Origin of the sequence: Kitasatospora sp. CB01950 (assembly GCF_001905465.1) — a bacterium.
In the GTDB taxonomy this organism is placed as follows: domain Bacteria; phylum Actinomycetota; class Actinomycetes; order Streptomycetales; family Streptomycetaceae; genus Kitasatospora.
This window is the reverse complement of sequence record NZ_LISX01000005.1, coordinates 227,053-283,078: the sequence shown is the minus strand read 5'-3', so window position 1 is coordinate 283,078 and position 56,026 is coordinate 227,053. Positions and strand designations below refer to the sequence as shown.

Genomic DNA, 56,026 nt, shown 5'->3' with positions numbered 1-56,026 from the left:
AACGGCCCTGCTGCCGGCACCGACAACACGATCAACGTCTTCGTCGGCGGAAGTTACACGGTGGAGGGCCGGGCCGCCGAGGTCGAGGGGAAGGTCGTCACGGTCAAGGACCTCACCGTGAACAAGGACGGCGGCGGCCTGTTCAACATGGGCGTGGTCGGCGTCGGCTCCCAGGTCGCGCCGCCGCCCGGCACCGACCACGTCACGGTCGGCGGCGCCGTCGACGTCGTCACCAACAACCGGGTGCAGATCGGCGGCGGCGACCCGGCCCGCTGGGGCAACCTGGCCTACGGCACCACCGAGAGCGGCACCCTGGAGTTCTCCGGCCCCGGCGCGGCCCGCCAGGACCCGGAGGCGATCGAGCCGTACCTCGGCCTCGGCACCGTTATCAAGGGCGACTCGACCTGCATGGCCGAGCAGACCGCCACCGGCACGCTGAGCGTCGAAGGCAACCTGTACACCTTCACCGGCGACGGCCACAGCATGCGTCAGATCTTCAACGTCGACCGGAACATCGGCAGCGACACCGCCGCCGCCGACATCGTGTTCGCCGGGATCCCGGCCGGCGCCACGGTGATCGTCAATATGGTCGGACCGGACCCGGTGCTGATCCGCACCAACACCGGCAGCGGATTCCCCGGCGACCAACTCACCGACATGCAGCCGCTGTTGATGTGGAACTTCCCGGCGGCGACCTCGGCGACGATCTCCGGCGGCGCCCAGTTCCAGGGCTCGATCATGGCGGGCAACTCGGCCGGCACCCTCACGGTGTCCACCCCCGGTGCCAACGGCCGCGTCTACGTGGCCGGCAACCTGTTGCAGACCGGCACCGCCGGGACGGAGATCCACGCCTACCCGTTCAACGGCGACCTGCCGACCTGCGGGCAGAGCCCCTCGCCGTCGCCGTCCCCGTCGCCGAGCGAGAGCCCCTCGCCGTCGCCCTCGCCGAGCCAGTCGGAGAGCCCCAGCCCGTCGCCGTCCGAGACCCCCGAGCCGACGGAGGAGCCCACGCACGGCGAGCGCCCCGCGCCCGAGCCGAGCCGCCACAAGCCCACCGGCCCGCTGGCCGAGACCGGCAGCGGCCTGGTCGCCCCGGTGGCCGGCGCCGCCGCGGTGCTGCTGGGCCTCGGTGCGGTCGGCGTGGTGCTGGCGCGCCGCAGCCGCCGCCGCCACTGACGGCACGCCACTGACGGCACGCCACCACCGACGACGCGCAGCCGCTGAGTCGAACGGCCGGAACTCCCCTGGGAGGACCGGCCGTTCGGTGCGTCAGGTGACGTCGCCGCGGCGGGCGAACCGGTCCTCGCGCCACTCCCCGGAGGCCAGCACCTCGCGCAGCGCCGTCGCCGCGTCGTGCACCTCCGCCCGGGACAGGTACAGCGGGGTGAAGCCGAAGCGCATCAGGTCCGGCGCGCGGAAGTCGCCGATCACGCCGCGGGCGATCAGCGCCTGGACGATCCGGTGGCCCTCCGGGTGCCGCAGTGCCACCTGGCTGCCGCGTCGCGGGTGCTGTTCGGGCGTCACCGACGCCACGTCCAGATCGGCCGTCAACTCCAGGAAGAGATCGGAGAGTTCCAGGCTCTTGGCGCGCACCGCCGCTGGATCGGCCAGCTCCCACACGTCGAGCGAGGACTCCAGCGCGGCCAGCCCGAGCACCGGCGGCGTCCCGGTGAGGAAGCGGGTGACGCCCTCGGCGGGCCGGTAGCCCGGCTCGAAGTCGAACTGCCGGGCGTGGCCGAACCAGCCGGTCAACGGCTGCCGGGCGTCCGGGTGGTGGCGCTCGGCGGCGTACAGGAACGCGGGCGCGCCCGGTCCGCCGTTCAGGTACTTGTAGCCGCAGCCGACCGCGAAGTCCACGCCCGCCGCGTCCAGTTCGATCGGCAGCGCGCCGGCGGTGTGGCACAGGTCCCAGACGGCGAGCGCCCCGGCGCGGTGGATGCGCTCGGTGACGGCGGCCATGTCGAGCAGCTCGCCGGTGCGGTAGTCCACGTGCGACAGCAGCACCACCGCGGTGTCCGCGTCGAGTACGTCGTCCAGCCGCGCCGCCGAGTCCACCAGCACCGGGCGGGCGCCCGGGTGCAGGCCGGCCAGCCCGTCCGCGATGTACAGGTCGGTGGGGAACGCGTCCCGCTCCGCGACCAGCGCGTGCCGCCCGGGCCGCAGCCGCAGCGCAGCGCCGAGCACCTTGAACAGGTTGACGGAGGTGGAGTCGCAGACCACCACCTGTCCGGCGGCCGCGCCCAGCAGGTGCGCGCCGAGCCGGTCGCCGAGCCGGCCGGGCTGGTGGAACCAGCCGGCGTCGTTCCAGGACCGGATCAGGCCGGTGCCCCACTCCTCGGCCACCACCTTCGCCAGGTGGCCGGGCGTGCGCCGGGGCAGCGCGCCGAGCGAGTTCCCGTCCAGGTACAGCACGCCCTCGGGCAGCGCGAACTGCTCGCGCAGCGGGTGCAGCGGGTCGGCGGCGTCCCGCGCGGCGCACTCGTCGCGGGTGGGGGGCACGGTGCGAGTCGTTGTCACAGTTCGTTCCTGACTGACCACAGTTCGGGGAAGACGTCCTGGTCGGCGGAGTGCTTGAGCCAGCTCAGGCCGGAGGAGCCGCCGGTGCCGGGCTTGCCGCCCATGGTGCGCTTGACGGCCGAGTAGTGGCGCTGCCGCCAGCGGGTGACCCGCTCGGCGGTGTCGAGCAGCGCCTCGCCGAGGCGGGCCAGGTCGGCCAGCTCCGGGTCGCTGTACACGGCCCGCCAGGCGGCCTCGACGGCGTCGTCGTGCTCGCGGCGGGAGCCGGCGGGAGCCGCGGGTATCTCCAGGCCGCGCCGGGCGAGGACGGCCAGCGCCTCGTCGTACAGGCTGGGCGTGCGCAGCGCGGCGAACAGCTCGTCGTACTCGGCGGGGGAGTCCTGGTACATGGTCAGCAGGCGTTCGCTCTTGTGGCCGAGCAGGAACTCCAGCAGCAGGAACGTCGAGGACTGGAAGCCGGACGCCTCGCCGAGCACCGGCCGGAACGCGTTGAACTCGCCGGGCGTCATGGCGGCCAGCAGGTCCCAGGAGGAGACCAGCACGTCCTGGGTGTGCTGACCGCGGCGCAGCGCGTCGCCCGCGGCGGTCAGGTCGTCCTCGCGCAGCGCGGCCCGGGCGGCGGTCCACTCGCGGTGCAGCAGGTCGAACAGCAGCTCCATCACCTGGGTGGCGACGATGAACGTGTACTCCGCGGGCTCGGCGGAGACCGGCTGCTGGAGCGAGTGCAGCTCGGCCAGGTGCACGTACTGGGCGTACGGGGTGCTCGCGTCGGGCGCCTGATCGCTGCCGAACCGCAGGTGCGGCTGGTGGGTCTTCCCGGTCATGGCCGGTACCTCCTGGTTCCGCCCGCTCCGGGAGTGCGGCGGGGCGCCACCATTGTGCGGCGCGGCGGCCTGCTCTTGAATGGGCGTCGTAGCCCGATCGGCGGCAATGCCCTGCCGTTCGAAAGGCACTTCACCCCGATCGCCTGGTGAACGCAAAGGAGCCGACGATGGACGCGGTGGACCGGCTGCTGCTGGCCGAACTCCAGGCCGACGCGCGGCTGTCGTACAACGAGCTGTCCCGCCGGGTGAACCTGTCGCCGCCGGCGGTGGCCGAGCGGGTGCGCCGGCTGGAGTCGGACGGCGTGATCACCGGCTACCACGCGCACCTGGACCCGGCGAAGGCCGGGGCGGCGGTGATGGCCCTGGTGACGGTGCAGTGCTACGGCCCGCGTTGCGTGCTGCGCGACCCGGAGGTCGCGCACTGGCCGGAGGTGTTCCAGCTGCACCGGGTGACCGGCGGCGCGTGCTGCGTCCTGCTGGTCGGCGTCCCGGACATGCCGGCCTTCGAGCGGCTGACCGACCGGCTGGGCGGCTACGGGCAGCCGACCAGCTCGATGATCCTCTCCAGCCCGGTCCCGTGGCGGGCGATCCCGGCGTCCTGAGCCCGGCCGTTCAGTGGCCGTTCGCGGACGGGGCGAGGTGCACGCCGAGGCTCTCCAGGCCGTACAGGAACATCTCCACGCCGACGGCGGCCAGCAGCAGTCCGAGCAGCCGGGACAGCACCTCCAGCGAGGTGCGCCGGCTGGCCCGCAGCAGCGGGGCGAGCAGCAGCACGGACAGGCAGTCCAGGGCGATCACCGCGACGTACATGGCGGCGACCGTGGAGTGCCACTCGAAGGTGTCCCGGGTGAGCGACTCGACCAGCAGCGCGGTGATCGCCAACGGGCTGGCCACGTACGGCAGCAGCAGCTCGCGGATGCCGTCGGCGACGGGATTGGCGAGGTGGCCCTCGCTGCGGCCGCCGCCGAGGTGGACGCCGAGCACCAGCGCCACGGCGTAGATGAAGAAGATCACCCCGCCGGCGATCTGCAGCGACTGGTCGGAGATGTGGAACAGCGCCGCCATGACGTCCGCGCTGTACGCCAGCACCAGGCCGACCAGTGCCGCGACCAGCGAGGACACCAGGGTGAGCCGGCGCAGCTCGGCGGGGGTGCGGGTCTGGCTGAGCTGGGCGAAGGCCAGCAGGACCTTGGGCGGGCCGACCACGGCGAAGAAGGTGACGAAGACGGTGCTCAGGTTGATCGCCGACATGCGCCCATGATGGGTCGTCAGCGCAGCCGAACGGTGACGCCACCCTGGCGCAGCACGTCGAGGACGGCGTCGAAGTAGGAACGTTCCTCCTCGTCGGGGCCGATCACCCGGCGGGTGAGCACCTGGGCGGAGCGCAGCGCGTCGCGCCAGATCAGCACGAACGGAGGCTCGGGGGTGAAGCCGCCGCGCAGCATGTCGGCGAGGGCGTCGAGGTTCTTGCCGTAGTAGCCGTCGGGGGCGTGCACGGCACGGCCGAGTTCGGCCCAGAACCCGGGTTCGCCGGTGACCCGGGCGCCGTGCAGGACGTACTCGGGCGGCTGCGGTGCGGTGGGCATCGGGAGTCTCCCTGCGGGGTGGGTCGGGTCGCCCGGATGGGTTCGCCGGGTCGAACGAGGGCGGTGCACACGCTGGGATGGGCCCTACGGTCTTCACTTCCACACCCAGGGACAACACCATGACCAGTCTGCACCGCAAGGATCTCGGTCTGTTGGCACTGCGCACGGTCGTCGGCGGTGTCCTGTTCGCGCACGGCGCGCAGAAGCTGTTCGGCTGGTTCGGCGGGGGCGGCCTGGAGGGCACCGCGCAGGCCATGGAGCAGATGGGCTTCGAGCCCGGCGATCGCAATGCGCTGGCGGCCGGGCTGGGCGAGGCGGGCGGCGGTGCGCTGCTCGCGGCGGGCCTGGCCACCCCGGCGGCCGGGGCGGTGGTCGCCGGGACGATGGCGGGCGCGATCTCGGTGCACTTCCCGGCGGGATTCTTCGCGCACGGCGGCGGCTACGAGTACCCGGCGCTGCTGGGCGCCTGCGGCCTGGTGCTGGCGGTGTCCGGCCCGGGCCGCTACTCGCTGGACGCCGCCTCGGGCCACGCGCTGGGCCGCCCGTGGGTCGCTGTGCTGGCGTTCGCGGCGAGTGCGGCGGGCACCGTCGCGGTGGTGACGCGCCGTCAGGACGAGGTGCGCAGGCGGGAGGCCCGGGCCGCGGACGCCGCGACGGGCGAGGACGGCACCGGGCTCTCCTGAGCGCCGCGAGACGAAAGGAAGGACCACTGATGGAGCGACAGATCCGGGCGGTCGCCGGCTTGGCGGCGGCCGTACTGCTGGGTTCGGCGGCGCTGACGGGCTGCACCTCGAGCGGCAATCCGACCCCGGCCGCGTCCTCGGCGCTGGAGGGCGGGAAATCGGCGCTGGCCTCGGCCGCGGGGTCGGCGACGGCGAAGATCGGCTCGGCGGCGGCCTCGGCCGGCGAGTCCGCGCAGGCGGCCGCGTCCTCGGCGCTGGCGAGCGTCAAGGGCGGGCTGAACGCGAAGGGCGACGTGTCGCTGGGGTCGGCGACCACCGAGTCGGACGGGAAGCTCTCGGTGCCGGTGACGGTCACCAACCACGGCTCCCAGCCCGGCAAGTACACGATTCAAGTCAACTTCGACGACGCCTCCGGGAACCTGCTGGACGCCACCGTGGTGACGGTGCCGGAAGTGGCTGCCGGGGCGACTGCGCAGGCCACGGCGCACAGCAACCGTTCGTTGAACGCTCCCGTGACACCTGTGGTGGCGAATGCGCTGCGGTACTGATCGGTCACCGAACCTTAAGCGGGGCGTAAGCGTCAGATCCCGCTCTTGACGGTCGAGTTGGTCTAGTCCATTTTACTTGGCAGGTGCAGGGAGCCCCTGGGCCGGCGTCGGTGGTTCAGACCACCGGCGCCGGTTCGGCTTATCCCGTACCTGGCGTTTTTGCAGGCCAACGCTTCGATTCCCCCTGTCATGCCCCTGGCTGTGCGGCCCCACCTCGCACGGTTCGTATCCGGGTTTGTCAGGACCCCCACAACCAGGAGTCACGCAGCCATGCTTCGTACCGTTTCCCCCGAGTCGCCGACGCGGCGGCGACCCAAGGGCTGGGCCGCGCTCGCGGCCGGCACCGCGGCCTCCCTGCTGCTCGGCGGCACGCTGGCCCTGACCGGCGGCACCGCCCAGGCGGCCCCCACCAACTCGACCGGTGCGCCGGCCACCAGCGGTGGCATCAAGGTGGCCTATTTCGACCAGTGGTCGATCTACACCAACGGCTACTACCTGAAGACCATGAACGACACCGGCGCCGCCGGGAAGCTCGACTACCTGATCTACGACTTCGGGAACATCGACCCCACCAACCTCACCTGTTTCGAGGCCAACAAGGCCGCGTCGCAGAACGAGGACGACCCCAACGCGGGTGACGGCGCGGGCGACTCCTTCGCCGACTACCAGAAGAGCTTCGGCGCCGACATCTCGGTCGACGGCGTGGGCGACACCTGGAACCAGCCGATCGTCGGCAACTTCAACCAGCTGAAGAAGCTGAAGGCGAAGAACCCGAACCTCAAGGTGCTGCTGTCGATCGGCGGCTGGACCTACTCGAAGTACTTCTCCGACGTCGCCGCCACCGACGCGTCCCGGAAGAAGTTCGTGTCCTCCTGCATGGACCTGTACATCAAGGGCAACCTGCCCGCGCAGGGCGGCTACGGCGGCCCCGGCACCGGCGCCGGCATCTTCGACGGCATCGACATCGACTGGGAGTACCCGGGCGGCAACGGCCACACCGGCAACCACTCCTCGCCGAACGACAAGCAGAACTTCACCTCGCTGCTCGCCGAGTTCCGCAGCCAGCTGGACGCCCAGGGCAAGACCGACGGCAAGACCTACGGCCTCGCGGCCGCGGTCGGCGCCGGTCAGGACAAGATCAAGTACGTCGAGACCGACAAGATCGGTCAGTACCTGACCTTCCTCGACATCATGACGTACGACATGCACGGCGGTTGGGAGGCCCAGGGCCCGACCAACCACCAGGCCCCGATCTACACCAACCCGAACGACCCGATGAACCCGGTCCCGGGCGGCAACGGGAAGTACTCGCTGGACAACGCCATCAAGGCGTACACCGTGGGTGACTCGCAGTACGGCATCCCCGGCGGCTTCCCGGCGAAGAAGATCAACGTCGGCGTCCCGTTCTACTACCGCGGCTGGACCGGCGTCACCGCCGGCACCAACCACGGCCTGTTCCAGAAGGCGACCGGCCCCGCGCCGGGCGGCTCCTACTCGGGCAACGTCAACGGCATCAAGATGTACAAGGAGCTCAACGGCTTCGTCGACAACCCGGCCTACACCTACTGGGACGACGCCGCGAAGGCCGCGTACTTCTACGACGGCAACACCTTCTGGTCGGGCGAGAACGCCCAGTCGATCCAGGCCAAGCTGGACTACGCGCACTGCAACGGCCTCGGCGGCTCGTTCGCCTTCTCGATGTACGACCTGGGCACCCAGACCGCGCTGTTCGACAAGATGGTGACCGCGACCAACGGTTCCGCCGCGAACTGCCCGGCCGCCCCGACCCAGTCGGCCAGCCCGTCGCCGTCGACCTCCGCCTCGCAGTCGGCCAGCCCGTCGGCCTCTCCGTCGACCTCGGCCTCCCCGTCGACCTCGGCGTCCCCCTCCACCTCGGCCTCCCCGTCGCAGTCGCCGACCACCGGCGCCTGCTCGGCCGCCCCGAGCTGGAACGCGGCCACCGTGTACGCCACCGCGACCAAGGTCTCCTGGAAGGGCCACTACTACACCAACAAGTGGTGGACCACCGGCGAGGACCCGAGCCTGAGCGGCCAGTGGGGCACCTGGACCGACAACGGCCCGTGCTGAATGACTTCTGACTGACCTCTCGACGGACGAGGGGCGCAAGGAGATCTCTCTCCTTGCGCCCCTCGTTCCGTTGTGCGCGTTGCGGGCGGGCGGGGTTCGTTGCCGACGGGTGGGATGCGTGGCCGACGGACCGGTCAGCAGGTCAGGTCGTCGGTGCGGCCGAGGGCGTCCGGCTGGGACTCCTCGATCCGGCGCAGCATCCGGGTGAGCGTCGCGGCCAGCTCGGGGCGGGCCTCGGCGGGGACGTCCTGGAGCACGTCGGCCTCGAAGACCGCGGCCATCCGCATCAGCTCGATCCACTTGTCGCGGCCGACCGGGGTGAGCTCGATGATCACCCGGACCCGGTTGGCCTCGTCGCGGTCCCGGGTGACCAGGCCGTCGGCGACCATCCGGTCGATCCGGTGGGTCATCGCGGCCGGGGTCAGGCCGAGCCGCTTGGCGAGCTCGCCCGGGCCGAGCCGGTACGGGCTGCCGGCGAAGACCAGCGCCTTGAGCACCTCCCACTCGGCGTTGGTGATGCCGAGGGTGGCCAGCTGGCGGCTGTAGGCCACGTTCATCCGGCGGTTGAGGCGGGAGAGGGAGGAGACGATGGTCTCCACCTGGGGGTCCACGGTGGGGAATTCCCGCTGGTAGAGGGCCACCTGCTCGGCGATGCCGAGTTCGGTGGGGCTGGCGGGCTCCGCTCTGCGTGCGCTCATACGGTCATTGTTCCACGCATGGTGCACCTGTTAAGCCTTTGACTCGTTAAGGTTTCCATGCTTAGACTTTAGGTCTGAAATCTTGCGAGGTAAAGCCGTGGCTGTCGAGGCCCGGCTCCGGTGTCTTTGAGGGGTGTGCAGTGAAGGAGTGGGGCGGCCGACTGCGTCGCGTCCAGGTCGGCAACGCACTGAGCGCGTTCGGCAGCGGCTTCACGCTGCCGTACATGTTCGTGTACGTGAACGAGGTGCGCGGCCTCGGTTCCGCGGCGGCCGGCGCGGTGTTCACCGTGTTCGCGCTCGCCGCGTTCGCCGTGCTGCCGTTCACCGGCCGCGGCATCGACCGGTACGGTCCGCGCCCGGTGCTGCTGGCCGGCACCGCGATGGCCGCCGCCGGTGCGTTCGCCTTCGGCCAGGCCACGGGCACGCCCGCGCTGCTGGTCTCCTCGTTCCTGTTCGGCGCCGGCGTCACCACCTGTCAGCCCGCGCTGGCCACGATGATCGTCCGCTGCACCCGCAAGGCCCAGCGCTCCCGCGCCTTCGCGCTCCAGTTCACCCTGGTCAACCTGGGCATGGGCATCGGTGCGCTGGTCGGCGGCCAGATCGTCGACACCGCGGACCCGGCCAGCCTGACCAGGCTGTTCACCATCGAGGCGCTGACCTTCCTCGGCCTGGCCGCCGTCACCGGCACCGCGAAGATGCCGGCGGCGGAGGTCGAGCCGGGCGGCGCGGCCGCCGCCTCCGGCAAGGGCAGCGGGCTGCGGGCGCTGGTCGCCGACAAGGCGATGCTGCGGCTGTGCCTGCTCGCCGGGCTGATCTTCTTCACCTGCTACGGCCAGTTCGAGTCCGGCGTCGCCGCGTTCGCCACCCACACCGTCGGGATCGCGCCCTCCGTCCTGGGCCTGGCGATCGGCGCCAACGCGCTGACCATCGTGGTGCTGCAGATGTTCGTGGTCCGGATCACCGAGCGCCGTCGCCGCACCACCGCGATGGCCGCCGCCGGCGTGGTCTGGCTCGCCGCCTGGGGCATGGCCGCGGTGGCCGGCCTGATCCGTGAGGACGTGGTGGCCGCGACGGTCGCGATCGTCGCGATCTACGCCCTGTTCGGCGTCGGCGAGTCCCTGCTCGCGCCCACCATGGGCCCGATCGTCGCGGACCTCGCCCCGACCCGGCTGCTCGGCACCTACAACTCCGGCTACGCCCTGGTGAAGCAGACCGCCGTCGCGGTCGGCCCCGCCGTCGGCGTCCTGCTGGTCGGCTCCGGCACCTGGCCGCTGTACCTGGCCGCGATGGCCGTCTGCACCCTGCTGATCGTCGCCCTCGCCGTCCGCCTGCGCGGCTTCCTGACGCCCGCGCAGGACAACGTCCGGGTGATCGCCGTGCCGCAGCGCGAGCTGCGGGAGCTGGAGGCGGTGGCCTGACGGGCGCGCACGGCCGCCCGGCCGGGAGAGGTTCCTCTTCCGGCCGGGCGGCCTTTTCGTGTGCCGGGAGGGGTCAGCGGCGGGTGGGCATCAGGAGCGAGAAGGTGTCCTCGCGGGACGGGAAGCGGATGGCCAACGGGGCGATGGGGCCGGTCAGTTCGAGGATCAGCTGGTCGGCGCCGCCGATGGCTTCGAGGAGGAAGTCGCGGTTGACGTGGACCAGTAGCTCGGCCGGGGCGGTGCTGCCGGGGAGGGCGTCGGCGGCGGTGGCGGTGACCGCCGTGACGGGGAAGTCGACGCCGTCCTGGGAGCGGGTCACGGTGGACTCCCCGGTGGCGGCGAGCATGCTGCGCAGCTGGTCGGCGCTCAGGGTCAGCCGGTGGGTGGGCTCCAGCCGGACCAGGCGGCGGTAGTCCGGGAAGTCGTGGTCGGCGCGCTCGCCGGAGAGCTCGCGGCCGGCCGCGCGGATGGTGAACTGGGCTTCGTCGATGACGAGTTCGGCTTCGGTCCCGCCGGTGCCGGTGCCGGTGCCGGTATCGGTATCGGTATCGGTTGCGGTGCCGGTGAGGAGGGCGCGGGCGGCGTCGGCGAGGGCGGTCGGGAGGAGGGCGGAGACGGCCGGGCCGTCCAGGGTGGCCGGACAGTCGGCGACCGCCAGACGGTAGCGGTCGGTGGCGACCAGGTGCAGGACGCCGTCCTCCACGTCCAGGAAGATCCCCGCGACGGCGGGCACGGCGGCGTCGGACGGAGCGGCGAAACGGACGGCGTCCAGGGCCGCGGCGAGGCGGGCGGCGGGGACGGTCAGGCGGGTCTGGGGCACGGGGAACTCCCTGGAATCGAGCAAGGCGCGGACGGTGGAGAGTTCACGGCGGGCATCGGAGAGGCCGTCCTCCAGGCGGCGCAGGTGCGCGTCCAGCTCGGCGCGGGCCTCGGCCGGGGTGCCGGTCAGGACCCTGGTGATGCCGGCGAGCGGCATGCCGACACGGCGCAGGCGGGCCAGCAGGCGGGCGTCCGGCAGTTGCTCGTTCGCGTACCAGCGGTAGCCCGTGTGCGGGTCCACGGCGGCGGGGGCGAAGACGCCGGCGCCGTCGTAGAAACGCAGGGCGCTGACGCTCAGGCCGCTGGCGCGGGCCGTCTCGCCGATGCTGAGCATGGTGTTCTCCACGGGGTAGACCCTGGGGGCTCGACCTGGTCGAGGGTCAACCTATGTGGCGGGAGCGGGAGAACGGGGGCGCGGGGATCTTTCGCACCCACCTGCTCGCGCGAGCCCCCCACCCCTGTCGGCGTGCTCGTTGCGGCTAGGATTTGCGACATTGCGGACAAGTCGTCAACTTGTGGGCGGACGGGGAGGATATGGCGCTGGCGGTCGAGGTGCGGCGGCAGGTGGGCGGCGGGGTGGTGGTGGCGGGCCGGTACGGGTGGTGGGGGCCCGTGGGGGTGGCGGTGTTCGCGGGGGTGCTGCGGCTGTGGGACCTGCCGTACCCGAATGCGTTCGTGTTCGACGAGACGTACTACCCGAAGGACGCCTGGTCGCTGCTGCAGCAGGGCTACGAGGCGGTCTGGCCGGACAACGCGAATCAGCTGATCCTCGGTGTGCCGCAGGTGATCCCGCTCAGTGAGGCGCCCGCGTTCGTCGCGCATCCGCCGCTGGGCAAGTGGGCGATCGCGGTGGGGGAGCACTTCTGGGGGCTGCATCCGTTCGGCTGGCGGATCGTGGTGGCGGTACTGGGCTCGCTGAGCGTGCTGATGCTGGCGCGGATCGGCCGGCGGCTGTTCCGGTCGACGCTGCTGGGGTGCGTCGCGGCGCTGCTGATGAGTGTGGACGGCCTGCAGTTCGTGATGAGCCGGGTCGGTCTGCTGGACGGGATCTCCGGGTTCTTCGTGCTGGCCGCGTTCGGCTGCCTGCTGATCGACCGTGACCGCACCCGGGACCTGCTGCGGGCGGCCCGGGCGGAGGGCGGACGGGCGGGGGACGAGGTCCGGCTCGGGCTGCGGCCGTGGCGGCTGGCCGCCGGTGTGCTGCTGGGGGCGGCGTGCGCGGTGAAGTGGAACGGCCTGCAGATCCTGGCGGTGTTCACCGTGCTCACCCTGCTGTGGGACCAGGCCGGGCGGCGGGCGGCCGGGGCGTGGCGGCCGTGGCGGTCGATGCTGCGGCGGGATCTGTGGACGGGCGCGCTGTCGATGGTGGGCAGCGCGCTGGTGGTGTACGGCGCGTCCTGGAGCGGCTGGTTCGCGAGCAGCGGCGGCTACGGCCGGCAGTGGGCGGACGGCCGGGCCGGGCTGTCCCCGGCGCGGACGCCGCTGGTGGACATCCCGTTGCCGCAGGTGCCGATGGGCTGGGTGCCGGCGCCGCTGCGCAGCCTCTGGCACTACCACGCGCAGATGTACGACTTCAATACCGGCCTGTCGTCCCCGCACACGTACCAGTCGAACCCGTGGAGCTGGCTGGTGCAGGGCCGACCGGTGTCCATGTACTGGGAGCAGGTGCCGGACGGGCAGCGCGGCTGTACGTCCGGCGAGGGGTGCGCGAGTCAGATCCTGGCGCTGGGCACGCCGTTCCTGTGGTGGACGGCGTGCTTCGCGCTGGCGTACGCGCTGTACCGGTGGTTCTTCCGGCGGGACTGGCGTTCCGGCGCGATCCTGGCCGGCGTCGCGGCCGTCTACCTGCCGTGGTTCCAGTACCAGCAGCGGACGACCTTCTCCTTCTACATGGTGCTGCTGGTGCCGTTCCTGTGTCTGGCGGTGGCGCAGATGCTGGGCGCGATGCTCGGGCCGGAGGGCTGTCCGCCACGTCGGCGCAGGTGGGGCGCGGCCGGGGCCGGGCTGATCGTGCTGGCGATCGTCGGCTGCTTCGCGTACTTCCACCCGCTGTACACGGCGGAGGTGATCCCGATGTCCGAATGGCGCGACCGGATGTGGTTCACCAGCTGGATCTGACGGAACCGACAGGACGTGAAGACGCTTTCCGCAGGCGGGGGTTCGCAGCTGCTCCCGGTGACCTGGCCGCTCGCCGCGGCGTGCGTGGTGCTGCTCGCGGTGGCCGCGCTGGTCGCCGGACGGGCCGGGCTGGGGCACGGGCGGGCGGTGCTGCGGGCCGGGGTGCGGGCGGCCGTGCAGCTGGCGGCCGTCGCGCTGGTGATCGCCTGGGTGGTGCGGTCGCTGTGGGCGTCCGCGCTGTTCGTGGTGCTGATGTTCGCCGTCGCGGTGCACACCGCGGGCCGGCGGATGGGCGAGGGCCGGGCCGGGCGCGGCGGACGGTGGGAGTGGGCGTGGGCGGCGGCGCCGATCGCCGCCGGGGTGCTGCCGGTGCTGCTCCTGCTGGCCGTCACCGGGCTGTTGCCGCCGAAGGGCCTGAGCGTGATCCCGGTCGCGGGCATCCTGATCGGCGGGGCGCTCACCGCGACCTCGCTGGCCGGGCGGCGGGCGCTCGACGAACTGCGGCTGCGGCACGGCGAGGTGGAGGCCGCGCTCGCGCTGGGCTTCGAGGAGCGCGAGGCCCGGCTGGAGATCTGCCGGACGGCCGCCGCGACCTCGCTGGTGCCCGCGCTCGACCAGACCCGCACGGTCGGGCTGGTCACCCTGCCCGGTGCGTTCGTCGGCATGCTGCTGGGCGGTGCGACGCCCGTGCAGGCGGGCGCGGTGCAGCTGTTCGTGCTGGTCGCGCTGTTGGCGGTGGAGGCGGTGGCGGTCGCCGCCGTGCTGGAGCTGGTCGGCCGGGGGCTGGTCGGCGGGCAGCGCGACGATCGCGGGCCGGGCGGCGGGCCGGGCGGCGTCCGGTAAACTCGGCGCGTTGTTGAAGGGGAGTAGCCCTCCACCGGACCGTCGACATACTGGCCCGTCCCTCGCGGACGTGCCCGGCGCCCGGGGCATCCTGCGGGGTGTCGGCGAGACCTTCGGCCGCAGTGCTGTGACCATGAACCAGTGCTGCCGGGCCGAGGCGTCCCCTTCCACGGGTACCCGGGGCGCGGCGGCCCGAGAACGAGAGACGCCCGTATTCGATGAACAGTCTGACCATCGCCGCGCTGACGTTCGGCATCATCTTCCTCTCCGAACTGCCGGACAAGACCGCCCTGGCCAGCCTGGTCCTCGGCACCAAGTACCGGGCGAGCTACGTGTTCGCGGGCATCGCCGCCGCGTTCGCCCTCCAGGTCGCGCTGGCCCTCGTCGCGGGCAGCCTGCTGTCGCTGCTGCCGCACCGCTGGGTGGAGGGCGTCACCGGCATCCTGTTCCTGGTCGGCGCGGGCATGCTGCTGTGGCACAAGGAGGACGAGGACGACGAGGGCGAGGGCAAGCAGCCCGCGAACAACTCGTTCTGGAAGGTCGCCGGCACCAGCTTCGTGATCGTCGCGGTCGCCGAGTTCGGCGACCTCACCCAGATCATGACCGCCAACCTGGCCGCCAAGTACGCCGATCCGCTGGCCGTCGGCCTGGGCTCCTGGCTGGCGCTGTGCGCGGTCGGCGGCATCGCCATCGTCGGCGGGCAGAAGCTGCTGCGGCACGTGCCGATGAAGGTCATCGTGCGGATCGCCGCGCTGGCGATGATCGCGCTGGCCGGGTTCAGCCTGTTCAAGGCGATCACCGGCTGACGCGGCGGCACGTGCGCTGCTAGCAGTTCGGGTTCTGCGCCATGGATTCCAGCAGGGCCCGGGTCTGCGGGTCGTAGACGCCCTTGGTGATGTTCTTGAGCTTGTTGCGGTTCTGCTGCTGGAAAGTGGCCAGCGCGTTTTCCGTCCAGTAGCCGAAGCCGAGCTGGTTGTTGCTGGCTCTGTCCAGGGTGAGATCGCCGATCCGGTTGCAGCCGACCGTCATCAGCAGCCGCTGCAGCTGCACCACGTCCGGCCCGGTGTCGTCCCGTTGCAGCGTCCGGCTCGGGGTGGACGAGGGCGGCTGGGTGGTCGGCGGTGCGGACGGGCTGTCCGTGGCCGGGGCGGTGGCGACGGGTGCGGCCGCCGGCTGGGTGACGACGGTCTGGGACGGCCGGGCGGAGGAGCGGGTCGGCGACGGGGCGGCCGAGCTCGCCGTCGCGTCCGGGGAGGCCTCGGCGCTCGGGGTGCTCTCGGCGGTCGAGGCCACCGCCGGGCCGGTCGGAGCGGGCAGCGCGTGGTCGGTGGAGCTCGGCGAGGAGGAGAGCAGCATCGCCAGGCTCGCCGCCAGCGCCGTCACGCCCACCGCGCCGCCCGCGATCACCAGCCGCTTGCGGTCGGCGCTGCGGCGGCGCTGCGAACGGCGCTCCGTGCGGCTGACCGGCGCGGCCGACTCCTCGTCGTGGAAGCCGAACATGCCCAGGTCGGTCGCCGGGGGCCGGGCGGCCGGGACGGGCGGGAGCAGTGCGGTGGCGGGTTCGGGGCCGGCGGGTATCGGCGGGAGCAGCGCGGTCGGGGGCTCGGGCTGCGGCTGCTGCGGTATCGGGTTCGGCGGCGGCGGGGCCACTCGGCCGAGCGGGAACGGGACGCCCCGGTCGGTCTGCACGAACCGTCCGGGCGCGGGGGCGCCCTGCGGCGGGACGGGCGGCAGCAGCTGCGTCGCGGCGGCGTCCGGCCGGTCCGTCGCCGGCGGCGGTGCGAACGGGGCGGCGGGCTGCGGGGGCGTGAACTGCGGCTCGGGGACCGGTAGTTGGTGGGTGATCGGCTGCACCGAGGGCGATCCGATCCGGGTGGCGAACGGGTCGCCGGCCGGGTCGCCGGGCCCCACCACGGGCGTGCCGGCGACGTACGGGCGCACCAGGTGCGGGCCGTCCAGCGGCGGGAGAACCACGGTCTGCTCGACCGGGGACACGGCGGCGCACGCGCAGCTGCCGGCCGGCCCTGCGGTGCCGCAGCGGGGACAGCGGTCTGCCGACATCGGCCGGTCCTCCTCGGGTCGGAAACGAACGGGGTGATTATGCAGGACCATCCCACGGGGCAACAGGGACGTCCGGACCGGGGTGCGTTCAGCCCGCCGCCGCGCCCGCCTGCTCGCGGAACTGCTGCGGGCTGAGACCGCGGACCCGCTTGAACGCGGCGCTGAGCGCGAAGCCGCTGCCGTAGCCGACCCGGCGGGCGACCGCCGTGAGGGTGGCGTCCGGTTCGGCCAGCAGGTCGGCGGCCTGGGCGAGCCGCCAGTGGGTGAGGTATGCCATCGGGGGCTCGCCGACCAGGTCGGTGAAGCGGCGGGCCAGCGCCGCCCGCGAGACGCCCGCCTCGGCGGCCAGCTCGTGCACCGTCCAGGCGCGCGCCGGGTCGGAGTGCAGCAGGCCCAGCGCGCGGCCCACCACCGCGTCCGCGTGCGCCCGGTACCAGGCCGGGGCGTGGCCGCCGGCGTCGCGCGAGAACCAGCAGCGCAGCGCGGAGATCAGCAGCAGGTCGAGCAGCCGGTCGAGCACCGCCTCCTGGCCCGGCTCGTCCCGTCCGATCTCCGCCTCCAGCAGGCCCACCAGCGGCGAACTCCACTCCTCGGCGGACAGTCGCAGCACCGGCGGCAGCGCGCGCAGCAGCCGTCCGCTGACCTCGCCGTGCAGCTGGTAGGTGCCGCTGAGCAGCACCGTCGACGCGTCCCTGGCGGTGCCCCAGGTCCGGACGCCCCGGTCGAGTTTCTCGCACATCCGCTCGCCGGCGGGCGTCGTCGACACCTGCCCCGGGTGGATCACCACCTGCGGCGCGGTCTCCGGCCGATCGGCGACGGTGTACGGCTCCGGGCCGCGGACGATCGCCAGGTCGCCGACCCGCAGCGGCACCGGCGGGCCGCCGGCCGGGACGATCCAGCCGTCGCCGCGCACCGTGGTCAGCACCGTCAGCGGCGCCCGGTCCTCGATCCGGATCGCCCACGGCGGGTCGAACACCGACCGCAGCAGGAACGCCCCTTGGGCCCGGGGACCGGTCAACAGTGCGGCGAGCGCGTCCATGGCCGCCAGCGTAGACGTCCGGCGCCCCGCCGGGTGGACGCTCGCACATGTCAACGAGCTTCTGGCCCATGGATCTTGAACCCCGCCTCCGGTTGACTCTCCCCATGACCACACGAACGGGGGCCCACGGCATGGCAGTTCTTCGCACGGTGACGCTGATCGGCGCGACCCTCACCGCCGGGCTCGCCGCGGGCCTGTTCTACTCCTACGCCTGCTCGGTGATGCCGGGCCTCGCCAAGGTCGACGACCGCGCCTTCGTCGACACCATGCAGCGCATCAACGTGGCCATCCTGAACGGCTGGTTCATGCTCAGCTTCCTCGGCGCGCTCGTCCTCATCGTCGCCGCCGGCTTCCTGCAGTGGCGCGGCGGCGACCGCACCGTCCTGCTGTGGATCGTCGCCGCGGCCGTCCTCTACCTCGCCATGCTGGTCATCACCGGCGCGATCAACGTCCCCCTCAACGACAAGCTCGCCGCCGCCGGCGCCCCCGACAAGCTCACCGACCCCGCCGCCGTCCGCGCCGCCTTCGAGGACGTCTGGGTCCGCTGGAACGTGGTCCGCGCCGTCACCAGCACCGCCGCCTTCGCCTGCCTGACCTGGGCGCTCGCACTGTCCGGCCGCAACTCCTGACCCGGGGTCAGGCGAGTCGGACGGTGTGCTCGCCACCCGGCGAGACGGTGAGCTCGAACCGGTCGAACCCCGGCCGGCCCAGGCCGTCCCACCACCGCCACGCGGACTCCACCTCGTCCCACAGCCGGCGCGGGCCCGACTGCACCACCTCGAACCCGGCCCGCCCCGGCTCCCGGTCGGCCGTCGCCCACGAGGTGACGGCCGTGTCGTGCAACCAGAGCGTGTAGGAGCCGTCCGGGTAGCGCTCCGTCAACGGGAAGACCGCCGGCACGCGGACACCGATCGCGAACATCGCGGTCCAGTCGCCGAGTTCGTCCGGTGACAGGGCGGTGGTGGAGCGGACGCCATCGGCAGGCCACGGCCCGTCCAGGTGGGCGAGGCTGCTCGCCGGGCGGGTGCTGCGCTGGGCACGCAGGCGCATGAAGGCGGAGGAGTGGACGAACCTGCCGCAGGCGCTCCCGTCCGGGCGGACCGTCAGCCGCACGGTCGCCTCGCCGCCGTACTCCGGGCCCCAGGGCGCGACGATCACTGCGCCCGGGCGGCACTGCCGGATCCACGCGGGCGGCACGCTCCCGACCGGGCAGGTGGCGATCACGCGGTCGAAGGGCGCGGTCGGCGGATGCCCGGTCGCGCCGTCGCGCCCACCGCGGTGGGGGCGTAGCCGGCCCGGCCCAGCCGCCGTCGGGCGTCGGCCGCCGAGGCGTGGTCCAGTTCGACGGTGGTGACGTTCGCCGAGCCGAGACGGTGCGAGAGCAGCGCGGCGTTCCAGCCCGTGCCGGTGCCGATCTGCTCGGCGTTGTCGAGCAGGTAGCGCTGGCCGAGGGTCGGTGGATTGTCCATTATTCGTCCGGAGGGGCGGGCGTGACGTGCGTCATGGGAACTCGACCTTCGGTGCCGGACAGCTCATAGGAGTGATCACAGATATGCGAACCCGGGTGCGGGCCGGGGACCCGAATGTCTTCGGGGAGCTTTTCGACCGCTATGCCCGAAGTGTCTACAACCATGCCTTTCGGCTCACCGCGGACTGGTCGGTCGCCGAGGACGTCATGTCGGCGACGTTCATGGAGGCCTGGCGGCTGCGCGGCAAGGTGACCGCCGAGGGCGGGTCGCTGCGGCCGTGGCTGCTGGGCGTCGCGACGAACCTCGCCCGCAACCACTGCCGCAGCAACCGGCGTTACCGGGCCGCAGCCGCGGCGCTCGCCCAGGCGGGGCCGGCGGAGGTGGAGGTGCCCGACCACGCCGACGAGGTGGCCGGCCAGGTGGACGACCGGCGCCGGATCGCCGTGACGATCGCTGCGATCGGGACGTTGCGGCGGCCCGAGCGCGAGGTCCTGATCCTGTGCCTGTGGGAGGGGTTGGAGTACGCCGAGGCCGCCGAGGCCCTGGGCATTCCGGTCGGGACCGTCCGCTCCCGGCTGTCCCGCGCCCGTACCAAGCTGCGCAAAATCGCTCAGGCGGAACTGGTGGCGGAAAGTCGGGAACCCGCCCGCCGGACTCGACAGACAAAGAGTGACCGCGTGACCGCGGTCCGGCCCGTACCGGAAGGAAGCCGATGAACGCCAGCCCCTCCCAGCCGCGTCCGGCTGGACGGCCGGAGACCGATGGCCTCCGGCCGACCGCGGAGCGGGATCTGCCGGCGGGCCGCCACGAGTTCCACAAGGAGCAACTGATGGCCCGGATCCACGAAGACCTCGACAGCGCCACCCCCCGCCCCGCGCGGCGCAACCCGTTCCTGCGCCGGGCGATCCTGCTGCCCGCGGCGGCGTTCGCCCTGACGGGCGCGATCGTGGCCGTCGCCGCCCTGAGCCCGGGCAGTGATTCGGGCCAGGTCGCCGCCTCGGACGGCGGCCCCGTCCTGACCACCACCGTCGGCGTCGCCGACCCGAAGGGAGTCGTCCAGCTGCTCGACCGGATCTCGCTGGCCGCCCAGGAGACCACCGTCCCGAAGCCGGGCGCGAGCCAGTTCGTCTACATCGAGTCGAAGGTCGCCGGCACCAACATCCGGGTCGACAAGGGCAAGAGCTCGGTGGTCAGCGAGGCGCTGAACACCCGTCGGAGCTGGAAGTCGCCCGACGGCCACCGGGGTTGGCTGATCGACAAGCAGCACAAGGACGGCATCACCCTCGACACCGACGAAGCGGCCTACCTCAACGCGCCGTCCTACGACTACCTGAACACCCTTCCCACCGACCCCGACGCACTGCTGAAGAAGATCTACGCGGAGACGGCGGGCCACGGCCCCGGCCCGGACGCGGAGGCGTTCGTCACCATCGGCGACCTGCTCGTCGAGAGCTACCCGTCTCCGCAGCTCGCGGCCGCGCTCTACAAGGCCGCCGCCAAGATTCCCGGCGTCGCCCAGGTGGACGACGCGGTCGACGCCGTCGGCCGCCACGGGGTCGCAGTGGCCCGCTTCGAGCCGAAGACCGGCGTCCGCAGCGAGTGGATCTTCGACAAGTCGTCCCTCGCCTTCCTCGGAGCACGCGCCGTCCAGGTCGAGGCCGATCCCGCCGACGGCGGCCTGATCAAGCCCGGCACGGTCATCAGCACCAGCGCCGTCACGGCACGGACGGTCGTCGACGGCATCAAGCAGACCGCCGCCCACCAGGCCTGACCCACCGGCGCGCGAAGCCCCCGGCGGTCTCGTGTCGAGGCTTCCGGGGGCTGTCGTGTGAGGTGGGGGAGGATGGCGGCATGAGCGTCGTGAAGATCAATGTGCTGACTGTTCCTGCGGAGCAGCGGGAGGTGTTGGAACAGCGGTTCGCCGCGCGGGCCGGGGCGGTGGAGAACTCGGACGGGTTCGAGTGGTTCGAGTTGCTGCGGCCGGTGGAGGGGACGGACCAGTACCTGGTGTACACGCGGTGGCGCGACGAGGAGTCGTACCTCGCGTGGATGGAGGGCGGCCCGATGAAGGCTGCGCACCAGGGCGGGGGCGAGCGGCCGAAGCCGGCGGCGACCGGGTCGGAGCTGTGGTCGTTCGAGGTGGTGCAGTCGGCCGGGGCCGGTCGCGAGTAGGCGCTGTCGTTCCTTCGGGCCGCTCCCCGCGCGGGAGCGGCCCTCGTGCTGTTCGGGAGGGGTTCGCCCGGAGGATGACGGGGGGTGGGACTCCGGCGGGACGTCAGGGGGGCGGCGTACGCCGGAAGTTGGAGGGGCGGGCCGTCCTGCGGCGGTACGTGGGGAGGGGGTGGTGGAACGGAGACTGGAGGCAATTCGAGGTACTGGTTCGGCACAGAGGACTGGCATGGCGCTGCGGCGAGACGGACGGACGGCTTCCCTGCTGACGGTGGGGGCGGTGACGGCCGTGGTGGCGGGGCTCGCTCCGGGGGCGGCGTTCGCGGCGGGGGATCCGTTGCAGCGGTACGCGCAGCAGGAACTCCGCTGGGAGCGCTGCGAGACGGACGGGCTGCCGGCGTTCGAGTGCGCGAAGGTGAAGGTGCCGCTGGACTACGCGAAGCCGACGGGGCGGTCGATCGAGGTCGCGATCTCGCGGGTGAAGGCGGGGAGTGCGAAGCAGCGGCACGGGGTGCTGCTGATGAACCCCGGGGGTCCGGGCAGCCAGGGGCTGACGATGCCGGTGGAGTTCGAGCCGATGCTGCCGGCGGAGGTGCGGGCGCGGTTCGACCTGATCGGGTTCGACCCGCGCGGGGTGGGGCGGAGTTCGCCGATCGCCTGCGACCTGACGGAGGACCAGCGGACCATCCAACACCCGTACAAGGAGGCCACGTTCGGGAAGGACGTGGAGCGGGCCCGGTCGGTGGCGGACAAGTGCTGGGAGAAGGCGGGGGACGTGCTGCCGTACATCACCTCCCGCAACACGGCGCGGGACATGGACGTCGTCCGGGCGGTGCTGGGCGAGCGGCGGATCTCCTACTTCGGGTACTCGTACGGGACGTACCTGGGCGCCGTCTACACGCAGATGTTCCCGCAGCGGTCGGACCGGATCGTGCTCGACAGCGCGCTCGATCCGAAGCTCGCCTGGCGGGACTCGTTCCGGGGCTGGTCGTCGGCGGCCGAACTCGCCTTCACCCGCTGGACGGAGTGGGCCGCCGCGCGCAACGCCGCGTACGGGCTGGGGGCCACGGCGGCCGAGGTGCGCAAGACGTACTGGGACCTGGTGGCGCAGGCCGATCGGACGCCCGTCCCGACCGAGGACGGGCGGGGGATGGACGGGGACGCCATCCGCGCGGGGTACCGCGCGTTCGTGCAGGTGGAGGCCGTCACGCCGTGGATCGTGGCGCTGAAGGCCGCGGCGGCGGGCGGGCCGGCCGTGCCGGGTGTCCCGCCGATGGCCGCGGACGACAATATGACGGCCGTGACCTGGGCGGTGTTCTGCGGCGACACCCGCAGTTGGCCGCGCGACCCGGAGCAGTACCGGCGGGACGCGATCGCCGACCGGGCCAGGTATCCGCTGGCCGGCGACCTGGGGGCGACCGTCCAGCCGTGCGCGTTCTGGAAGTCGGCGGCCGTCGAGCCGGCGACGGTGGTGAACAACGAGGTCGACGCGCTGATCGTGCAGAACCAGTGGGACCCGCAGGCGACGCTCGCCATGGCGCAGGGCATGCGCCGAGCCCTGCACGGCGCGCGGATGATCACGGTGGCGGGCGGCGAGGGCCACGGCGTGCTGGTGGCCGGCCCGTCCTGCGCGGACAGCGCCTTCACGCGCTACCTGACCACGGGCCGGCTGCCCGCGAAGGACGTCACCTGCAGCAGCAGCTAGCGGAAGGCCGCGCGGCGGGTGGCGCGGCGGAGGGTGCGCAGCAGGGGCCCGCCGACGGTGAGGCAGAGGACGGCGGTGAGGGCGGCGCGGGGGAGGTCCCAGCCGAGGGAGGTGGTGAGGCAGTAGAGGGCGAAGCGGGCGAGGTTCGCGGGCAGGGGGTCGCCGGGGACGAAGGAGATCGAGGTGCTCAGGCCGCCGATGTACGGCCAGCCCTGGAGGTTCATCACGGTGCCGTAGCCGACGGCGGAGACGACGCCGTAGACGGCGAGCATCAGGAGCTCGGGGCGGCCGCGCAGCCGGGCGGCGCCCGGGAGGAGGCCGGCGCCGAGGCAGACCCAGCCCATGGCGAGCATCTGGAACGGCAGCCACGGGCCGACGCCGCCGGTGAGCAGGCCGGACGCGAACATGGAGAGCGCGCCCAGGACGAAGCCGAAGCCGGGGCCGAGGGCGCGTCCGGAGAGCACCATCAGGAAGAACATCGGTTCCAGCCCGGCCGTGCCCGCGCCGAGCGGCCGCAGGGCGGCGCCGGCGGCGGCGAGGACGCCGAGCATGGCGACGGCCTTGGCGTCCAGACCGGGCGCGCCGCCGGCGGTGCGGCCCTCGGAGAACTGCGCGACCAGCACGGCCAGCAGCAGCGGCAGCAGCAGGGCGAACAGCCAGGGCGCGTCGGTGGAGTGGCCGACCAGGTCGGAGTCGCGGGCGGCGAGCAGCGGCCAGCCGAACGCGGCGACGCCGACCGCGGAGACCAGGGCGAGCGCCAGGATCGAGCGCCGCCCGAGCGGGACCGGCCGGGCGAGGTCTCGGGAGGTCATGGCAACTCCCGCAGGGCAGCGGCGACTTCGGGGACGGTGAGGTACGGGGGCAGGATCTTCGCGGTCTGCGGGGCGAAGGTCGGGGAGGCGAGCACGACCTCCGGCGTGGGGCCGTCGGCGACGATCTCGCCCTCGGCCAGGACGGCCGTGCGGTGGGCGAGTTCGGCGGCGAGTTCGACGTCGTGGGTGGCCAGCAGCACGGCGTGGCCGTCGGCGGCGAGGGTGCGCAGGATCTCGACCAGCCGGGCCTTGGCGGCGTAGTCGAGGCCGCGGGTGGGCTCGTCGAGGAGGATCACCGGCGGGCGGGCGGCGAGGACGACGGCCAGGGCGAGGGTGAGGCGCTGGCCCTCGGAGAGGTCGCGGGGGTGGCACCGGTCGTCGATGCCGGGGAGCAGCGCGGCCAACAGGGCGCGGCAGGTGCCGGGTTCGGCGGCGGCGTCCTGGTCGGCGGCGGTGCACTCGTCGGCGACGGTCTCGGCGTACAGCAGGTCGCGCGGGTCCTGCGGGACGAGTCCGACGGAGCGGATCAGGTCCTTGGGGCGGGACTTGTGCGGGACGAGGCCGTTCACCCGGACGGTGCCGGAGTCGGGGGCGTGCAGGCCGACCAGGCTGCCCAGCAGGGTGGACTTGCCGGCGCCGTTGCGTCCCATCAGTGCGGTGATCTGCCCCGGGAACAGGGCGAGTTCGACGCCGCGCAGGGCCGGGACGGGACCGCGGGATACCACCAGCCGGGAGGCGGCGGCGATCGCGGGCCCGGTCGGCGGGCCGGCGGCGGGAACGGCCGGCGCGGGCAGGCGCTCGCGCAGCGTCGCCGCGCGGCGACGGGCGTCGCGGACGGTGAGCGGCAGCGGGCTCCAGCCGGCCAGCCGCCCGAGGTCGACCACCGGCGGCCGGACGGGCGAGCGGGCCATCAGCTCGGCCGGGTCGCCGAGCACGGGCGGCTCACCGGGCCCAGGCAGCAGCAGCACCTGGTCGGCGTACTGGACGACCCGCTCCAGCCGGTGCTCGGAGAGCAGGACGGTGGTGCCGAGGTCGTGCACCAGCCGCTGCACGACGGCCAGCACCTCCTCGGCTGCGCCCGGGTCGAGCGCCGAGGTCGGCTCGTCGAGCACCAGCACCTTGGGGTGGACGGTCAGCACCGAGCCGATCGCGACCCGCTGGCGCTGGCCGCCGGAGAGCGCGGACAGCGCCCGGCCGCGCAGGTCGGCGAGGCCGAGCAGGTCGAGGGTCTCCTCGACCCGGCGGCGCATCACGGCGGGCGGCAGGCCCAACGACTCCATGCCGTAGGCGAGTTCCTCCTCGACCGTGTCGGTGACGAAGTGCCCGGCCGGGTCCTGGCCCACGGTGCCGACCACGTCGGCGAGTTCGCGCGGCCGGTGGTGGCGGGTGTCGCGGCCCGCGACGGTGACCCGGCCCGTCAGGACGCCGCCGGTGAAGTGCGGCACCAGGCCGGAGACGGTCCCCAGCAGGGTGGACTTGCCGGCGCCGGACGGGCCGACCAGCAGGCAGAGCTCGCCCTCCGGAATCGTCAGGTCGACGCCGCGCAGGGCGGGTCCGTCGGCGTCGGCGTACTCCACGCCGACCTGTTCGAAAGTGATCACCGGGTGCTCCGGGGCGGCTCGGGGGTGACGAAGGCGGGCAGCAGGCCGATCAGCACGGCCGCGGCGGGCAGCAGCGGCAGCCGGGGCGCGGTCGGCGGCACCACCGACGGCGTCAGGGCCTCCGGCCAGTGGCCCGCGTACCAGATCAGGGCGGCCGCGACCAGCGCGCCCGAGACGGCCGTCAGCCACTCGGGGAGCGCCCACGGGTCGGGCCGGTACCGGGTGCGGACGGAGCGCCGGCCGCCGAGCGCCAGGCCCGCGCCGGACGCGGCGACGCCCGCCAGCAGCACCGGCACCGCCCAGGCGTGGCTGCCCGCGGTGAGCAGCCCGTACGTCGCGCTGCACACGCCGAGCAGCCCGACCGGCGTCAACGCGCCCGCGGTGCGCGCCAGTCGGCGGGAGACGTCGGCGGTGCGACCGAAACCGCGGGTGTCCATCGCCGCCGCCAGTGCCACCGAACGCTCCAACGCGCCCTCCAGCACCGGCAGTCCGACCGACAGCACCGCCCGCACGCCCCGGTCGGTGCGGCCGCGCAGGCGGCGTGCCGCGCGCAGCCGCCGGACGTCCCCGACCAGGTTCGGCGCGAACGTCATCGCGACCACGGCCGCCACGCCCACCTCGTACAGCGCACCCGGCAGCGACCGCAGCAGCCGCGACGGCGAGGCCAGCGCGTTCGCCGCGCCCACACAGGCCAGCAGCACCGCCAGCCGCAGGCCCTCGTACAGCGCGAACAGCATGCCCTCCAGGCTCACCGAACCGCCCAGCCGGACGCCCTGCGCCCAGGCGGGGAGCGGGAGTTGGGGAAGCGTGAAGAGGACGTGGGTGCCGCCGACGGGGGAGCCCAGCACGATCGCGAAGACCACCCGGGCGGCCAGCACCAGCAGGCCCAGGCGCAGGAACGCCGCGTACGAGCGGGCCCACGGCGCGTCGCCGCGCCGGGCGGCGACCACGAAGCCCGCGACGGCCAGGATCAGCAGCAGGAGCACCGGGTTGGTGGTCCGGCTGGCCGCCGCCGCGAGGCCCAGCGACCACAGCCACCAGGCGCCCGGGTGCAGTTGCCGGGGCAGGGCACGGCTGTGCACCGCCCCCGAGCCGGCGGACCCGGGGGCGTCGCGGCGCAGTCGGTCGACGGACATGGTCAGCGGGTGCGGCGGCGACGGGCCTGCCAGACCGCGCCAGCGCCCAGCAGCACCACCGCGCCGGCCCCGACGAACACGCCGACGGCCGGCCCGCCGTCGCCCTTCGCGGCCGAACCGCCGGACGCCGACGAGGAGTTGGAGCCGGAGCCGGCCGCGACCTGCTCGCCGCAGCCCGCGCGCGGGTAGCCCGCGATCGCGCACAGCAGCCCGCCGGAGTCGTAGCGCAGCGGCGGGGCCACCGCGGCCAGCACCTCCGCCGAGTTCGCGCCGGTCGGCACCGAGGCGCACAACGACTTCGCCTCGGCGGGCTGTTCACCGTTCGGGGCGTCCTTCGCGGTGCCGAAATCGAGCACCACGGCGACCCGCTTGTGACCGCTGCTGGGCGCGGTGTTCGCGCAGGTGGCGCCGAAGTCGGCGGGCAGCGACGGCCGCGGCGCGTCCTGGCCGCCGTCCGGGCTGAGCACGAAGCGCCAGCCGTCCACCGCGCCGTCCGCGGGCACGTTCGCGGTCGGCCCGACCTGCTGGAACGACCAGCCGTCCGCGCCGCCCTTCCAGAACGACCAGTACCGGTAGTCCGCCGCGTACGCGGACCCGGCGGCCGGGCCGAGCGCCGCCGCCAGTACCCCGAGCACCACGAGCAGGCCGACAACGGCCGCCACGGGCGCGGGAGTTCGGAGCTTCCGGCCGGTCACCGGTGCTGCTCCGGCTGCTCGCCCGCGGTGCCCTCGCCCGACGCGTTCCCGGTGGGCGTGTGCTCGGCGGACGCGGCGGCGGCCAGCTGGTTGTGGCGGCGCCGGTTGAGGCTGAGCAGGACGGTCGCGCCGACGCCGACGGCCAGGCCGACGCCGATCAGCCAGCCCGCCGAGAAACCGCTGTTCTCGTCGGGCTCGGTGATCGCCGAGCCGGGCGCGCGGGTGGCCTCCGGGTCGCCGGCGGTGGGGCCGGCCTTCGGCTTCGGGCCGGAGTCGACCAGCAGCTGCACCATGTTGGCGCCGCCGAAGTTGTAGGGGTCGAGCTTGGCGGCGCGGGCGGTCAGCACCAGGGTGGCGGCGGCCGCCGGGTCGGTGCCGCTCCTGCCCTGCGCGGCCCAGGCGTAGCCGTTGCCGGCCAGCCAGTCGGCGGCGCTGGTGGCGTCGGCGGCGTGGCCGGAGGCGACCAGGCCGAGCACCGACCAGGCGGTCGCGTTGTAGTCGGCGGTGGCCGCTGCGCCGGGGGTGTCCAGCAGCAGGCGCTGCCCGTTCGCGGCGAGCCGGCCGGTCAGCCAGGAGGCGTCCGCCTCGGCGGAGTCGGTGTGCGCGACCGGGCCGTCGCCCGGGGTGTCCGGGCAGGCCAGGGCCTTCGGTGCGGCGTCCTTGCGGTCGGCGGTGGTCACCGGCAGGTGCCCGCCCGCGGCGGCCAGCAGCGCCTGCGCGGAGGCGAGCGTGTTGGGGGCGGCCGGGGCGCCGGCGACCGGCTGGTAGACGTACGCGCCGCGCTGCTCGGCGGAGGTCCAGCAGCCCAGCTGGAAGGAGGCCAGCCCGCGGTAGGCGGACTGCCCGCCGGGGACGGCCGTCGTGGCCGGGTCGAGGCCGGCGGCCAGCAGTGCGTTCACCGCCAGCGCGGTGGAGTTGGCGTCACCGGGGGTGCCCGGATTGTAGGCCCAGGTGCCGTCCACGGTCTGCGTGGCGCGCAGCCAGTCGGTGCCGCGGGTGACCTGCTCCTTGTGGTCGCCCAGCACGGTCAGCGCCTGGACGGCCATCGCGGTGGCGTTGGAGTCCTCGGTGGCGGGGACGCAGGCTGCGCCCTCGACCCGGTAGGACGGCCAGCCGCCGTCCGCGCACTGCTGGTCGAGCAGCCACTTCACGGCCGCCTCGGCCGGTTCGACCTTCTCCTGGTGCAGGGCGAGCAGCGCCAGCGACTGCCGCCACACGCCGTCGTACTGCGGGTCGCCCTTGCCGTACAGCCCGGCGGGCACCCCGGACGAGGCCGGCGAACCGGACGCGGTACCGGAGGCCGAGCCGGACGGGGAGCCCGACGCCGAGCCGGACGCGGAGCCCGACGGGGACTCCGAGACCGCACCGGACGGCGAATCGGAGACGGACGGCGAGCCGGAGACGGACGCCTCGGGCGAGGGGGAGGCCGGGTCGTCGGCGAGCGCGGGCACGGCGGCGACGCCGGCGAGCAGGGCGCCTGCCAGCGCGGCGGCGCCCAGTCGGGCAGCGGTCAGCATGGGGGTGAAAGCCTTTCGGGAGCGGTCGCACAGCGGACCCGTGCGCACGGGCCGCCCGTAGACCCACGACGGAGGAGGGCCGCTCGTCTCCGGCCGGGCAGTCCGACTGCGCCGCGCCGCCGGAACGGCGCAGCTCACGGTTGCGGGTCAGTGCCGGAATCGCACCGGCTTCCCCCGGCCTCGGAGGCGATGTGAAGTTGTCGGCGGTCCGGTGGGGGCCGTCCCGCGCCCCCAGAACTCTAGCCGCCGACCGGCGCGGCACCCCTCGGAGGTGGTGGAACGGGTTGCAGTTCGTCCTCGGTCGCGGCGGGCGACGCGAGCGTGAGCAGCCGGGCGGCGGTGTGCAGGTCGGCCCGCACCTCGGCCAGCGAGGCGCGCCCCGACAGCCACGCCAGCAGGGTCGCGTGCCAGGTGTGCGCGACCACCCGCAGCGCCGCCTGCTGGCCGGCGGTCGGCGGGTCGGGCAGCTGCGCGGCCTCCAGCACGATCGCCGAGGTGACCTGAGCGACCTCGTCCACCTCGCTGCCCACCGAGCGGTCCGCGAAGGACAGCGCGCGCACCATCGCCTCCGCCAGCCGCGGTTCGCGCTGCAGCGCGTGGAAGGCGTGGGTGAGCGCCTCGGCGACCCGGGCCGCCGGGTCCGCGCCGGTCGGCGGACGCCGTCTCACCTGCTCGTGCAGCCGCTCCAGCTGCTCGCGCATCACCGCCACCAGCAGATGCACCTTCGACGGGAAGTAGCGGTACAGGGTGCCCAGCGCGACCTGCGCGCTCTCCGCGACCTCGCGCATCTGCACCGCCTCCAGCCCGCCGCGGGCGGCCAGCGCGGTCGCCGCCCGCAGGATGCCCCGGCGGCGTTCGGCCTGGCGCGGCGTCAGCGTCCCGTCGGCGGTGGCGTTCGCGGTCACGTTCACTCCCGGGGCGAGGATCGGAGGGGAGGGCTGCTGGGACAGGGCGCAACAGGCGGCTGCGGAGCGTGGCGTGAATCACCTGCCACGGCTCCTGACGGCAAGCTACGGCCCGGTAATCTTCGAGGTCTCTCGTTGTTCACTTTCCCCGACAGCGAGCCTGCACCACTGTGAAACGTGATCTACTTTACCGGTCGGCGGCCCTGTCCGTCGCCGGTCCCGGTACGTAGGGAAGAGGGGCCTCGGATGACCGCGTTGCCGCCGCCGCCGTCGCTGCGGATCGCCCTGCTGTCGTACCGCGGCGACCCGTTCTGCGGCGGCCAGGGCGTGTACGTGCGCCACCTGTCCCGGGAGCTCGCCCGGCTCGGCCACCACGTCGACGTGATCGGCGCCCAGCCGTACCCGGTGCTCGACGAGGTCGAGGGCCCCGGCTCGGTGCGGCTGGTGGAACTGCCCAGCCTCGACCTGTACCGCGCCGACGACCCGTTCCGCACCCCCGCCGCCGCCGAGTTCCGCGGCCCGGTGGACCTGCTGGAGTTCGCGGTGATGCGCACCGGCGGCTTCCCCGAGCCGCTGACCTTCTCGCTGCGCGCCCGCCAGTACCTGGCCCGGCACAAGGGCCGCTACGACGTCGTCCACGACAACCAGACCCTCGGCTACGGCCTGCTCGGGCTGGCCCGGCACGGCTTCCCGCTGGTCACCACGGTGCACCACCCGGTCACCGTGGACCGGCAGTTGGAGATCGACGCGGCCGCCGGCCGGCTGGAGCGGCTCGGCAAGCGCCGCTGGTACGCCTTCACCCGGATGCAGCAGCGGGTGGCCCGGCGGCTGGAGCACGTCATCACCGTCTCGGAGAGCTCCCGCAGCGAGATCGCCGACCACCTCGGCGCCGCCCCCGACGCCATCTCGGTCGTCCCGATCGGCGCCGACACCCGCCTGTGGTCGCCGTCCGACACGATCGCCCGGGTGCCCGGCCGGATCGTCGCCACCTCCAGCGCCGACGTCCCGCTCAAGGGCCTGGTGCACCTGGTCGAGGCACTCGCCAAGGTCCGCACCGAACGCGACGCCCACCTGGTCGTCGTCGGCAAGCCGCAGAAGGAGGACGGCCCGGTCGCCGACGCGGTGCGCCGGTTCGGGCTGGAGCGGCACATCGAGTTCCGCACCGGCCTGACCGACGCCGAACTCGTCGACCTCTACCGCTCCGCCGAGGCCGCCTGCGTCCCGTCGCTCTACGAGGGCTTCTCGCTGCCCGCCGCCGAGGCGATGGCCACCGCCACCCCGCTGGTCGCCACCACCGGCGGCGCCATCCCCGAGGTCGCCGGACCCGACGGCGAGACCTGCCTGGCCGTCCCGCCCGGCGACGCCGGCGCGCTCGCCACCGCACTCGGCCGACTGCTCGACGACCCCGCGCTGCGCACCCGGCTCGGCGAGGCCGGACGGGCCCGCGTGCTGGAACGATTCACCTGGGCCCGCGCCGCCGAACTCACCGCCGACCGCTACCGGGCCGCCATCGCCACCGGAACCGGCGCCGCCGCCCGCTCCGGACCCGGCTGGCGCTACGTCGGCTGACTGACCGTCAACACCCGTACCACCCCTTCGTGAATGGGAGCCCCGCAGTGCTGACCGTCGACTTCTCCCGCTTCCCGCTCGCCCCAGGCGACCGGGTGCTCGACCTGGGCTGCGGCGGTGGCCGGCACGCGTTCGAGTGCTACCGGCGCGGCGCCAACGTGATCGCCCTCGACCGGAACGCCGAGGAGATCGCCGAGGTCCGCAAGTGGTTCGCCGCCATGGAGCAGGCCGGCGAGGCGCCCGCCGGGGCCAGCGCCACCGCCATGGAGGGCGACGCGCTGAACCTGCCGTTCGACGACAACACCTTCGACAAGATCATCATCTCCGAGGTGATGGAGCACATCCCCGACGACAAGGGCGTGCTCGCCGAGATGGTCCGCGTCCTCAAGCCCGGCGGACTGCTCGCCGTCACCGTGCCCCGCTACCTGCCGGAGAAGATCTGCTGGGCGCTGTCCGACGAGTACCACGAGGTCGAGGGCGGGCACATCCGCATCTACAAGGGCGACGAACTGATCGAGAAGGTCCGCGAGGCCGGCCTCCAGCCCTACGGCAACCACCACGCGCACGCCCTGCACTCCCCGTACTGGTGGATCAAGTGCGCCGTCGGCGTCAACAACGACAAGGCCCTGCCGGTGCGCGCCTTCCACCAGCTGCTGGTCTGGGACATCGTCGGCACCCCCGTCATCTCCAGCCTCACCAAGGCCGCCGAGAAGGCCCTCAACCCGGTCATCGGCAAGTCCTTCGTGGTGTACGCCAGCAAGCCGCAGCAGCCGCAGCAGCCGCAGGCCGGCGAGTGACGGCCGCCGTCCCCGCGGCCCTGCTGCTGGACGGCGTCCTCGACGCCGCCCAGGCCGCCGACACCGTCCGCTCGATCCTCGCCCACCAGCAGAGGGACGGCGCGATCCCCTGGTTCCACGGCGGCCACCTCGACCCCTGGGACCACACCGAGGCCGCGATGGCCCTCGACACCGCCGGCGAACACGCCGCCGCCGAAGCCGCCTACCAGTGGCTCGCCGACCGGCAGAACCCCGACGGATCCTGGTACGCCGCCTACGCCTACGGCCAGGACGGCACCGCCGACGGCACCGCCACCGACCGCGCCCGCGAGACCAACTTCTGCGCGTACCTCGCCGTCGGCGCCTGGCACCACCACCTGTCCACCGGCGACGACCGCTTCCTCGAACGGATCTGGCCCACCGTCAGCCGCGCCCTCGACCACACCGTCCGGCTGAGCCTCCCCGGCGGGGCGATCGCCTGGCGGCAGGACGAGGACGGCACCGCCGCGACCGACGCGCTGCTCACCGGCTCCTGCTCGATCCTGCACGCCCTGCGCTGCGGACTCGCCATCGCCGACCACCTCGACCGGCCGCAGCCCGACTGGGAGTTGGCCGCCGGACGGCTCCGGCACGCCATCGCGCACCACCCCGAGCGGTTCCTCGACAAGGACCGCTACTCGATGGACTGGTACTACCCCGTGCTCGGCACCGCGCTCCGCGGCGAGGACGCGACGCGCCGGCTGGCCGCCGACTGGGACCGGTTCGTGGTGCCCGGCCTCGGCGTCCGCTGCGTCAGCGACCGGCCCTGGGTCACCGGCGGCGAGAGCGCGGAACTCGCGCTCGCACTGTGGGCGGCCGGGCAGTCCGACCGGGCCGTCGACATCCTCCGCTGGATCCAGCACCTGCGGCACGAGGACGGGTCGTACTGGACCGGGTTCGTGTTCGAGGACGACGCGATCTGGCCGGAGGAGCGCACCACCTGGACCGCGGGCGCGCTGCTGCTGGCCGTCGCGGCGCTCGGCGGGGACCACGCGACGGTGAGCGTGTTCGGCGGGGAGCACCTGCCGGCGGGGCTGGTCGTCGGCGACTGCTGCTGAACCGGCCTGCGCAAAGGTCCGCCCGGGGAGGGAGTTCCCTCCTCGGGCGGACCTCTTGGTGTACGCGGGGTTGTGCGTCGGCCGACGCGCGCCCCTGAGCGGGCGTCAGCCGCGCTGGATGCCCGCGGTGTCGTTGAGGACGCCGTGGGTGCCGTCGGGCAGCTGGGCGACGAGCGCGGCGCCGCGCTGGTCGACCGCCAGGTACCAGGTGCCGGGCACCAGGTCGCCGACCGGCGGGGCCGCCGGGTTGTCCTTGTTGGCCAGCTGACGGACCGCCGGAACGGCGAACCAGAACGGCGCGAACGGAGCGGCCGCGGCCTGCGGCGGAACCTGGTCCTGGATGGCCGGCTGGACGGCGGTGGGCTGCTGTGCGGCCGGCTGCGGGGCCGGGGCGGAGGCCTGCGCGGGCGCCGGGTAGCCGTAGCCGCCGGCGGGCTGGCCGCCGAACTGCTGGGCGGCGGGCACCGTCTGGTCGGCCTGCGGCTGCTGCTGGCCGGGGAACGGCTGCTGCTGCCCGCCCGGGTAGCCGTACGCGCCGGGCTGACCGGGCTGACCCGGCTGGCCGCCGTACGGCGGGAACGGCTGCGGGGTGGTCGCCGCGGGGGACGGGGCGTCCGACAGCAGCGGCCCCTGCAGGGCCGGGACGAGCGGACCGGCGATCACCGCGCCCGCCAGCGCCAGCGTGGAGAGCAGCGACAGGTAGGCGCCGGCGCCGTTGGTGAGGGCGGTCGGGCAGCCGAGCAGCGTCCACAGGCAGCCCCAGAACGAGAGCACGGACAGCGCCGTGCCCCACTGGTCCAGCCGCAGACCGGCGACCTGCTTGTTGCCCCAGTTCTCCTTCTGCAAGCGGAACAGCAGGATCAGCGCCGCGCCGATCAGGCCGGTGAGCACCACCGACGGCAGCAACGGGAACAGACCCGAGGCCCAGGCGTTCGACGACGCGTCGGCCGGGCAGTACTTGCCGGAGCAGTCGAGCTTCCGGAAGGGCAGGAAGGACGAAATCAGGAGCAGTACCGCCGCACCGGCGACGGCGGCGTCTCCCCTGGTGAGAGCGCGCAGGTTCACTGACGTTCCCCTCATTGGTGTAGTCGTGGTCGGCGGGCGGTGACCGAGCCCCCGTGGTACCGGAGCGGTACGACGGGGCAAAAGCCTAGGGCCAACGCGACGCCGTGTGCACAGCGCCCTCCGGATCCGGTACGAACCGGACAACCGGGAGGAGCATCCGGCACGAGGACAGGACGGGTACGGGACGGTCGGTTCGGGCTGGTCGGCTCACCCCGTGAGATAGCTGGTCAGAGCATCGGCGACGGCCTGCGCGGCGCGCTGACGCCACTCCGGGTCGGACATCCGTCCGGCGTCGCCGGTGTTGCGCATGTTGCCACACTCGATGAACACCTTCGGGATCTTCGACAGGTTGAGTCCTCCCAGGTCGCTGCGCGTGTCGAGGCCCTGCTGGCCGATGTAGCTCGACGTCGGCTCACCGGTGCCGGACGTGAACGTGTCGCGCAGCAGCACGCCGAGCCGGTGCGAGGGATCGACGATCGCCGAGGTGTCGGCCGGGCCGGACACCACCTTCGCGGGCATGATCACGTGGAAGCCGCTGCCGGACGCCGGCGCGCCGTCCGCGTGGACGGAGACCGCCGCGTCCGCCTTCGCCTCGTTGCCGATCCGGGCCCGCTCGTCGATGCACGGACCCCACGGCCGGTCACCGTCCTGGGTGAGCGCCACGGTCGCGCCCCGGTCCTGGAGGATCTGCCGCGCCCGGTGCACCACGTCCAGGGTGAAATCGGCCTCCGAGTAGCCCGCGTTGGTGGACGTGCCGGTGGTGTCGCACTCCTTGCGGCTGTTGCCGATGTTCACCTGCCGGTTGATGTCGGAGGTGTGCTTGACGTTGCCCGCGTTGTGGCCCGGGTCGAGCAGCACCGTCTTCCCGGACAGCGGACGGTTCGACGCGCTCGCGGACGGCGACGGGGACGGCGACGGCGCGGCCTCGTCGGCGGACGGGCCGCTCTCCGGCGCGGGCGGGTCGGAGGCGTCGACCCGGTCGCCCTCCGCGTAGTGCGGCGACACCGAGGGGTGCGCGGTGACGTCCCGCGCGCTGTTCGCGACAGCCTGCCAGCCCAGCCAGCCGATCAGGCAGACCGGCAGCACCACGCTCGCCAGCTTCACGGCCGGCCGCCAGCGCGCGGTGCGCCGCTCCGGGTCGGGGTACGGGTCGGGCTCGACGGGGGGCGGGGTGGTGCGGCCGGTCACGAGTCCCTCAGATCCTGTCCCAGGTACGAACCGTCAGACCGTAGGTGTCGGCGATCGGCTTCCATTTCGCCACGAAGTCCTTCTTGGACTGGGTGGCCTGCGGGTTGAGGTCGTTGGCACGGCTCAGGTCGGCCGTGCTGGGCACCGTGTTGTTCGCGCAGCCCTGCGAGGAGACGGCGCGTGCCCACGCCGCGTACGCCCGGTCGATGTCCCCGGACTGCTGCCAGGCGTCCTTCAGCTTCGCCACCGCCTCCGGCCCGCCCGGCAGGTTGTCGGTGTGCAACTGGGCCAGATCGGCGAGCAGTTGGTCGCGCTGCTGGGCGCCCGTGTCGAACACCTTCGCGGCCGCGTCGATCTCCGCCTTCGGCGGGCAGCTGCGCACCTTCGCCACCGCGTTGCCGATCGGCGCCTTCGCGTTCTCGCCCTTCGTCAGCAACGCGTCCAGCGCCTTCGCCTGGGCCGAGGCCCCCGGACCGGCCGAGGACGAGCTCGACGGCGACGCGGACGGGTCGGCGGACGGTGGGGTCGACGGTGCGGCGCCGCCGCCCTGGCCGCCCTGCGGCGGGGCCGGCGCCGGGGCGGAAGCGCCGCCCTTCGCCTCGGGCGTCCCGCTGTCGCTGTTCTTCACCGCCCACACCACGCCGACGCCGATCAGCACCAGCAGCGCCACCGCCGCGCCCACCAGCACCGGGGTGCGCCGCCGCCGCGGGTCGTCCTCGTAGTCGAACTCGGGCTCCTGCGCGGCGAACCCGCCCGCGAACTGCTGCTGGCCGCCGAAGCTCTGCTGGCCGCCGTAACTCGGCTGCGGGCCGCCGAACTGCGGCTGCTGGTAGGGCTGTTGGCCGAACTGGTCGAACTGCTGCTGGCCGCCGAAGCTCTGGCCCGGCGGCGGGAACTGCTGACCGCCGAAGCTCTGCTGGCCGCCGAAGCTCGGCGGCGGTCCCGGCGGTCCCGGCGGTCCCGGCGGGGGCTGCGGGGCGCCGAACTGCTGCTGTTCGTACGGTTGTTGGTCGAACTGCTGCTGGCCGCCGAAGCTCTGGCCCGGCGGCGGGAACTGCTGACCGCCGAAGCTCTGCTGCGGGGCCGCCGGGGGCTGCTGGGCGGCGGGCTGCGGCGCAGGCGCCGGTGCGGGGATCGGCGCGGGGGCCTGCTGCGGGCCGCGGACCGGGGTCGCCGGGCCGGGGGCCACGGCGGTCGGCGTCGCCCCGGGCTGCGGCGGCAGCGGGGGTACCGGGGACACCGGGGCGACGGGCGTGACCGGGCCGACGTCGAACTTCGGCAGCGGGATCGCCGTGGTGGCCGGACCCGCGGCCGCCGGGTCGTCCGCCATCGGCCGGCGGACCCAGCCGCCCGCGCCGTTGTTCGCGGTCGGATCCCACACCGCTCGCGCGGCCTTGCCCTGTTCCGTCATGCGCTGTCCTCGCCCCCGCCTACTGACCCGCCGATGCCTGCCGCCGTCGTCCGACCGTGCCCCGCACCGGCCGTCCGCCGTCTGCCGCCCCGACACCGTACCGGCCGTCGGCGCGGCGGGTCACGGCGGTCCGCAAGGCGTCGCGGTGGGGACGACGCCGGAACGGCGATGATCGTTCCCGGCCGGGGCCGGAAAATCGGGCCCGGCCGTGGAGCAGTGGTGAAGACGGGTCAGGACGCGGCGGCGCGGCGCAGCACCCGCAGCGAGCCCGTCACCGAGACCTCCTCGAAGCCCTCGTCCAGCGCCCGCAGGTACACCCGGTAGGGGGCCTGGCCGCCGTCCGCCGGGTCGGGGAAGACGTCGTGGACCACCAGCAGGCCGTCCTCGGCCAGGTGCGGGACCCAGCCCCGGTAGTCGCCGGTGGCGTGCTCGTCGGTGTGTCCGCCGTCGATGAACACCAGCGCGAGCGGGCTCTGCCACACCGCCGCGATCTGCGGGGAGCGGCCGACCAGCGCCACCACGTGCGGCTCCAGCCCGGCCGCGTGCAGGGTGCGGCGGAACCGCGGCAGGGTGTCCATCAGCCCGACCTCCGGGTCCACCAGCCCGGGGTCGTGGTACTCCCAACCGGGCTGCTGCTCCTCGGAGCCGCGGTGGTGGTCGACGGTCAGGGCGACCGTGCCGGCGCGGCGGGCGGCGTCGGCCAGCAGGATCGCCGAACGCCCGCAGTAGGTGCCGATCTCCAGCACCGGCAGCCCGGTGCGCCCGGCGGCGTCCAGCGCGGCCGCGTACAGCGCCAGGCCCTCGTCCTCGGGCATGAAGCCGGTGGCGGCGCGGAACGCGGCGAGCACCTGCGGGTCGGGCGTGGCCGCGGCGGACGGGTCGGTCATCGGGCGCTCCTGCGGGGCTGGTCGGGGGACTGACCAGGACCCTACTGGATGGTAGGAACGCCCTTCACGGGACCTCAGAGCAGTTGGCCGGCGATCCGGCGGCGGAGCTCGGCGAGCTCGGCCTCGATCAGGGCGGCCCGGCCGGAGTCCAGCACCACCGGGTGCCGGTGCTGCTCGGGGGCGGTGGCGGTGAGCATCCGCAGCCGCAGGTGGGTCGGCGGGTGCGAGCCGTCCACGGCGTCGCCCTGCCGCGCGGCGACCCGCAGCCGGCGTTCGGTCTCCATCGGCGGGACGGTGCGGACGGCCTCGGCCAGCGACTGCCACAGGTCCGGGTGGGCGGGCTGCCCGCCGTCGGCCCGCCGCCGGGGGAGGGTGCGCTGACGGAGCACCACCGTCTCGAAGGTCGGCCAGTGCAGCGACGAGGTGAGCGCGCCCCGGGTGTCGGCGACCGAGGTCAGCCGGACGGACAGCCGGTCGGCCCGGTACTCGGCGGCCTGCCCGGAGCGCAGCGACAGCCGGTTCATCACCAGCGCCAGCCCGTACGCCGCCCGGTTGACCACCCAGAGGACGTGGTTCGCCACCGAATCGGCGATCAGCATGACCAGTCCGGACGAGCCGGTTCCGAGCCGGGTCCGCTCCGGCGCGGTCAGCCGGCACCACTCGACCAGCGCGGCGGTCGCCGAACCGGTCCACAGGCCGCGCCGGTTGTCGCCGTTGACGCAGTGTCCGAGCTCGTGCGCGAGCACCGAGACCCGCTGCTGCGGCGCGAGCACCGTCCACAGCGGCAGGCCGATGGTCAACTGCCGCCGCCGGCGCAGCCCGAGCACGGCGAACGAGAGGTTCCAGTCCCCGTCCACCACGATCGTGTCGACCTTCGGCGCGCCCACCTCCTCGGCGATCCGGTCCACCAGCGCGTACAGGGTCGGCGCGGTGGCGCGGTCCAGCACGCCCTCGCGGGCCGGGCGGCCCAGCCGGGGCCGCAGCAGATAGGCGACGGCCAGTGCGAACACGCCGAGCAGCCGGTTCGTCCAGGCCGGCAGCAGCAGCCCCGTGACCAGGGCGATGCCGAGCAGGAAGACCGAGAGCGAGACCAGGTGGACCACCCCCGCCAGCGCGTACGCCGCCACCGTCGAGGAGTCCTGGAGGTCGGAGCCGTCCTCCGCGACCAGCTTGAACACCTGCTCGGACCGCTCCCGGACGTCCCGCCGGGTCGCCTCGGCGCGGCGCTCGGCCTTCTCCGCCCTGCGCCGCTGACGCGGCGTGAGGTGCTCGGCGGGCGGCTCGGGCGGCAGCAGGTTCCACTCGCAGCTCGGGCACCAGGTCGGGAAGCGCTCGTTGACGGCGAGTGGCGACCGGCACTCGGGGCAGCGCTCGACCGGCTTCTCGGCGCCGGGTCTGTCGGACGGGTCTGTGGTGGTGTCAGTGGTGGGCACGGCGGCGGATCCTGCCACGCCCGGGACACGACGGGAAAGCGATTTCTGCGCTATACAGAGGGCCGTTCCGCCGCAGTAGAACGTGTTCCACCGTCGTCCCTCGCCCTCCCACCGGCCTGCCGGTGGCACCCTCATCCCGGGAGCAGCCCGTGCGCGCAGCGATCCTGCAGAAGACCGGACAGGACACCCTGGACGTCCGCGACGACGTCGAAGCGGTCGGCTTCGGTCCGGGAACGGTCCGGGTCCGCATGCATGCCGCCAGCCTCTGCCACTCCGACCTGTCCGCGATGGCCGGCGTGCTGCCGCAGCCCGCGCCGTTCGTGCCCGGCCACGAGGGCGCCGGCGAGGTGGTCGAGGTCGGCGACGGCGTCACCGGCCTCGCGCCCGGCGACCGGGTGGTGCTGTGCTGGATGCCGCCCTGCGGCAGCTGCCCCGCCTGCCGGCGCGACCAGACCCACCTGTGCGTGGCCTCGCTCCGCCGGCTCTCCACCCCGACCTTCCGGATCGGCGGCGACACCGACGCGTACGGCTTCTACAGCACCGGCGCGTTCGCCGAGGAGGTCGTGGTCGCCGCCGACGCCCTGCTGCCGGTGCCCGCCGACCTGCCGTACGACCTGGCCGCGCTGATCGGCTGCGGCGTCACCACCGGACTCGGCGCCGCCGTCAACACCGCCCGGGTGGAGCCCGGTTCGGCCGTCGCAGTGATCGGCGCGGGCGGCGTCGGGATCGCCGCCGTCCAGGGCGCCCGGATCTGCGGCGCCGCCCGGATCACCGTGGTCGACCCGGTGGCCTCCCGGCGCGAACGGGCACTCGGCTTCGGCGCGACCGAGGCGATCGCCCCCGACGGCCTCAAGTCCGCCGCCCGCAGCGTTCCCGGCGGCGGCTTCGACTACGTCTTCGAGGCGGTCGGCCGCTCCGAGACCGTCCGGGCCGGCTACGACGCCGCCCGGCGCGGCGGCGCGGTGGTGGTGATCGGCGCCGGCGCGGCCGACGACCGGGTCTCCTTCAGCCTCGGCGAACTCTTCTTCAACGAGAAGCGCCTGCTGCCGTCGATGTACGGCGGCGGCGACGTCCGGCGCACCGCCGGCCGGGCCGTCGAGCTGTGGCGGGCCGGGCGGCTCGACCTCGCCGGGATGATCACCCACCGGCTGCCGCTCACCGAGGTCAACGAGGCGATCCGGCAGATGCGCAGCGGTGAGGCGCTGCGGACCGTGCTGACCGTCGACTGAGCCCGGCGAGCGTCCCGGACGGCACCGGCAGGCCGAGCCCGGCGAGCGTCCCGGACGGCCGACGCCCCCGGCTCCGTCAGGACGGTGACGGTGGCGGGGGCGTCGGCGGTGCGAGGTGGTCGTGCGGCGGGCCGTCGGCCCGCGGCGGCCAGAACGTCAGCGGCGATGGCGGCCGTGCGGGTCCGCGTCAGTGCTGTCGTCGTTGGCAGTGGTGCCCCGGTGCCGACCGTGAGCCACGCCGTCGGCGGTCTCGTCGGCGCCCGGCGCGCGGTGGTCGTGCTCGGTGGTGTCGTCGATGGACTCGGACATCTGGTCAGTCTTCTCCGTGCGAATGGGCGGTCTCTGCGAAAGGTGCACCGGCACGCCACGGCGTACCGATGTGCCCGGAACCCGGACAGCAGGAAGCCGGCCGTCCTCGTGGTCGGCCCGCGCGGGGGCCACGATAACGGCCGAATCGGATCGGAGCCTACCCAAACCGCTGCGCGTCGCGCCCCGAAACCCCTGACGGGCGTTCACCGTCCGGCCCGGCCCGGGCGCCTGTCCGTCCAGGCGTCCCCGCCGGTGCCCGGCCGGTACCGGGGGTGGGTATGCGGCTTTTCGTCAAGTGCCGCCGGTCTGCCGCGATTTGACGCTTCCGTCCAGCTGGGGCGCCGCAGCGGGACGGTCGTCACGCACGGCGGACCGACAGCCCAGGTCGGTGCTGACTCGGCCGCGTCGAGCACCATGGGGCTGCCGGTCCGGGGGTGTGGTCGCACGTGCGGGACGGGGTGGTCGCTCACCGGTGGTTCCGACACCGGGTGAGGGCTACCGGGCCCCTGCGCGAGCCGACTCCGGGCGGGAGGGCCGTACCCGCCCCCGCTTCGGGGGTGGACACGGCCCGGGGTGGCCCGAGGTCAGCTGATGGTGAAGATCAGGCAGGTCAGGACCAGGCAGGTGAACTGGCACCCGGCGCCGTGGCCGCCCAGCTCGACCGACTCCAGCTCCGGCAGCTCCTGCAGGGCCGCGAGGTCGGTCTCGAACGCGGTCATGTTCTCCATGGTGTTTCCTCCCCTATGGGTTCTCGTCGGGCACGGACGTGTCCGACGACTGCGACGGAAAGCGGTTTCCCGTTGCAGGTCCGGCTCCCGCCCGGCGCGCTCCGGGCCGCATCCGGGCAGGCCGGCGGGCCCCCGCGCGCGGCGGGAAGTCTGTTGTGGGTTCTTTCTTCGGGCGGGTTCTTGTTCGGGCAGATCGGCAGATCGGCAGATCGGCGGGTCGGGCGGATCGGCGGGTCAGGCAGGTCTGCCGGTGCGCAGGAACCCCGCCAGCAGCTCGTGCAGGACCGCCGCGCCCTCCTCGGCGAGCAGCTCGTGCCCCGCGCCCGCCGCCTCCACGTACCGGAAGTCGGCCCCCTCGGTCCGGCCCAGGCGCAGCAACTCGTGCCGCAGCAGGCGGGATTGACCGACCGGCACCACCTCGTCACGGTCGCCGTGCACCACCAGCAGCGGGGTGCGCAGCCGATCCGCGAGCCACAGGACGTCGCGCGGACCCCGGGCGTCGTCGATCGGACGGTCGCCGCCGAGCCGGGTGGTCAGCGCCCGCACCGGCGCCGACGCCTCCGCGAGCAGCCGGCCGCCCGACAGGAACGGCGCCACCACCGCGCACCGCGACACCGTCCCCGCCGGGGCGTGCGCCGTCGCCAGCAGCGCCAGGAACGCGCCGTAACTGACCCCGAACAGCGCCGGCGGCTCCAGGCCCAGCGCGGCCCGGTGTCCGGCGATCCCGGCCAGCAGCGCCAGGACGTCGTCCAGGTCCGGCCCGCCCCACGCGTTGCGGATCGCCATCGCGAACTCCGGGCCGTAGCCCGTCGAACCGCGCTGGTTCGGGGCGACGACGGCCAGGCCCTGCGCCGCCATCCGCTGCAACGCCGGGTCGAACTCCAGCCGCCAGGCGTCCGCCGGCCCGCCGTGCAGCGCCAGCACCAGGTGCGGGGCGGTCAGCCACTGCTCGCCGCCGTACACCACCGCCTCCACCGGGCCGGCCGGACCTGCCAGCTCCAGGCACCGCGCCGACTGCCACCGGCCGCCGTCCCCGGACACCGCCGAACCGTCCAACCGCCACCCGGCTCCGTCGGCCGCCGGCAGCGCGTCCACGTCCACCGTGGCGAGGGCGGCCGGGCGGTCCGGCGCCGAGTACGGCATCCGCAGGCCCGCCGACGACCAGTGCCCGACCGCGCCGAGCCGCCCCGGCGGCACCGGCAGCCGATCGAGCCGGCCGCTGCCCGGCTGCCACAGCACCAGCGAGGACGCCGCACCGTGATCCATCTGAAGCACCACCCGGGGCTCCGTGCCCGGCCCGTCCGGCGCGAGGGCGATCGGCCGCAGCAACCGGCCCGGCTGGTGCAGACAGTCCGGGAAGCGCACCGGATCGGCCCCGCCGACCAGCGCCCAGCCCAGCCGGTCCACGCCCGGCGCGTCACTGCGCAGCATGCCGAAACCGGTGGCCGGGTCGAACAGCACCAGGCGGTCGTTGCTGCTCTCGCCCAGCTCCAACAGCGGGCTGGTGGAACCGAGGTGAAGATCCAGCACGACGGTCTTCACCATCCCGCCGACCACCCGGTCCAACGCCAACAGCCGACCGGCCCCGTCCAGCCACACCCCGCCGCCGTACAGCCCGGGCAGCTCCGCCACCACGCGCGGCGCGGAACCGTCCGCCGCCAGCAGCCACACCGTGGTCACCGGGCGGGTGTCGGTGCCGAGCAGCACCGCGACCGGCGCCTCCGCGGGCCCCGCCGGGCCGGGCATCGCCAGCATCCGCAGACCCGGCAACCGCATGGCCGCCAACGGGAGTTCGACCGCGGGCCCGGCCGGTTCCCCGGCCGCGAGCACCACCAGCGCATGCCGGTCGCCGTCGTGCCGGCATACCAGCACCCTTCCGTCCGGCAGCGCGGCCAGCTGCGACCGCAGCCCCTCCGCCCGGCCCTCCGGCGGCACCAACCCCACCGGCTCCGCCGCCCCCTGCCCCGGCAGCCGCCAACTCTCCACGTACCAGCCGCCGTCGGCCCCGGTCGCCAGGCACGCCGCATGCGACCCGTCCCCGGCAAAGGTGAAACTCAACCGCCGCAACGCCTGCGACGCGGTGCGCACAGTCGCCGTACTCATCGGGATCCTCCTGCGGTGCGGTGGGGCAACGGTGTTCCGGTCGAGTGGCTCAACTGCTCGACGCCCGGGCGCGTTCGGGGTGCCGTCGAAGACGCCTCCCGGTACGGCTCGGGGTCGGACCAGAGGCGGGGCCCGGAATGGCGCAGGCGGAGGAGGAAAGCGAGGGAGCCGGTGGTGCCGGTGCCGTAGGCGGGGGTGGAGGCGGCGCCGGTCTCGTCGGGGAGGAGCAGCAGGCCGTCGCGGCGGGCGGCGCGGGCGGCGATCAGCCGGGCGATCTCGTGGGCGCCGCGGCGGAAGCGGGTGTCGCCGGTGGCCCGGGCCAGGTCGAGCAGGTACTCGCCGTTGCCGGCCAGGCCGTGGCAGGCCGAGACCCCGCTGTGCCAGCGGGCGTTCAGCACGGCCAGGCCGGCCGCCTCGGCCAGTCGGCGGGCGCGGTCGTCGCCGGTGCTCTGCCAGTAGCGGATCAGGAAGCTGCCGACCCCGGAGGAGCCGCTGCACCAGTGCGCCAGCCGGACATGCGCGGGGTCGCCGTGGCTCTGCGGCCACCAGGCGGCCTCGCCGCCCCGGCGGACGGTGGCGGCCAGGGTCTGCACCGCCCGTTCCGCCCCGGCCGTCAACTCGACGGCGGACGGATCACCGGCCGAGGCCAGCCGGTCCGCGCAGGCCAGCAGGAAGGCCCCCACCCCGGCGACCCCGTGGGCGTGCCCGAGGTGGACCGCCCCGGCGAGCGCCGAGTCGAAGTCGGCGGGCACCGGCCAGACCGTTCCGTACGGTTCGGTACGGGCGGCGGCCAGCAGAGTGCGGGCGCACTGTTCGGCGCGTTCGAGGAACTCGTGCGCCCCGGTGGCGCGGTGGGCGCGCAGTTGGAGGAAGCCCGCGCCGGCAGCGCCGTGGCAGACGTCCGGATTCGGCCAGGCGAGCGGGACGTCGAGTGCCGTCTTCGCGGCCCGTTCGGCGAGGCCGAGGTCGTCGAGGGCGTCGGCGGCGTCGAACAGTGCCCAGGCGGTGCCGGAGCGGCCGAAGTGCAGGCCGGGCAGCACCACCGGTTCGGCGGCCGCGCGCCGTTCGATCCAGTCGGCGGCCGTCACTGCGAGGGCCCGGGCCTGCACGCGGACGGGTTCGGGCAGCGGGGCGAGACTCGCCCGGGCCAGCACCGCGAGCACACCGGCGGCGCCGTGCTGCACGTTGCACGGGTCGGTGAGCTGCCCGCCGGGCACGGTCGGCCACAGCCGGTCGAGCCGCTCCGGAGTGGCGGTGGACGCCAGGTGGCGCAGCCCGTCGTGCAGCAGCCGGTCGAACGGCGGCGGGCCCGCCGGGCGCGGAGCGGGCGGGGCCTCCCCGCCGAGTTCCTTCCGGGCGCGGGCCACGCTCCACCGCCGCTCGGCGTCCTCGGCGCGCAACCCCAGCACCAGCGGGGCCAGTCGGCGCGCGGTGAGGCCCTCCCGGGCGGCCGACGCCAGCCAGCTGCCCAAGGACCCGTCGCCCGGCAGCAGCGGGTCGTGGCCGGTGGCGAGCAGGAAGAGGAGCCCGCCGAGCGCGTACAGGTCGGCGGCGGGCGCGGCCAGGGCGGTGCGGTGCGGCCCGGCCTGCTCGGGGGCACGGTACCCGGGGGTGCCGGCGGTGCCCGCCAACTCCCCGGCAGGGACGGCCAGTTCGAGGTCCACCAGGCGCACGCTCCGGTCCGGCAGGACCAGCACGTTGCCGGGGGAGAGGTCGCGCAGCACCAGCCCGTGCCGGTGGACGCGCTCCACCAGGCCGAGCAGGGCCGCCGCGAGCGGACCGGCCTCGGCCCACGGCACGTCCGGGGTGCCGTCGTGCCGCAGCCGGGAGGCCACCCAACTGCCGAGGGCCTGGCCGGGGACGCGTTCCTGCACCAGGAACAGCGAGTCCTGCTGCTCGACCAGGGCGTGCACCCGCGGCGTCAACCCGGTGTCGGCCAGCCGGCCGAGCAGCTCGGCCTCGTGCCGCAGCGCCGCGCGGGCGTCCGTCCCGGCCCGGTCCACCTCGATGTGGGCGCGGGCCTGCTTGACCACCACCTCGGCGCCGGTGGCGGGTTCGGTGCCGAGGAACACGCCGCCCTTGGCACTGTGCCGCAGCGCCGCGGTGAGTGCCCAGCGGCCGTCCAGCAGCACCCCGGCCCGCCGCCCCTTCGCCGCCGGCGTGGCAGAGGTGGTCGATCCCGCCCCCTCGACGGGGTCGGCCACCCACGCCGGACGGCGGTAGGAAGCGGTACGGACGTCCTCGACCTGCGCGCCGTCCGGGCCGCGCAGCATCGAGCGGTACGCGCCGTCCGGCCCGAGCTGCGCCCGGCCGGTGAAGACGCCGTACCGGTAGTGGACCGGGCTGCCGGGGCGGTACGGGCGGTCGGAGAGGATCGTCGGTCCGGGCATTCCCGAAGTCGCCCGGTGGAGTTCCTCGGCGAGCCGGCGGAATTGTTCGTCGCCGTCCGGATAGACGGTGAGGAATTTCCCGGCCGAAGCCCGGTCGCTGTTGCGGGAATTGATTTCGTGCAGCCGATCGCGGTCGGCGGCGAACTTGAACGTGCAAGGGTCCGCGGCGAGCACCGCGGCAACCGCGGCCAGCACCTCGACCGCGACCTCCGAGGCGGCGGCGACGTGCAGCTTCCAGCCCTGCTCGGGCAGTTCGCGGCCGGGCGGCCGCACCGTGCACCAGAACCCCTCGACCGCGACCGTCCAGTCGCCGCCGCCTCCCCGGGTCCTGCTGTTGGCCACGGCCGCCCGGGCCACCTCCACCAACGTGCCGTCCCTGCCCGGCACGTCGTCGACCGGCACCGGCCCCCCTGTCCTGCGCAGCGGTGTGCCCGCCCCCATCTGCTTCACACCCCTTCGCGGTGGACTCGACCGACTCACGGTCTGCGGAAGTCACGAGAGGCTCGCCCGCGCCGGCCGAATTCGTTCGTGAATTGAGGCCGGTCGCCTTTTTTCCGACCCCCCGGTCGAGGCAACTCTCGTTCGCAGGACTGAAGTTACTTTCGAGGAGGGGGTGACTCAACACCGGCCGGGTCACTTCACTCTTAAGGGTGATCTAATTTCGTTTTCGAATACGTTCGGTCCGGCCGGTGTGGGCATGGGGTTTCCGGGCCCCCACCGGCCGACCGGTGGGTTCGGGCCCCGGAAAGCGCCTGCTCGCGCCCCGGCCCACCGTTCCCGGCCGCGTTGACGTGCAGGTGTGCGGGCCGTCCGCAGCACGGGTGCCGGGCGGTTCCGGGGCGGGCCCGGCCGGGCGGGGCCGTGGCACGCGGTAGTCTCGACAGGTGCCGAAACTGTCCGACGTCATCGCCGTGCTCGAAGAGATCTACCCCCCGCAGTGGGCGGAGTCCTGGGACGCGGTGGGCCTGGTCTGCGGCGATCCCGACGCCGAGGTGGGCCGGGTGCTGTTCGCCGTCGACCCCGTGCAGGCCGTCGTGGACGAGGCCGTCGAATGGGGCGCCGACCTGCTGGTCACCCACCACCCGCTCTACCTGCGCGGCACCACCACGGTCGCCGCGACCGGCTTCAAGGGCCGCGTGGTGCACACCCTGATCAAGCACGACATCGCACTGCACGTCGCGCACACCAACGCCGACCACGCCGACCCGGGCGTCTCCGACGCCCTCGCCGAGGCCGTCGGTCTGAAGGTCACCGGTCCGCTGGTGGCCGACCCGACCGACCCGGCGGGCCGCCGCGGCAGCGGCCGGATCGGCGAACTCCCGCAGCCGATGACGCTGAGCGCGTTCGCCGCCCGGGTCGCCGCCGGACTGCCCGCCACCGCGGCGGGCGTGCGCGCCGCCGGCGACCCGGAGCAGCAGGTGCGCCGGGTCGCGGTCTGCGGCGGCTCCGGCGACTCCTTCCTCGCCGAGGCCCGCAAGGCCGGCGTGGACGCCTACCTCACCGCCGACCTGCGCCACCACCCCGCGTCCGAGGCCACCGAGGCCGCGCCCGTCGCCCTGGTCGACGCCGCGCACTGGGCCACCGAGTGGCCCTGGCTCACCCTCGCCGCCCGCGAGCTCACCGGCCGCGCCACCGACCGCGGTTGGCCGCTGGAGACCCGCGTCTCCACCCGGGTCACCGACCCGTGGACGGCGCACGCGCCGATGCCGTACACCCCCTGACACCCCGTCGAACCACACACAGGAGCCATCCCGCGTGAACGCCGCGCCCGCCGACCAGATCCGCCTGCTCGACCTGCAGGCCATCGACTCCCGCCTCGACCAGCTGGCCCACCGGCGCCGCACCCTGCCCGAGCACGCCGAGATCGACAAGGCCACCGCCGACCACACCGCCCTCAAGGACCTGGTGGTCGCCGCCCAGGCCCAGCTCGGCGACACCACCCGCGAGCAGGCCAAGGCCGAGGCGGACGTCGAGCAGGTCCGCAGCCGCGCCGCCCGCAACCAGCAGCGGATGGACTCCGGCGCCGTCACCTCGCCGAAGGACCTGGAGAACCTCCAGCACGAGAACACCTCGCTGGCCAAGCGCCAGGGCGACCTGGAGGACGTGGTGCTGGAGGTGATGGAGCGCCTGGAGTCCGCGCAGACCCGGGTCACCGAGCTCACCGCCCGCCTGGAGCACTCCACCGTCGTGGTCGCCGAGGCCGAGGGCCGCCGCGACGCCAAGTTCGCCGAGATCGACGGCGAGGCCGAGAAGGTCCGCCGCGACCGCGAGGCCATCGCCAACATCATCCCCGCCGACCTGATGAAGGCCTACCTGCGCCTGCGCGAGCAGCAGGGCGGCGTCGGCGCGGCCCGCCTGTACCAGCGCCGCTGCGAGGGCTGCCGCACCGAGTTCTCGATCACCGAGTTCAACGCGATCAAGGCCGAGCCCAGCGACAAGGTGCTGCGCTGCGAGAACTGCGGCCGCATCCTGATCCGCACCGGCGAGTCGGGCGTCTGACCCGGTGGCCGGAGCCCAGTTCATCGTGCAGGCCGACGGCGGTTCCCGGGGCAACCCGGGGCCGGCCGGCTACGGCGCGGTCGTCCTCGACGCCCGCACCGGCGAGATCCTGGCCGAGGCCGCCGAGTACATCGGCCGCGCCACCAACAACGTGGCCGAGTACAAGGGCCTGATCGCCGGGCTGAAGGCCGCCCACGCACTCGACCCGGACGCCCGGATCCTGGTCGAGATGGACTCCAAGCTGGTCGTCGAGCAGATGTCCGGCCGCTGGAAGATCAAGCACCCCGACATGCAGCCGCTCGCCGCCGAGGCCCGCGGCATCGCCGCCCGCGGCAAGGTCGAGTACCAGTGGATCCCCCGGGAGAAGAACAAGGAGGCCGACCGGCTCGCCAACGAGGCGATGGACGCCGGCAAGCAGGGCCGCCAGTGGGAGCCCAAGCCCCGCGCCGCCGCGCCCGTCGCCGCCGCCGCGGTGGACGAGCCACTGCCCGCCGCGCCCGCACCCCGGGCCGGCTGGGCCGGGCCCGCCGACCTCGGCGCCCCCACCACGCTGGTGCTGCTGCGGCACGGCGAGACCCCGCTCACCCCGCTGCGGCAGTTCTCCGGCAGCACCGGCAGCGACCCCGGCCTCTCCGAGAAGGGCGTCTGGCAGGCCGAACGCACCGCCGAGGCGCTCGCCGCCCGCGGCACCGTGCAGGCCGTGGTCTCCTCGCCGATGCTCCGCACCCGGCAGACCGCCGAGGCCGTCGCCCGCCGACTCGGCCTGGACGTCCGGATCGAAGAGGGCCTGCGCGAACTCGACTTCGGCGACTGGGAAGGCCTCACCTACGCCGAGGTGCTGGAACGGCACCCCGACGACCTGAACGCCTTCTTCGGCTCCGCCAAGGCCAAGCCCACCGGCAGCGCCGAGTCGCTCACCACCCTCACCCACCGGGCCGGGCAGGCACGCGACAAGATCCTCGCCCGCTACCCCGGCAGGACCGTCCTGGTGGTCTCGCACGTCAGCCCGATCAAGAGCCTGGTCCGGCTCGCCCTCGGCGCCCCGCCGGACGCCGTGCACCGGATGGAACTCTCCGCGGCCTCGCTCTGCGCCGTCCAGTACTACAGCGACGGCAACGCGTCGCTGCGGCTGCTCAACGACACCTCGCACCTGCGCTGACCGCGTCGCCGTGGCGGCGGAACTCGTGGCGGCGGAACTCGTGGTGGCGGAACGTCTCAGTGGACGTCCGTCACCACGACGTCCAGCTGCCACGGCTTGCGGGCCGTACCGCGCGCCGAGACCTCCACCCGGTGGCCGAGCTGCCCCAGCGCGTCCACCAACTCGCCCGGCGAGGACGGCTCCAGGCCCTGCGCCAGCAGATCGCGCACCAGCCGGCCCTTGGTCGCCTTGTTGAAGTGGCTCACCACGGAACGCTTCAGCACCCCGTCCACCTCGCGCTCCTGCAGCACCCGCACCGTCGCCGTCCGGCCCGCCACCTCACCGGCCGGCTTCCACGCCGCCGCGTACGCCGAACTGCGCAGATCCAGCACCAGCCGGTCCGCGGCCTCCGCCGGGAGGACACCGTCCATCGCCGCCCGCCAGTACGGGCCGAGCGTGCCCAGCACCGGCAGCTTCACACCCATCGCGCAGCGGTACGGCGGGATCCGGTCGCCGATCCGCACCGCGCCCCACAGCCCCGAGAACACCAGCAGCGAACGCTCCGCCCGGGCGTACGCCTCCGCGTCCAGCTTCGCCAGGCCCAGGTTGTCGAACAGCACCCCCGTGTACACCTCGCCGGCCGGCCGCGCCCCCGCCGTCAGCAGCCCCGCGTTCTTGGCCACCTCCCCGCGCAGCCCCTTGCTCAGCCCCAGCACCTCGGCGGCCCGCTCCTCGTCCCCCGAGCACAGCTCCACCAGCGCCGCCAACGCCCGCTCCCGTGCCCCGGCCAGCCCCGCCAACGAGAGCCCCGCCACCTCCACCGGCACCCCGGCCTCCGGCGCGGCCTTCCCCTCGGACGGCGGCAGCAGAACCAGCACGACGACACCTTTCAACGACCCACAACAGACTCCGTCAACCCTAACGACCTGCACACGAACCCGTGTCGGCCGGCTTCGGGCCGGGGCCTGCCGCGGTGCTACCGACCGCGGGCGGCGACCACTGCCGCACCGGCGCCGAGGGCCAGGCAGAGCGGGGCGTAGACGCGGCGGTCCAGGCGGACGAAGGCGGGGGAGCGGTGGGCGAAGGCGAGCGGGCCCGCCAGGCCTCGGGTGAGGAGGACGCCGGCGACGGCCGCGCTGCCGGCGGTGCGCAGCCGGCGGGGACCGGCCGCGGGGAGTGCTCCGCCCCGGGCGGCGACCAGGTAGGCGGCGGTGCCGAGCAGCCCGGCCACGCCCAGACAGGCCGGTGCGGACGGGAGCCGGTCCGGCGCGACGCCGACCACCAGGTCGGCGAACTGTTCGCGGTCGCGGCACGGCCACGGCGAACGCGACCACACCGCGTGCAGCCCGCCCACCGCGGCCAGCGTGCCCGCGACGGCCGCCGCCGTGACCCGCACCCCGCGCCGCCCGTCCCCGTCCGTCGCGACGGCGTTCCCGCAGCACCGGCACTCCGCCGCCGCCCCCTGCCGGATGTCCGCCCGACCTGCCACGGCCTGCCCCTTCCCACGGTCAAACCCCGTGCGCCACAACCGGCTTCGCGGCCGATCCGGTACGTCGACCACGCTACTGCGTCTTACGCTGCGACCATGCCGCGCCGACACCTCAGCGTCCGGGCCGCCCAGACCGCCAGGATCAACACCGAACTCGCCGACCTCAGAGCCGGCCTGGAGATCCGCACCGACTGGCCGCCGGACGTGCTCGCGGAGGCCAACCGGGCCGCCTCGCTGCCCCGACTGCCCGAGTTCGACGCCACCGACCTCGACCTGTTCACGCTCGACCCGCCGGCCTCCCGCGACCTCGACCAGGCCATGCACCTGGCCCGCCGCGGCACCGGCTACCGGGTGCACTACGCGATCGCCGACCTCGCGGCCTACGTCTCCCCGGGCGGCGCGATCGACACCGAGGCCGGCCACCGCGTGCAGACCCTGTACTTCCCGGACGGCGCCGTGCCGCTGCACCCGGCCCGGCTCTCCGAGGGCGCCGCCAGCCTGCTGCCGGGCCGGCCGCGGCCCGCCGTGCTCTGGCAGCTCGACCTGGACGCCGACGGCGCGCTCGTCCTGGCCGACCTGCGCCGCGCCCTGGTCCGCTCGCGCCGCCGACTCGACTACGCCACCGTCCAGGGCCGGATCGACGCGGGCACCGCCGACGGGCAGCTCCGGCTGCTCGCCGAGATCGGCCGGCTCCGGGAGGCGCAGGAGCAGGCCCGCGGCGGGGTCAGCCTGCCGATCCCGGAGCAGGAGGTGGAGGCCGTGAACGGCGGCTACCGGCTCCGCTACCGCGCACCCCGGCCCGCCGACGGCTGGAACGCGCAACTGTCGCTGCTCACCGGCATGGCCGCCGCCGAACTGATGCTGGACGCCGGGACCGGCCTGCTGCGCACCCTGCCCGCCGCCCCGGAAGCCGCGTACGCGCGGCTGCGCCGGGTCGCCGCCGCGCTCGGCGTGCCGTGGCCGGACGGCCTGCCGTACCCGCAGCTGATCCGCTCCCTCGACCCGGCCCGCACCGCCGACGCCGCGTTCCTGAACGAGTGCACCGGCCTGCTGCGCGGCGCCGGGTACCACGCGTTCGACACCGCCCGGGGCACCCTCCCGCCCGCCGACCCCGGGCACGCCGCGCTGGCCGCCCCGTACGCGCACTGCACCGCGCCGCTGCGCCGGCTCGGTGACCGGTACGCGCTGGAGATCTGCCTGGCGGTGGCGGGCGGCACCGACGTCCCGGGCTGGGTGCGGGACACGCTGCCGCTGGTGCCCGCGTTGTTGGAGAGCGGCGACCGCCGGGCGCACGAGGTGGAGCGCGCGTGTGTGGATCTGGTGGAGGCCGAGCTGCTGCACGACCGGGTCGGCGAGGACTTCCGGGCGGTGGTGGTCGACGTGGACGAGCACCGGCCGACCGTCGGCACGGTGCAGCTGTGCGAGCCCGCGGTGGTCGCCAAGTGCGACGCGGCCGATCGGCTGCCGCTGGGCCGCCGGGTGACCGTCCGGCTGACCCTGGCCGATCCGGTCACCCGCGCCGTCCGGTTCGCGCTGGTGCCGGAGGCGTGACGGGCCGCAGAGCCGGCTGAGGCCGGTGCGATGATCAGAGGATGAGCCGATCGATTGCTGTCCCCGACCGCCGTCACCGGCTGATCGTCCTGGCCATCTGCTGCCTGAGCCTGTTCATCGTCGGCCTGGACAACACCGTGGTGAACATCGCGCTCCCGGCGATCCAGCACGACCTGGGCGCGCCCGCCTCCGGCCTGCAGTGGGTGATCGACGCCTACACGTTGGTGCTGGCCTCGCTGCTGATGCTGTCCGGGTCGGTCGCCGACCGGATCGGCCGCAAGCGGGTGTTCCAGACCGGGCTGCTGCTGTTCGTGCTCGGCTCGCTGCTGTGCAGCCTGGCGCCGGGCCTGGGCTGGCTGGTCGCCTTCCGGGCGGTGCAGGCGGTCGGCGGGTCGATGCTCAACCCGGTGGCGATGTCGATCATCACCAACACCTTCACCGATCGGAAGGAGCGGGCGCAGGCCATCGGCGTGTGGGGCGGCGTGGTCGGCATCAGCATGGCGCTCGGGCCGCTGATCGGCGGGTTCCTGGTGGACAGCGCGGGCTGGCCGTCGATCTTCCTGATCAACATTCCGGTCGGGCTGGCGGCCTTCCTGCTGACGTACCGCCTCGTCCCGGAGTCCCGGGCGCCGCGGCCCCGCCGGCTGGACCCGGTCGGCCAACTGCTGATGGTGCTGCTGCTGGGCTGCGGCACCGCCGCGATCATCGAGGGGCCGGGCCACGGGTGGACGTCGCCGCTCATCCTGGCGCTGGCCGGGGTCGCGCTGGCCGCGCTGCTGGTGTTCCCGCTCTGGGAGCGGCGGGTGCCGGAGCCGCTGATCGACCCGCGGTTCTTCCGCAGCGCGCCGTTCACCGGGGCCACCGTCACCGCGGTGTGCGCGTTCGCCGCGCTCGCCGGGTTCCTGTTCCTGAACACGCTGTACCTGCAGAACGTGCGGCACTACAGCCCGGTGGTGGCCGGCCTGTGGACGCTGCCGATGGCCGGGCTGACCCTGCTGACCGCCCCGCTGTCCGGCCGGATCGTCGGCAGCCGGGGTCCGCGCCTGCCGCTGCTGGTGGCCGGCGCGGCGATCGCCGCCAGCGGCGTGCTGCTGACCGGGCTGACGGCGAACTCCTCGGCGTTCCTGCTGCTGCCCGCGTACGCGCTGTTCGGGCTGGGCTTCGGCATGGTGAACGCACCGATCACCAACTCGGCGGTCTCCGGCATGCCGCTGGCCCAGGCCGGGGTGGCCGCCGCGGTGGCTTCCACCAGCCGGCAGGTCGGCCAGTCGCTGGGCGTCGCGGTGATCGGCACGGTGGTGGCCGGCGCGGTCGCCTCGGCCGGCGACTTCTCGTCCGCCACCCACACCGGCTGGTGGATCGTCGCCGGACTGGGCCTGGTCGTGTTCGTCCTCGGCCTGGCCACCACCACCGCGCGGGCGGCCGACTCGGCGGCCCGGGTGGCGGCCTGCTTCGATCCGGGACCGGGCGGCGTGCAGGGTGCGTCCGTGGAGCGGCTACGATGACCAGTACGGCGGACGAGCCGGCCGGGCGGTCGCGTCGGGTCCCTTCTGGGGGCCCGCCGAGGAACGTCCGGGCTCCACAGAGCAGGGTGGTGGGTAACGCCCACCCGGGGTGACCCGCGGGACAGTGCCACAGAGAACAGACCGCCCACCGCTTCGGCGGTGGGTAAGGGTGAAACGGTGGTGTAAGAGACCACCAGCGACCGAGGTGACTCGGTCGGCTCGGTAAACCCCACTCGGAGCAAGGTCAAGATCGACACCCTCGGGTGTCGTGCGCGAGTGTTCGAGGGCTGCTCGCCCGAGCTCGCGGGTAGACCGCACGAGGCTGTCGGCAACGGCAGCCCTAGATGGATGGCCGCCTCCCCGGGCCGCGCAAGCACCCCGGGAGACAGAACCCGGCGTACAGGCCTGCTCGTCCGCCGCCTCCGGGTTTTCACCCCGCGCCAATTGCGTGATCGTGTGCCAACTCTCCGTGTTTTCGCCGTCCGCTTTCCGGAATGAACCGCACCTGTTCAAATGTCGATTCGTCGGCGTACCGCCATAATTGGCAATGCTTTTCGGCGCGGACATTTCAATTTCAGGTACGGCGAAGGGGCAGTCACCTTTCGGTGACTGCCCCTCAGTTGCTACCGGACTGCCTCAGGCCCGAAGACCTGAGAGTCGGTCAGGCCTTGCCGTAGGTGCCGGAGGCCCACAGCGCGCCACCGTTGTTCGGGCCGCCGCCCTGGCGGTAGACGACGATGTTGCCGTCGGACTGGGTCTTCACGTACGCGCCCGGGTTGTTCCAGGTGCCGGAGTTCCAGTACATCTTGTTGTTGTCGGCCACGGCGAAGGCGCCGTCCGAGGTCTGGACCGCGACCGCGCCCGCGTGCCCGTAGGTGGCGGACGACCAGATGACGCCGCCGTCCTTCTTGCGGTACGACACCAGGTTGCCGTCGGCCTGCTGGACCAGGATGGTGGTGCTCGACTCGAGCCACATGTTCTGCACCAGGCCCTGGACCTGCGGGGTGCCCTGCAGGCTGTCCGCCGGCTGGTCGACCCACTGGCCGTTGACGAAGGCCGGGAAGAAGCCGGTGTCGTTCCGCCAGTGCAGAGTGGTGCCGGTCTGGTCGAAGACCAGCAGCTCGCCGCCGTCCAGGGAGAACACCGAGCCGGCCTTGCCGTAGGTGCCGGTGGACCACAGGGCGCCGCCGATGCCGTCGCCGCCGTCCTTCTTGTAGACGACGAAGTTGCCGTCGGCCTGCATGACGGCGTACGCGCCGTTGTTGCCCCAGGTCTTGCTGGACCACAGGGCCTGGAGCTGCTTGCCGTTGTCGGCGACCAAGTAGAGCACCAGGTTGCCGTCGGCCTGCATGGTCAGGGTGCTGTAGCCGACCTTGACGCTCTCGCCCGACTTCAGGGTGTCGCCCGGGTTGAAGACGGCGTAGGTCGGGGTGACGACGGCCGACTGCGGGGCGGCCTTCGCGGTCTTGGCCGTCTTGGCAGCCTTGGGCAGGACGCGCTCGACCGGGGCGATCTTCTTGACGTTCACCTTCGGGGCCGGAGCGGCGGTGGCGCCCGGAACCGTGGCGGCCGTGACAGCGCCGACGCCGATCAGCAGCGCGGTGGCGCGCATGAGCGTGCTCTTACGCACGAGAGTCCCCCTCTAAGAGAATGGCTGGAGGTGTGATGAATCCAGCGGGAGAATTCATACACCTGAGCGCAGACAGTGTTGCAGGCGGGGTGGTGGTTGCGCGAAGAGATTTCTCAGGAAGTGTCAGCGGCCTTTCAGTGCAAGGCCGAAGGGCCCGGCTGCGCAAACGGCTTCCGGGCCCTTCGAGACGTGCTGATTCAGTCGGATTTGCCCTGGATCAACCCTGGATCAGCTTTGGCTCAGCTTTGGCTCAACCCACCGAGGAGTTGTAGCTCTCGATGGCGGGCTGGAGTTCCTTGGCGGCGTCCGCCAGCGCCTGCTGGGCGGTCTTGGTACCCGCGATGGTCTGCTCGATCGCGGTCTCCACGCCCTTGCGGGCCTGCGGCATGACGCCGAGCAGGCAGCCGGCCGTCGCCGTGGTCGGCTTGGTGGCCTTCAACTGGTCGATCGCGGTCTGGAACTGCGGGAACTTGCCGAGCCACTCCTTGTCGGCGGGCACCTCCAGCGCCTTGGAGTTGACCGGAAAGTAGCCGGTGCCGGTGTGCCAGGCGGCCTGCTGCTCCGGGGAGGTGAGGAACTTCTCGAACTCCCAGGAGGCGCGCTTCTGGGCGTCCGAATGGCCCGGGCCGGAGATCCACAGCGAGGCGCCGCCGATGATCGGGCCGCCCTGGTCGTCCGCGGCGGTCTTCGGGAACGGCGCGGTGCCGACGGTGAACTTGGCGGCCTCGGTGTAGCCGCGCAGCACGCCGGTGGACTCCAGGTGCATGGCGACCGTGCC

Annotated in this window: 52 protein-coding genes, 1 other RNA gene and 1 riboswitch (2 of these 54 running past the window's edge); of the genes, 24 read left to right on the top strand and 29 right to left on the bottom strand. The window is 73.9% G+C overall.

The features are described 5' to 3' along the window. A protein-coding gene (locus AMK19_RS15775; RefSeq protein ID WP_143200228.1) for a choice-of-anchor A family protein crosses the window boundary here: on the top strand, positions 1-1,176 show its 3' portion. Its footprint begins 171 nt before the window's first position; only the last 1,176 of its 1,347 coding nucleotides appear in the window; its start codon lies beyond the left edge, outside the window; its stop codon occupies positions 1,174-1,176. 93 nt (positions 1,177-1,269) lie between these two features. Here the strand turns inward: AMK19_RS15775 and kynU are convergent, their stop codons facing one another. Together kynU and AMK19_RS15765 are read right to left on the bottom strand one after the other, a co-directional pair. Further along, a complete protein-coding gene (kynU, locus tag AMK19_RS15770) occupies positions 1,270-2,517 on the bottom strand; it encodes a kynureninase (protein WP_073812131.1) in 1,248 nt (415 codons plus the stop codon). Continuing rightward, the gene (locus AMK19_RS15765) at positions 2,514-3,341 is read right to left on the bottom strand and encodes a tryptophan 2,3-dioxygenase (protein ID WP_073812129.1); all 828 of its coding nucleotides are present in this window, start codon (positions 3,339-3,341) and stop codon (positions 2,514-2,516) included. The genes kynU and AMK19_RS15765 overlap by 4 nt, the downstream gene beginning before the upstream one ends. 167 nt (positions 3,342-3,508) lie before the next feature. Between AMK19_RS15765 and AMK19_RS15760 the strand changes: the two genes are divergently transcribed. After that, positions 3,509-3,943 carry an Lrp/AsnC family transcriptional regulator gene (locus AMK19_RS15760; RefSeq protein ID WP_073812127.1) on the top strand — a complete coding sequence of 145 codons (435 nt, stop codon included), beginning with the start codon at positions 3,509-3,511 and terminating at the stop codon, positions 3,941-3,943. A gap of 10 nt (positions 3,944-3,953) precedes the next feature. Here the strand turns inward: AMK19_RS15760 and AMK19_RS15755 are convergent, their stop codons facing one another. Both AMK19_RS15755 and AMK19_RS15750 read right to left on the bottom strand, forming a co-directional pair. Continuing rightward, positions 3,954-4,592 carry a MarC family protein gene (locus tag AMK19_RS15755; protein WP_073812125.1) on the bottom strand — a complete coding sequence of 213 codons (639 nt, stop codon included), beginning with the start codon at positions 4,590-4,592 and terminating at the stop codon, positions 3,954-3,956. A gap of 17 nt (positions 4,593-4,609) precedes the next feature. After that, positions 4,610-4,927 carry a barstar family protein gene (locus tag AMK19_RS15750; RefSeq protein WP_073812123.1) on the bottom strand — a complete coding sequence of 106 codons (318 nt, stop codon included), beginning with the start codon at positions 4,925-4,927 and terminating at the stop codon, positions 4,610-4,612. Between the two features lie 119 nt (positions 4,928-5,046). Between AMK19_RS15750 and AMK19_RS15745 the strand changes: the two genes are divergently transcribed. From AMK19_RS15745 to AMK19_RS15735, 3 genes are all read left to right on the top strand, one after another. Beyond that, entirely contained in the window at positions 5,047-5,610 is a 564-nt protein-coding gene (locus AMK19_RS15745; protein ID WP_073812122.1) for a DoxX family protein, read from the top strand. Between the two features lie 29 nt (positions 5,611-5,639). Beyond that, the gene (locus tag AMK19_RS15740) at positions 5,640-6,158 is read left to right on the top strand and encodes an FxLYD domain-containing protein (RefSeq protein WP_073812120.1); all 519 of its coding nucleotides are present in this window, start codon (positions 5,640-5,642) and stop codon (positions 6,156-6,158) included. Positions 6,159-6,428: 270 nt separating this feature from the next. After that, complete coding sequence (locus AMK19_RS15735; protein ID WP_073812118.1) at positions 6,429-8,246, top strand: glycosyl hydrolase family 18 protein; 1,818 nt, start codon at positions 6,429-6,431, stop codon at positions 8,244-8,246. 134 nt (positions 8,247-8,380) lie between these two features. Here the strand turns inward: AMK19_RS15735 and AMK19_RS15730 are convergent, their stop codons facing one another. Further along, on the bottom strand, positions 8,381-8,944 hold the full coding sequence (locus AMK19_RS15730; protein ID WP_073812117.1) for a MarR family winged helix-turn-helix transcriptional regulator: 564 nt from the start codon (positions 8,942-8,944) through the stop codon (positions 8,381-8,383). Between the two features lie 140 nt (positions 8,945-9,084). Between AMK19_RS15730 and AMK19_RS15725 the strand changes: the two genes are divergently transcribed. After that, on the top strand, positions 9,085-10,362 hold the full coding sequence (locus AMK19_RS15725) for an MFS transporter (RefSeq protein ID WP_073812115.1): 1,278 nt from the start codon (positions 9,085-9,087) through the stop codon (positions 10,360-10,362). 73 nt (positions 10,363-10,435) lie between these two features. Here the strand turns inward: AMK19_RS15725 and AMK19_RS15720 are convergent, their stop codons facing one another. Further along, positions 10,436-11,527, bottom strand: coding sequence for a DNA polymerase III subunit beta family protein (locus tag AMK19_RS15720; protein WP_241844424.1), 1,092 nt, complete (start codon positions 11,525-11,527; stop codon positions 10,436-10,438). A gap of 188 nt (positions 11,528-11,715) precedes the next feature. On the opposite strand from AMK19_RS15720, the gene AMK19_RS15715 reads away from it, so the two are divergent. The 3 genes from AMK19_RS15715 (at position 11,716) to AMK19_RS15705 (ending at position 14,948) form a co-directional block, all read left to right on the top strand. After that, complete coding sequence (locus tag AMK19_RS15715) at positions 11,716-13,299, top strand: dolichyl-phosphate-mannose--protein mannosyltransferase (protein WP_073812114.1); 1,584 nt, start codon at positions 11,716-11,718, stop codon at positions 13,297-13,299. A 15-nt stretch (positions 13,300-13,314) separates the two neighbouring features. Next, entirely contained in the window at positions 13,315-14,142 is an 828-nt protein-coding gene (locus AMK19_RS15710) for an ABC transporter permease (RefSeq protein ID WP_443135013.1), read from the top strand. A gap of 218 nt (positions 14,143-14,360) precedes the next feature. Beyond that, complete coding sequence (locus AMK19_RS15705) at positions 14,361-14,948, top strand: TMEM165/GDT1 family protein (RefSeq protein WP_073812112.1); 588 nt, start codon at positions 14,361-14,363, stop codon at positions 14,946-14,948. A 19-nt stretch (positions 14,949-14,967) separates the two neighbouring features. On the opposite strand, the gene AMK19_RS15700 is transcribed toward AMK19_RS15705, so the two are convergent. Beyond that, positions 14,968-16,203, bottom strand: a complete 1,236-nt coding sequence (locus tag AMK19_RS15700) for a peptidoglycan-binding domain-containing protein (RefSeq protein ID WP_073812110.1) — start codon at positions 16,201-16,203, stop codon at positions 14,968-14,970. Positions 16,204-16,291: 88 nt separating this feature from the next. After that, complete coding sequence (locus AMK19_RS15695; protein WP_073812109.1) at positions 16,292-17,242, bottom strand: AraC family transcriptional regulator; 951 nt, start codon at positions 17,240-17,242, stop codon at positions 16,292-16,294. A 104-nt stretch (positions 17,243-17,346) separates the two neighbouring features. Between AMK19_RS15695 and AMK19_RS15690 the strand changes: the two genes are divergently transcribed. Next, the gene (locus AMK19_RS15690) at positions 17,347-17,871 is read left to right on the top strand and encodes an anthrone oxygenase family protein (protein ID WP_338015790.1); all 525 of its coding nucleotides are present in this window, start codon (positions 17,347-17,349) and stop codon (positions 17,869-17,871) included. Between the two features lie 7 nt (positions 17,872-17,878). On the opposite strand, the gene AMK19_RS15685 is transcribed toward AMK19_RS15690, so the two are convergent. Then, the gene (locus AMK19_RS15685; RefSeq protein WP_073812105.1) at positions 17,879-18,466 is read right to left on the bottom strand and encodes a hypothetical protein; all 588 of its coding nucleotides are present in this window, start codon (positions 18,464-18,466) and stop codon (positions 17,879-17,881) included. Continuing rightward, a complete protein-coding gene (locus tag AMK19_RS37220) occupies positions 18,463-18,711 on the bottom strand; it encodes a hypothetical protein (protein WP_073812103.1) in 249 nt (82 codons plus the stop codon). Before AMK19_RS37220 ends, AMK19_RS15685 begins: the two co-directional genes overlap by 4 nt. Before the next feature lie 83 nt (positions 18,712-18,794). Here AMK19_RS37220 and AMK19_RS15675 point away from each other — a divergent pair, with 83 nt between their 5' ends. The 4 genes from AMK19_RS15675 (at position 18,795) to AMK19_RS15660 (ending at position 22,585) form a co-directional block, all read left to right on the top strand. Next, complete coding sequence (locus tag AMK19_RS15675) at positions 18,795-19,427, top strand: RNA polymerase sigma factor (RefSeq protein ID WP_198953337.1); 633 nt, start codon at positions 18,795-18,797, stop codon at positions 19,425-19,427. After that, entirely contained in the window at positions 19,424-20,482 is a 1,059-nt protein-coding gene (locus tag AMK19_RS15670) for a CU044_5270 family protein (RefSeq protein ID WP_073812099.1), read from the top strand. Before AMK19_RS15675 ends, AMK19_RS15670 begins: the two co-directional genes overlap by 4 nt. An 80-nt stretch (positions 20,483-20,562) precedes the next feature. Further along, complete coding sequence (locus AMK19_RS15665) at positions 20,563-20,883, top strand: antibiotic biosynthesis monooxygenase family protein (RefSeq protein WP_073812097.1); 321 nt, start codon at positions 20,563-20,565, stop codon at positions 20,881-20,883. A 226-nt stretch (positions 20,884-21,109) separates the two neighbouring features. Next, entirely contained in the window at positions 21,110-22,585 is a 1,476-nt protein-coding gene (locus AMK19_RS15660; protein WP_073812096.1) for an alpha/beta hydrolase, read from the top strand. Here the strand turns inward: AMK19_RS15660 and AMK19_RS15655 are convergent. The 6 genes from AMK19_RS15655 to AMK19_RS15630 form a co-directional block, all read right to left on the bottom strand. Continuing rightward, the gene (locus AMK19_RS15655) at positions 22,582-23,397 is read right to left on the bottom strand and encodes an ECF transporter S component (protein WP_073812094.1); all 816 of its coding nucleotides are present in this window, start codon (positions 23,395-23,397) and stop codon (positions 22,582-22,584) included. The two genes, AMK19_RS15660 and AMK19_RS15655, sit on opposite strands and share 4 nt — an antisense overlap. Next, a complete protein-coding gene (locus AMK19_RS15650; RefSeq protein WP_073812092.1) occupies positions 23,394-24,998 on the bottom strand; it encodes an ABC transporter ATP-binding protein in 1,605 nt (534 codons plus the stop codon). The genes AMK19_RS15655 and AMK19_RS15650 overlap by 4 nt, the downstream gene beginning before the upstream one ends. Continuing rightward, positions 24,995-26,134, bottom strand: coding sequence for an energy-coupling factor transporter transmembrane component T (locus tag AMK19_RS15645; protein WP_083646862.1), 1,140 nt, complete (start codon positions 26,132-26,134; stop codon positions 24,995-24,997). Before AMK19_RS15645 ends, AMK19_RS15650 begins: the two co-directional genes overlap by 4 nt. A gap of 2 nt (positions 26,135-26,136) precedes the next feature. Next, entirely contained in the window at positions 26,137-26,796 is a 660-nt protein-coding gene (locus tag AMK19_RS15640) for an SCO2322 family protein (protein WP_241844423.1), read from the bottom strand. Positions 26,797-26,825: 29 nt separating this feature from the next. Continuing rightward, complete coding sequence (locus AMK19_RS15635) at positions 26,826-28,346, bottom strand: prenyltransferase/squalene oxidase repeat-containing protein (RefSeq protein ID WP_073812089.1); 1,521 nt, start codon at positions 28,344-28,346, stop codon at positions 26,826-26,828. An 85-nt stretch (positions 28,347-28,431) separates the two neighbouring features. After that, positions 28,432-28,519, bottom strand: a riboswitch (cobalamin riboswitch). A gap of 66 nt (positions 28,520-28,585) precedes the next feature. Beyond that, positions 28,586-29,251, bottom strand: coding sequence for a TetR family transcriptional regulator (locus AMK19_RS15630; protein WP_073812088.1), 666 nt, complete (start codon positions 29,249-29,251; stop codon positions 28,586-28,588). Positions 29,252-29,497: 246 nt separating this feature from the next. Between AMK19_RS15630 and AMK19_RS15625 the strand changes: the two genes are divergently transcribed. From AMK19_RS15625 to AMK19_RS15615, 3 genes are read left to right on the top strand one after another with little or no spacing between them, the layout of a single operon-like run. Next, positions 29,498-30,820: a glycosyltransferase family 4 protein gene (locus tag AMK19_RS15625; protein WP_073812087.1), complete on the top strand. Its 1,323-nt coding sequence runs from the start codon at positions 29,498-29,500 to the stop codon at positions 30,818-30,820. Between the two features lie 47 nt (positions 30,821-30,867). Continuing rightward, positions 30,868-31,617: a class I SAM-dependent methyltransferase gene (locus AMK19_RS15620; protein ID WP_073812085.1), complete on the top strand. Its 750-nt coding sequence runs from the start codon at positions 30,868-30,870 to the stop codon at positions 31,615-31,617. Further along, positions 31,614-32,693 (top strand): prenyltransferase, encoded by a 1,080-nt coding sequence (locus tag AMK19_RS15615; protein ID WP_073812084.1) that lies wholly within the window; start codon positions 31,614-31,616, stop codon positions 32,691-32,693. Before AMK19_RS15620 ends, AMK19_RS15615 begins: the two co-directional genes overlap by 4 nt. Before the next feature lie 105 nt (positions 32,694-32,798). Here AMK19_RS15615 and AMK19_RS15610 read toward each other — a convergent pair whose 3' ends face one another. The 5 genes from AMK19_RS15610 to AMK19_RS15590 form a co-directional block, all read right to left on the bottom strand. Next, positions 32,799-33,758 carry a hypothetical protein gene (locus AMK19_RS15610; RefSeq protein ID WP_073812082.1) on the bottom strand — a complete coding sequence of 320 codons (960 nt, stop codon included), beginning with the start codon at positions 33,756-33,758 and terminating at the stop codon, positions 32,799-32,801. Positions 33,759-33,965: 207 nt separating this feature from the next. Next, positions 33,966-34,946, bottom strand: a complete 981-nt coding sequence (locus AMK19_RS15605) for an N-acetylmuramoyl-L-alanine amidase (RefSeq protein WP_073812080.1) — start codon at positions 34,944-34,946, stop codon at positions 33,966-33,968. Between the two features lie 7 nt (positions 34,947-34,953). Then, positions 34,954-36,357: a hypothetical protein gene (locus AMK19_RS15600; RefSeq protein WP_073812079.1), complete on the bottom strand. Its 1,404-nt coding sequence runs from the start codon at positions 36,355-36,357 to the stop codon at positions 34,954-34,956. A 230-nt stretch (positions 36,358-36,587) separates the two neighbouring features. Further along, on the bottom strand, positions 36,588-37,244 hold the full coding sequence (locus AMK19_RS15595) for a class I SAM-dependent methyltransferase (protein ID WP_073812077.1): 657 nt from the start codon (positions 37,242-37,244) through the stop codon (positions 36,588-36,590). Between the two features lie 74 nt (positions 37,245-37,318). Beyond that, positions 37,319-38,677 (bottom strand): M48 family metalloprotease, encoded by a 1,359-nt coding sequence (locus AMK19_RS15590; protein WP_073812076.1) that lies wholly within the window; start codon positions 38,675-38,677, stop codon positions 37,319-37,321. 149 nt (positions 38,678-38,826) lie between these two features. On the opposite strand from AMK19_RS15590, the gene AMK19_RS15585 reads away from it, so the two are divergent. After that, positions 38,827-39,906 (top strand): Zn-dependent alcohol dehydrogenase, encoded by a 1,080-nt coding sequence (locus AMK19_RS15585; RefSeq protein WP_073812074.1) that lies wholly within the window; start codon positions 38,827-38,829, stop codon positions 39,904-39,906. A gap of 156 nt (positions 39,907-40,062) precedes the next feature. Here the strand turns inward: AMK19_RS15585 and AMK19_RS36520 are convergent, their stop codons facing one another. The 4 genes from AMK19_RS36520 to lanL all read right to left on the bottom strand — a co-directional run bounded on the left by AMK19_RS36520 (position 40,063) and on the right by lanL (position 45,838). Then, a complete protein-coding gene (locus tag AMK19_RS36520) occupies positions 40,063-40,215 on the bottom strand; it encodes a hypothetical protein (RefSeq protein ID WP_198953335.1) in 153 nt (50 codons plus the stop codon). A 584-nt stretch (positions 40,216-40,799) separates the two neighbouring features. Further along, positions 40,800-40,943 (bottom strand): VenA family class IV lanthipeptide, encoded by a 144-nt coding sequence (locus AMK19_RS35995; RefSeq protein WP_157815502.1) that lies wholly within the window; start codon positions 40,941-40,943, stop codon positions 40,800-40,802. Positions 40,944-41,177: 234 nt separating this feature from the next. Then, positions 41,178-43,046 (bottom strand): alpha/beta hydrolase family protein, encoded by a 1,869-nt coding sequence (locus tag AMK19_RS15580; protein ID WP_073812072.1) that lies wholly within the window; start codon positions 43,044-43,046, stop codon positions 41,178-41,180. Beyond that, complete coding sequence (gene lanL, locus AMK19_RS15575; protein ID WP_073812071.1) at positions 43,043-45,838, bottom strand: class IV lanthionine synthetase LanL; 2,796 nt, start codon at positions 45,836-45,838, stop codon at positions 43,043-43,045. Before lanL ends, AMK19_RS15580 begins: the two co-directional genes overlap by 4 nt. A 482-nt stretch (positions 45,839-46,320) precedes the next feature. On the opposite strand from lanL, the gene AMK19_RS15570 reads away from it, so the two are divergent. From AMK19_RS15570 to AMK19_RS15560, 3 genes are read left to right on the top strand one after another with little or no spacing between them, the layout of a single operon-like run. After that, positions 46,321-47,157 carry a Nif3-like dinuclear metal center hexameric protein gene (locus tag AMK19_RS15570; protein ID WP_073812069.1) on the top strand — a complete coding sequence of 279 codons (837 nt, stop codon included), beginning with the start codon at positions 46,321-46,323 and terminating at the stop codon, positions 47,155-47,157. A gap of 34 nt (positions 47,158-47,191) precedes the next feature. After that, positions 47,192-47,935 carry a zinc ribbon domain-containing protein gene (locus AMK19_RS15565; protein WP_073812067.1) on the top strand — a complete coding sequence of 248 codons (744 nt, stop codon included), beginning with the start codon at positions 47,192-47,194 and terminating at the stop codon, positions 47,933-47,935. 4 nt (positions 47,936-47,939) lie between these two features. Then, complete coding sequence (locus tag AMK19_RS15560) at positions 47,940-49,094, top strand: bifunctional RNase H/acid phosphatase (protein ID WP_073812066.1); 1,155 nt, start codon at positions 47,940-47,942, stop codon at positions 49,092-49,094. A 56-nt stretch (positions 49,095-49,150) separates the two neighbouring features. Here AMK19_RS15560 and yaaA read toward each other — a convergent pair whose 3' ends face one another. Next, entirely contained in the window at positions 49,151-49,951 is an 801-nt protein-coding gene (yaaA, locus tag AMK19_RS15555) for a peroxide stress protein YaaA (protein WP_073812064.1), read from the bottom strand. 98 nt (positions 49,952-50,049) lie between these two features. Then, positions 50,050-50,562, bottom strand: coding sequence for a DUF3995 domain-containing protein (locus AMK19_RS35990; RefSeq protein ID WP_158071911.1), 513 nt, complete (start codon positions 50,560-50,562; stop codon positions 50,050-50,052). A 96-nt stretch (positions 50,563-50,658) separates the two neighbouring features. Here AMK19_RS35990 and AMK19_RS15545 point away from each other — a divergent pair, with 96 nt between their 5' ends. The 3 genes from AMK19_RS15545 to rnpB all read left to right on the top strand — a co-directional run bounded on the left by AMK19_RS15545 (position 50,659) and on the right by rnpB (position 54,034). Beyond that, entirely contained in the window at positions 50,659-52,113 is a 1,455-nt protein-coding gene (locus tag AMK19_RS15545) for an RNB domain-containing ribonuclease (RefSeq protein WP_073812061.1), read from the top strand. A 41-nt stretch (positions 52,114-52,154) separates the two neighbouring features. Beyond that, positions 52,155-53,618, top strand: coding sequence for an MFS transporter (locus AMK19_RS15540; RefSeq protein WP_073812059.1), 1,464 nt, complete (start codon positions 52,155-52,157; stop codon positions 53,616-53,618). Positions 53,619-53,631: 13 nt separating this feature from the next. After that, an RNA gene (gene rnpB / locus AMK19_RS15535) (RNase P RNA component class A) lies at positions 53,632-54,034 on the top strand. A gap of 245 nt (positions 54,035-54,279) precedes the next feature. Here the strand turns inward: rnpB and AMK19_RS15530 are convergent. Both AMK19_RS15530 and AMK19_RS15525 read right to left on the bottom strand, forming a co-directional pair. Then, a complete protein-coding gene (locus AMK19_RS15530) occupies positions 54,280-55,248 on the bottom strand; it encodes a hypothetical protein (RefSeq protein WP_143200227.1) in 969 nt (322 codons plus the stop codon). A gap of 250 nt (positions 55,249-55,498) precedes the next feature. Further along, positions 55,499-56,026: the 3' end of an ABC transporter substrate-binding protein gene (locus AMK19_RS15525; protein ID WP_073812056.1), read on the bottom strand. Its footprint extends 858 nt past the window's final position; the window shows 528 of its 1,386 coding nt (coding positions 859-1,386); its start codon lies off the right edge, out of view; its stop codon occupies positions 55,499-55,501.

Excerpts from the sequence above, each read along its gene's own strand:
- AMK19_RS15765 (WP_073812129.1), bottom strand. The coding sequence starts at position 3,341 with ATGACCGGGAAGACCCACCAGCCGCACCTGCGGTTCGGCAGCGATCAG.
- AMK19_RS15760 (WP_073812127.1), top strand. The coding sequence starts at position 3,509 with ATGGACGCGGTGGACCGGCTGCTGCTGGCCGAACTCCAGGCCGACGCG.
- AMK19_RS15755 (WP_073812125.1), bottom strand. The coding sequence starts at position 4,592 with ATGTCGGCGATCAACCTGAGCACCGTCTTCGTCACCTTCTTCGCCGTG.
- AMK19_RS15750 (WP_073812123.1), bottom strand. The coding sequence starts at position 4,927 with ATGCCCACCGCACCGCAGCCGCCCGAGTACGTCCTGCACGGCGCCCGG.
- AMK19_RS15745 (WP_073812122.1), top strand. The coding sequence starts at position 5,047 with ATGACCAGTCTGCACCGCAAGGATCTCGGTCTGTTGGCACTGCGCACG.
- AMK19_RS15740 (WP_073812120.1), top strand. The coding sequence starts at position 5,640 with ATGGAGCGACAGATCCGGGCGGTCGCCGGCTTGGCGGCGGCCGTACTG.
- AMK19_RS15735 (WP_073812118.1), top strand. The coding sequence starts at position 6,429 with ATGCTTCGTACCGTTTCCCCCGAGTCGCCGACGCGGCGGCGACCCAAG.
- AMK19_RS15730 (WP_073812117.1), bottom strand. The coding sequence starts at position 8,944 with ATGAGCGCACGCAGAGCGGAGCCCGCCAGCCCCACCGAACTCGGCATC.
- AMK19_RS15715 (WP_073812114.1), top strand. The coding sequence starts at position 11,716 with ATGGCGCTGGCGGTCGAGGTGCGGCGGCAGGTGGGCGGCGGGGTGGTG.
- AMK19_RS15705 (WP_073812112.1), top strand. The coding sequence starts at position 14,361 with ATGAACAGTCTGACCATCGCCGCGCTGACGTTCGGCATCATCTTCCTC.
- AMK19_RS15700 (WP_073812110.1), bottom strand. The coding sequence starts at position 16,203 with ATGTCGGCAGACCGCTGTCCCCGCTGCGGCACCGCAGGGCCGGCCGGC.
- AMK19_RS15695 (WP_073812109.1), bottom strand. The coding sequence starts at position 17,242 with ATGGACGCGCTCGCCGCACTGTTGACCGGTCCCCGGGCCCAAGGGGCG.
- AMK19_RS15690 (WP_338015790.1), top strand. The coding sequence starts at position 17,347 with ATGACCACACGAACGGGGGCCCACGGCATGGCAGTTCTTCGCACGGTG.
- AMK19_RS37220 (WP_073812103.1), bottom strand. The coding sequence starts at position 18,711 with ATGGACAATCCACCGACCCTCGGCCAGCGCTACCTGCTCGACAACGCC.
- AMK19_RS15675 (WP_198953337.1), top strand. The coding sequence starts at position 18,795 with ATGCGAACCCGGGTGCGGGCCGGGGACCCGAATGTCTTCGGGGAGCTT.
- AMK19_RS15670 (WP_073812099.1), top strand. The coding sequence starts at position 19,424 with ATGAACGCCAGCCCCTCCCAGCCGCGTCCGGCTGGACGGCCGGAGACC.
- AMK19_RS15665 (WP_073812097.1), top strand. The coding sequence starts at position 20,563 with ATGAGCGTCGTGAAGATCAATGTGCTGACTGTTCCTGCGGAGCAGCGG.
- AMK19_RS15660 (WP_073812096.1), top strand. The coding sequence starts at position 21,110 with ATGGCGCTGCGGCGAGACGGACGGACGGCTTCCCTGCTGACGGTGGGG.
- AMK19_RS15655 (WP_073812094.1), bottom strand. The coding sequence starts at position 23,397 with ATGACCTCCCGAGACCTCGCCCGGCCGGTCCCGCTCGGGCGGCGCTCG.
- AMK19_RS15645 (WP_083646862.1), bottom strand. The coding sequence starts at position 26,134 with ATGTCCGTCGACCGACTGCGCCGCGACGCCCCCGGGTCCGCCGGCTCG.
- AMK19_RS15635 (WP_073812089.1), bottom strand. The coding sequence starts at position 28,346 with ATGCTGACCGCTGCCCGACTGGGCGCCGCCGCGCTGGCAGGCGCCCTG.
- AMK19_RS15625 (WP_073812087.1), top strand. The coding sequence starts at position 29,498 with ATGACCGCGTTGCCGCCGCCGCCGTCGCTGCGGATCGCCCTGCTGTCG.
- AMK19_RS15600 (WP_073812079.1), bottom strand. The coding sequence starts at position 36,357 with ATGACGGAACAGGGCAAGGCCGCGCGAGCGGTGTGGGATCCGACCGCG.
- AMK19_RS15595 (WP_073812077.1), bottom strand. The coding sequence starts at position 37,244 with ATGACCGACCCGTCCGCCGCGGCCACGCCCGACCCGCAGGTGCTCGCC.
- AMK19_RS36520 (WP_198953335.1), bottom strand. The coding sequence starts at position 40,215 with ATGTCCGAGTCCATCGACGACACCACCGAGCACGACCACCGCGCGCCG.
- AMK19_RS35995 (WP_157815502.1), bottom strand. The coding sequence starts at position 40,943 with ATGGAGAACATGACCGCGTTCGAGACCGACCTCGCGGCCCTGCAGGAG.
- AMK19_RS15580 (WP_073812072.1), bottom strand. The coding sequence starts at position 43,046 with ATGAGTACGGCGACTGTGCGCACCGCGTCGCAGGCGTTGCGGCGGTTG.
- AMK19_RS15545 (WP_073812061.1), top strand. The coding sequence starts at position 50,659 with ATGCCGCGCCGACACCTCAGCGTCCGGGCCGCCCAGACCGCCAGGATC.
- AMK19_RS15540 (WP_073812059.1), top strand. The coding sequence starts at position 52,155 with ATGAGCCGATCGATTGCTGTCCCCGACCGCCGTCACCGGCTGATCGTC.